The following is a 57,671-nucleotide window of genomic DNA, read 5'->3' on the forward strand; positions in this document are numbered from 1 at the left end:
GCTTGTGGTGTGTTACTATTTTCTGCTTTGGCTGGGTTATTAGGGTCAATCAATGCGGGTAATGTGTCTGCTCGGGCAATATTAAGCAGAAAAACCCCCGATAGCGCATAAACCAGGGTCGTTTTCATGGCGCATTCCTTGTGTGTTTTATTGTGCAAGGATAATTATTGTTATTCTGCTGAAAAACGTGCCCCCATTGCGGGGGCACGGAAGGCATTAATAAATATATAGCTTATCTTTTGGTTGTTAACCCGCCGAGTAGACCGCCTAAACCACCTAATGTACCGCCACTGGTTCCTGCGCTGGTTGTTCCTGTACTGCTGGTGCTGGTATTGGTAGTTGTGCTTACGTTCAGGCTTCCCGTGACGTTAGCCAGCAGGCCGCCGCTGGCTCCGGTAGTGCCGCCGGAAGAGCCTCCGGTACTGGTAGCGGTTGGTTTCACCAGGCCTCCGGCATCAGTGACGATGTTGCCAACGCTGGAGACTACCTGGCCTACACCGCTCAGCGCCGGAGAGGTGGTGCCAACCTGGCTACCCACACCGCTCACTGTAGTCCCGACCTGAGTCAGCAGACCGTTAACCGGAGTGCCTAATCCTGTCGTGGTCCCCACGCCTTGAGTGACGCCCTGTACGCCGGACAGGGTATTATTAACCACGGAAGTGACGCCGGTTGTTGCCGCCGTTACGCCAGGGCTTTGCAGGGTGCTGGTCAATCCAGTACCTGTCCCGCTGACGATTTGGCCTGTGCTGTTAACGACGCTTCCGACCACGCCGGTTACCCCCGCGACGGGTGTACTGGAAGTGCCGCTCGATAACCCGGTCCCTACGCTCGATACCGTGTTACCCAGCACGGTGACCGTGTTGGTCGTACCCTGCAAAGTGGTTCCCACACCGTTGGTGTTTGACGAGTTGCCAATCCCGTTGGTGACGCCGGTCCCGAGTGTATCGACAGCGTTACCCACACCGCTTACCGTGGTGGAGATGGTCGAGGTGACTGGGTTGTTGCCAGTGGTGGTGGTTAACTGGCTTCCCAGCCCACCCAGCGTATCACCGACCCCCGAAACTGCTTTACCGGTTTCGCCGATGATACTGCTCACTGAATTATTGGCCGTTGTTCCAGTGCCGCCGCCAGATCCATTACCACCAGAACCGCTGCCTCCGGAACCACTACCGCCAGAGCCGCTGCCACCGGAGCCACTGCCACCGGAACCACTACCGTCGGAACCACTGCCACCAGAACCACTACCATCGCTGCCGCCAGAGCCGCTGCCCTGAGTGCTGCCGTTTTTAGCCGTTGAATGAGAGCCCCCGCCGCTACCGCTACAGGCGGAGAGTGAGAATGCAATAAGAACCGCCATAGCAATAATGCTTAAATGGCTAACGTTTTTAGAGTTCATAACCATACTCCACCAGTTAAAACGCCGAGTGCGTATTAATCAGTGTAAGTAGAAAATTAAGCCTTGCATGCTGCGTTTCTTTTCATACGAAAGGCTGAATAAATCTGATTTTATTTAAGGATAAACAAAGTCTGCTATGTAAATTAATATGCGCATAGGAAACATGCTGTTACTTCATTTTTAACATATTAAGCCGGAATGAATAATGGTTTTAAATGTGTAGCGCTAATGAAATGGCGCTATAAATTGGGAGTAATCCGAGCGGAAAGGTGCGTGAGACTTTTTTGTGTGAGTTTTTAAAATAACAGCGGAGATCACGAAAAATATCGGCCTCTGATATTTGAGGCCGATATATTGTATATTATTGATGTTCGCGCCAGGCTAACTCAATTTCTTCCGCAAGAATTTTCACACCAGCTTCAATTTTATCTGGGGCCGGCACGTAGTTCATTCGCATGCACTGGTGAGTGTGTTCCCAGGGTTTATCCAGACCCGGGAAGAAGAAATCGCCAGGCACCATCAATACGCCGCGTGTTTTCAGACGCTGGTAGAGTGTCTCGGTGGTAATCGGCAGGTCTTTAAACCATAGCCACAGGAAAATCGCGCCTTCGGGTTTGTGGATCAGGCAACGCTCTTCCGGCAAATAGCGGCGGATAGTGGCAATGGTTTCCTGCACGCGCTGATAGTAAAACGGCTTGATGACCGTATCCGACAGACGCAGTAAATCGTGGCGTTTGATCATTTCGCACATGATGGCTGGGCCAATCCCGCCGGGTGCGAGGCTGATAATGCCGTTCATATTGCTGATGGCGGTGATAATTTTTTCATCTGCGATGATGATACCGCAGCGGCTACCTGGCAGGCCAAGTTTAGACAGGCTCATACACAGCACAATATTTGGGTTCCACAGCGGCGTCGCTTCGCTGAAAATAATGCCCGGGAAAGGTACCCCGTAAGCATTATCGATAACCAGCGGCACGCCGTGCTGATGTGCGAGCGCATCCAGCTGTTTCAGTTCATCATCGGTGATGACGTTACCCGTCGGGTTGGTCGGGCGTGAAACGCAGATCATCCCGGTATCTTTGCCAATGGGCAGATTTTCGAAATCGACGTGATACTTAAACTGACCTTCTGGCAGCAGCTCAATGTGTGGGCGAGTCGAGACGAAAAGATCATCTTCTAAACCCGAGTCGGCATAGCCAATATACTCCGGCGTGAGTGGGAACAGGACCTTACGAGTGGTACCGTCGGCACGACGACCAGCAAACAGGTTGAACAAGTAGAAAAACGCGCTTTGGCTGCCATTTGTTAGTGCAATATTCTGTGGTCCAATATCCCAACCTAATTCATTACGCAGCATATCGGCTAACGCGACCAGCAGTTCGTTTTTCCCCTGCGGACCGTCGTAATTGCACAGCGCTTCTGAAACTTTGCCGCTTTCCAGCATCTCCGCCAGTAGATGATTAAAATAATCATTCATTTCTGGGATCTGGGCCGGATTACCGCCGCCAAGCATGATGGCGCCAGGGGTGCGTAAACCGTCGTTGAGGTCTTCCATCAGGCGGGTAATGCCTGAATGACGGGTGAATTTGTCGCCGAAAAGTGAAAATGTCATAGCCGGATTTCTATTGCTTGTTCTGTGAAGTGGGTAACGATAACGCCACTCACGATGTGGTGCAAATGGCGCTAATGCAGGGGCTTTAGTAGATAAAGTGAAAAATGGCGAAATTAGCAGTTGTTTATTCTGCCAGGGCCCGCAATTAAACCGCGGGCCTGGAGGAGTATAAATTAGTGCTGACCGGCCCAGACCACCATGACTTTGTCCTCGCCGTGTTCCCGTACAAACCCGTAGCCCTGAGAGAGCGACAGCGTGGCTTGTTTTCCTTCACCAATCGCCGGATGACGTGCGCGGAACTGCCCCAGTTTTTGCCAGTGCGCCAGCGTGGCGGCGGATTTTCCGGCGACATCCTGCCAGTTCATTGATGAACGCGTGCCTTGCAGCGGGTCAGAACCCGTTGGGCCAAACGGGCGATTAGACTCGTCGCCGTAAAAGATTTGCACTGCGCCCGGTGCGAGCAGCAGGAGTTCGGCGGCGTTGTCGCCTTGCTCACGGAACAGTCGCGTATCATGCGATGAAAGGTAGCTCAGGACGTTAAAGCTTTGCAGCTTATCGGCCATTTGCTGCCAGATCGGGTCGATGTTGGCCAGGCAGTCGCTGGCCTTTGCGGCCTGATCCTGATAATCAAAGTTGATCATCGCGTCAAAGCCGTGTCGGTAGTAATCACTTTGCATCACACCGTGGCCCCAGGCTTCACCCGTCATCCAGAATGGCGCATCGTCCATCGCTTTTTGCGGATTAGCCTTTTTCCAGGCTGCCAGTGCATCTACCGACTGCGATTTGAGCTGCTGCCAGGCCGCCAGCTCAACGTGCTTGGCGGTATCGACGCGGAAGCCGTCAATGCCGTAGTCGCGTACCCATTGGCTGAGCCAGTGGGTGAGGTAGTCACGCGGTGTAAAACCGTCGACGGCACGGGCGTGGGTATCCGTTTTGTGTTGATAGAAATTTGGCAGCCCGCTCGGGGTCGTCGATTCTGTTTTCAGATCGGGCAGAAACGCCAGCGACATGGTCAAGTCATCGAAACCAGGGTTGTCGTAGTCGCCAATATCGGTGCGGATCCACGCCTTGCCCCACCATTTCTCCCATGCGGCTTTGTCGCTGAAGTTGATGTAGTCGTTAAAGCTGTGCCAGCTTTGCCCCGCGCCGGGCTTCCAGTCTGTCCAGCGCTGGCCCAGCGTTTTCGTTATCTCATCGCCTTTCAGGTATAGCGCCCCGAACTGATACTCCTGCATATCCGCCAGCGTGGCATAGCCAGTATGGTTCATGACCACGTCAAAGAGGATACGGATGCCGCGCTGGTGCGCGCCATCCACCAGGGCGCGCAAGTCATCTTCGGTCCCCATATTGGCGTCGAGCCGTGTCCAGTCCTGAGTGTAGTAGCCGTGGTAGGCGTAGTGCGGGAAATCCCCTTTGGTGCCGCCGCCCACCCAGCCGTGAATTTGTTCCAGCGGTGAGCTAATCCACAGCGCGTTGACGCCCAGCTTTTGCAGATAGTCGAGCTTGCTGGTCAGACCCTTAAGATCGCCACCGTGGAAGGTGCCGATCTCCTGCATGCCGTCTTTATGGCGCCCATAGCTGTTGTCATTGCTGGGGTCGCCGTTGACAAAGCGGTCGGTAAGCACGAAGTAAACGGTCGCGTTATGCCAGCTGAACGGTGACGTGGCGATGACGTCGGCGCTTTCCAGCAGCAGCAGGCCATTGCTGTTTTCTGCGGGCTGTAGCGTAATTTTGCCCTGCGTGACGACGGCGGTCTTCCCGCTATAAAAGTCGCGCACCTGGCTGCCTTCGGCGAAGGTCTGACCGACATCCAGCGTCAACGGCTTACCGTCCCAGCGTGGGCACTGGCGAACGTTAACTTGCGCACTGTGGCTTTCGGCCGCGCTTTGCACGGAGATAGTCAGCGTGGGCGTGCCGGAGCGGGTATCAATCTCCAGCGTATAGTTACCGTCGCGAAACAGGCGCCACTGTGGCGCATCGCCCTGGCATGGTTCGAGCGACAGCATCTGGTTAAGACGAATGGTGCCAGAGGGCTGCCAGCACTGTTGCTCAAGATTGACCCTCAGTGGACGGGTACCCTTTGTGAGCGTTTTTTGACTGGTGAACTTCCCCGTCCCATCGGCGGAAAAGGCGGGAAAATCTTGCGCGGTCCAGCTGGCGGCACTGGCAAAAGCGGGAATCAGTAACGGTACAAGGGCGGCAAGCTTCATGGTTTTATCCTGTGCCAGAACGTGTTTTCCCCAGTGTGCCAGCAGGTGACCCCGCTGTACTCATCCTTCGCGAAGGAGGAGAAAAAGGGCTGAGTGATGGCGGTCAAAAAATGAGCTAAAATGAGATATCCCCGGCATTTTGTCTGCGCAATTTGTCTTATGCTGAATCGCGTCCGTTTGCTCGTTTAGGAATCGGACTATTTCTTAAGCGTGCGTTGACGGGCTATTTTTGCTATAATTTGAGATTAAGCTCTCAATTTTATGAAATAAGAAGGCGTTGGAATGATTGCATCCGACCAGGAGACCTAATGATATCGACTCCCATTCGACGATATGGGGCCGCGATACTAATGTTACTCATCTGCACATTTTCAGGTGGGGTGTTCGCAAAAACACACACGGTAACAAAGCATCAAAAAGCCTCGGTAACAAAGACAAGTTTTAATAAGGCCAGCAGTAAACAAGAGTATTCTCGCAATAGTGTAAAGAGTAGTTCACTTCCTGATTTGCGAAAATACCCTTCCGGAACCCCAAGGAAAAGAGCGTTTCTCCGGACGGTAATGCCTTATATCACAAGTCAAAATGCTGCCATTACGGCGGATCGTAACTGGTTGATTTCCAAACAGTACGAAGGCCGTTGGTCGCCGTCTGAACGTGCGCGCCTGAAAGATATCGCCGCACGCTACAAAGTCAGCTGGAACGGTAATACCCGTAAGGTGCCGTGGAATTCGCTGCTTGAGCGTGTCGATATTATCCCGGGCAGCATGGTGGCTACGATGGCCGCAGCCGAAAGCGGCTGGGGTACGTCTAAGCTGGCCCGCGCCAATAACAACCTGTTTGGCATGAAGTGCGGCAGGGGCTGTAAAAATGGCGCAGGTTCCGTTAATGGCTACACCAAGTTCGGCTCCGTAAAAGAGTCGGTACAGGCGTATGCCACCAACCTGAATACGCATCCAGCCTATGCCTCGTTCCGTAAGTCACGCGCTCAACTGCGTAAAACGGATCAGGAAGTCACTGCAACCGCGATGATCCATAAGCTGAAAGGGTATTCGACGAAAGGTTCGAGCTATAACGATTACCTGTTCGCGATGTATCAGGATAACCAGCGTCTGATTGCGGCACATATGTAAGCCGTGATTGTCGTCGAAAAAGCACCTCGAGTTCTCTCGTTGGTGCTTTTTTTATGGCTTAAGAACAACCCAGGGCTCGTGCCAGCGTCCCTTTGTGCATTTTTACGCGTTGGGCGACATCCACGGGTAAGGCAGACCAGAAGGAAAGCCGCGGATGGGTTCGGCGTTCAATGTTGGCGACCGTGACCTGGTAATCGCAAAAACGGGCGTTTTTGGGTGTCGTCTGGTCCATTAAAAACGCGGCATACTCGCCTTTATCGGGTCTGGAGCCAATAAATATTATCTTCCAGTAACCGCTAGGAATTTCCACGTCAGGCGCCGCAGGCAGCGTGGCAATATGGCGCTCGAAAAGCGGCCCGGTGACGGAATAGACCGCCGCCACGCCCTTGCGCTCGACCAACGCGCGCTCCCCATCCTCCAGCCTGGCCCATGCTCCCTGGTTCAGTCCGGATTCCTGGGGGGTGATGTTCGAAAGGTAGTTTAGTGTTCGCCAGTCTGCCAGGCCCCCCAGTCCGGCAAGCGGTGCCAGATGTCCGCGATCCACCTGCAACGCTTGGCTTGCGCCTTTGTATGCTGCAGGAGCCAGCGTCTCCGTTGCCGCTAAAGCCGGATCGCGCTGCCAGTGACGGGGGCGGTTGCTGGCCTGGCTGGCCTTTGTCATTTTATACGCCACCCAGTTTGCGAATTTACGCTGGCAATTATTATTCAGCGTGTAGGCCTCGCGTTCCAGCGTTTGCGCGCTGCCACCGACGGGGCAACCGGCACCGCAATGATCAGCCGCCGCCGCGCAGGCGGCCACAGTCAGTAGTAAAAAACAGGTGAATCCAGCGATCTTCATTTCATTTATACCGTGATAAATCAAAGGTGTCCGACAGAGGGGTCGAATAGATGAAATGAGAGCGTAAGAAGAGACTGGCAGTGGCAGTACTGGTGCGTATCAACCTGTGATTAACGCTGATATCAGATGGGCTTTTGTGACGGTAAAAATGAGGGAGGTGACGTACGAGTTACCCATTCAGGTACCCCATCAGAGCGAACCGGTGAGCTCTTCTGATGGGGAAGGATTCAAGCTTGAATCAGCGCCTCGCTGTGCTGCTCACGATACTCTTTAGGCGTAGTGTCGTACTCTTTTTTGAACACCGAATAGAAATACTGCAGCGACGGATAGCCGCACATCTGCGAAATTTCGTTAATCGACAACGATGTAGAAACCAGCAGGCTGCGCGCCTTTTCCAGCTTTTCGCTGTGGATCACGGCGTGAATGGTCTCACCGACTTCCTCTTTAAAGCGCTTCTCCAGATTCGATCGCGAGATGCCGACGGCATCCAGCACCTGTTCAACTTTAATCCCCTTGCAGGCGTTATTACGGATGTAGTGCATGGCCTGAATGACGGCAGGATCGTTCAGTGAACGGTAGTCGGTTGAACGTCGTTCCATCACTCGCATTGGCGGCACCAGCACCCGCTGTAGCGGCAGGACTTCATTGTCGAGCAGGCGCTGCATCAGCTTGGCAGCCTGGTATCCCATCTGCCTTGCCCCTTGGGCGACTGACGAGAGCGCCACGCGGGAGAGGTAGCGGGTTAATTCTTCGTTATCAATACCGATGACGCACAGTTTTTCTGGCACCGGAATATGTAAATGCTCGCAAGCCTGTAGAACATGACGGGCGCGGGCATCGGTAACGGCAATAATGCCGGTTTGCGGCGGCAGGGTTTGCAGCCAATCGGCCAAACGATTTTGTGCGTGCTGCCAGTTCTCCGGCGCGGTTTCCTGGCCCTGATAGATAACGCCGCGGTATTTTTCTTTGGCGACAATCTGGCTGAACGCGTATTCGCGCTCCTCGGCCCAGCGCTTGCCGCTGGCGGTGGGCAGGCCGTAGAAAGCGAAACGGTGGACGCCTTTTTCTTTAAGATGCAAAAAAGCGCTTTCAACCAGCGCGTAGTTGTCGGTCGCGATGTAGTGAACGGGTGGATACTGTTCCTGGCGGTGATAGGAGCCGCCAACGCCAACGATGGGGACGTCCACATCGGTAAGCAGCGCTTCAATGGTGGGGTCGTCATAGTCGGCGATGACGCCGTCTCCCAGCCACTCTTTGATGTTTTCGATTCGTGCGCGGAAATCTTCCTCAATGAAGATATCCCACTCGGACTGCGACGCCTGCAAATATTCGCCGACGCCTTCAACCACCTGACGGTCGAAGGCTTTGTTGGCGTTGAATAACAGCGTCACGCGGTGACGTTTTCCAAACATGGTTCAGGGTTCCTCGCGAATCATGAGAGGTGTTGCCGGCTACTGATTCGGCAACACCACGGACAGGCAATTACGCACGCCGTTTGGTCGCTGAGTCCATCCATACGGCAAGCAATAAAATCGCACCTTTCACGATATATTGCCAGAAAGTGGGCACGTCCATCATGCTCATTCCGTTGTCGAGCGACGCCATAATAAATGCCCCCATCACCGCACCGGCAACGCTGCCCACGCCGCCCGCCAGGCTGGTTCCGCCGATCACGCAGGCTGCGATGGCATCCAGCTCGGCGATGTTCCCCGCCGACGGTGAGCCAGCGCCAAGACGTGAGCTCAGAATCAGACCTGCAATGGCCACCATCAGACCATTAATGGCGAATACTGCCAGTTTGTTACGCTCAACGTTAATACCGGAGAGGCGTGCGGCTTCAATGTTGCCGCCGATGGCGTAGATACGGCGACCAAAGGCGGTGCGGGTAGCCATAAACATGCCGCCGAGCAGCAGCAGCGTCAGCAGCAGCACCGGTGTCGGGACGCCGCGATAATCATTCAACAGCCAGATAGCCCCCAGTACGATCACTGCCGTCAGCGCCTGACGACCCACCACGCCGGTGGAGGCAGGCGTTGACAGCCCCATCGACTGGCGGCGCACTCTGCCACGCCATTGCCAGGCGATGAACGCCATCAGCCCGATGGCACCAAAGGTAAAACCGATGCCGTCTGGCAGATAGCTCTGACCAATTTGCGACATCGCTGCGCTGGTGGGCGACACGGTGGTGCCGTTGGTGATGCCAATCAAGATGCCGCGAAACGCCAGCATCCCGGCGAGGGTGACGATAAAGGAGGGCACCTTACGATAGGCCACCCACCATCCGTTCCATGCGCCAAGTACCAGCCCCATCGCCAGCGTCACGATAATGGTGAGCGGTAGCGGCCAGCCGAGCCAGACGTCGAAAATCGCCGCCGCTCCCCCCAACAGACCCATCATCGAGCCGACGGAAAGGTCTATTTCAGCCGAGATAATCACAAATACCATACCCACAGCCAGGATGCCGGTAATGGCGGTCTGGCGCAGCAGGTTGGAGACGTTACGCGCGCTCAGGTAAGCGCCGTCGGTGGTCCAGGTGAAAAACAGCATGATCACAATAATGGCCGCGATCATGACGAAAACCTGTAAGTTCAGGGATTTTAGCCGCAGCGCCGGGGATGTCGCTGGGGCGGCCAGTTTCATTTCAGACGGATTGTTTTTCGACATGGCGTTCGCTCCTTAAGGCGGCTTCCATCACATTTTCCTGAGTCAGGTTATGGTTCACCAGGTTAGCTTTGAGTTTCCCTTCGTGCATGACCAGCACCCGGTCGCTGAGCCCCAGCACTTCCGGTAGCTCCGACGAGATAACGATGACGGCAATGCCTTGCTGCACCAGTTGATTGATAAGCTTGTAGATTTCATATTTCGCGCCGATGTCGATGCCGCGCGTGGGTTCATCAAGAATCAGGATGCGTGGGTTTAATAACAGACAGCGGGCCAGTATCGCCTTCTGCTGGTTGCCGCCGCTCAGGCGCCCAATGGCCAGCTCTGGCGAAGAGGTTTTCACCTTCAGCCGTTGTATTGATTGCAGGATACACTGCTGTTCTTTGGCATCGTCGAGGCTGCTCAATGCTCCGCTGAAGTTGTTGAGCGCGGCCAGCGTGATATTCTTGCCTACCGCCATGACCGGCACGATGCCGTCTTTTTTGCGGTCTTCCGGCACCATCGCAATGCCGTGGCCGATCGCCTGCTGGCAGTTACGGATATCAACCTGCTTACCGTCGATAAAAACACGCCCCTCCCAGCGGCCCCGCCAGACGCCAAACAGACACTGTACCGCCTCGGTGCGACCTGCGCCGACTAACCCGGCAATGCCGAGGATCTCGCCGCGTTTGAGGCTGAAGGAAATATCGTTTACCCGTTTAATATGACGGTTAACCGGATGCCATGCGGTCAGGTGTTCGACGCGCAGGATCTCCTCGCCCGCGGTATGCGGTTCGCTGGGGTAGAGCGCCGTCAGCTCGCGGCCAACCATCATGGTGATGATGTCGTCTTCCGTCATGTTGCTGGCGTCGCGGGTGCCGATATGCTGACCGTCGCGGATCACGCAGATTGTGTCGGATATGGCTTTGACTTCATTCAGCTTGTGCGAAATATAGATACAGGCGATGCCATGGTTTTGTAGATCGCGGATGATATCCAGCAGGACGGCAGTCTCCTGCTCGGTCAGCGATGCGGTGGGTTCATCGAGGATCAGCAGTCGCACCTGTTTGTTGAGTGCTTTGGCTATTTCGACCAACTGCTGCTGTCCAAGGCCCAAATCACCGACGCGGGTATCGGGCGAAATCGCGAGATTGACCTGCGCCAGCAGCTTTTCGCAGCGCAGGGTCATGGTGTCGTAATCGAGCACGCCATGGCGGCTGATTTCCGCGCCAAGAAAAATATTTTCCAGCACGGTCAAATGCTTAACCAGCGCCAGTTCCTGGTGAATAATGGCAATACCTTTACGTTCGGTGTCGCGAATGTGCGTCGGCTGTAGCGTCTCGCCGGCGAAAATAATCTCCCCGTCATAGCTACCATGCGGATAAATACCGCAAAGTACCTTCATTAAGGTCGATTTGCCGGAGCCGTTTTCGCCACACAGCGAAACAACTTCGCCTGGGTTTAATCTCAGGCTGACATTATCGATAGCCTTAACCACCCCGAAGGTTTTGGTAATGCTCTTCATTTCAAGTAAATACGACATAAGTACTTGTGCTCCACGTAAGCCTGGCTACCGGATATATCCGGTGGCTACGCTGCCCCGGCCTGATGGCCGGGGCATACTATTCAGAGTTCACTCTTCTTATGGAAACCGTCTTTCACAACGGTATCGTCAATGTTGGTTTTATTGACTTCGATAGGGGTTAACAGGCGCGACGGAACATCTTTCAGCCCGTTATTGAGCGTGGCATCCGATTTGGGCTGCTGACCATTACCTAACTCGACGGCAATCTCAGCGGCACTGTTCGCCAGCAGGGTAATGGGTTTATACACGGTCATGGTCTGGGTGCCATTGAGGATACGTTTCACCCCCGCCAGGTCTGCATCCTGGCCGGAAATGGCCACCTTACCCGCCAGGCCTTGCGCGCTTAACGCCTGAATTGCGCCGCCTGCCGTCGCGTCGTTAGACGCGACAACCGCGTCAATTTTGTTGTTATTGGCGGTGAGGGCATTTTCCATAATCTTGAGGGCGTTTTCCGGCAGCCAACCGTCAACCCATTGATCGCCGACGACTTTAATTTTGCCATCATCAATATATGGTTTTAATACTTTCATCTGACCGGCGCGGAACAGCTTGGCATTATTATCAACCGGCGAGCCGCCCATCAGGAAATAATTCCCCTGGGGCACCTGGTTGACCAGGCTCTGTGCCTGCATTTCGCCGACTTTTTCGTTATCGAAGGAAATATAAAAATCGATATCAGCATTATTTATCATACGATCATAAGCTAATACTTTAATGCCTTCCTGTTTCGCTTCTTTAATGACGTTGCTAAGTACCTGGCCGTTATAAGGAATAATAACAAGGACGTCTACGCCACGGTTGATCATATTTTCGATCTGCGACATTTGCGTTTCTTCATTGCCGTTGGCTGACTGCACAAAAACCTGTGCGCCAAGCTGCTCGGCTTTGTTAACAAAAATATCGCGGTCTTTTTGCCAGCGTTCGAGGCGCAGGTCATCAATGGCCATACCGATCTTAACTTCTTTGGCGCTGCTCGCCATGCTGGTGAGGAGCAATGAGGCGCAGAGAGTGAGGCAAAGGTTCTTTATCTTCATAATCGTAATGCCTTTTGTAGGGATAAGGTGATGAGATTGGCGATAAAAGAAACAGAGATGACTTAACTCGCAGCAATTTTTTAACATGGAGGCGGCGGCTGGCAATTACAGATTTTTATCTTCCTATTACGATATTTCGTTTAATTGCTGATTTATGACCGCGATCTGATTTTCAAAATAGAGACTGAAAAAATTGCGTACATAAAAAGAGGTTGATTCCATTATATTTTGCGAGCTAGCGCACATTTGTGGATTCTCTTAATAGCAGTGTGAAATAACGTAATTGAGCGACCGCCATTCAGAATTCACTATGACCAGACGAATTATTCCTCGCCGCCTGTCAGATTATGGAGTTCATTATGCAAGCATATTTCGACCAACTGGATCGCGTTCGTTTCGAAGGCCCAAAAACCGAAAACCCGCTGGCGTTCCGCCACTACAACCCGGACGAACTGGTGCTGGGCAAACGTATGGAAGATCACCTGCGCTTCGCCGCCTGCTACTGGCATACCTTCTGCTGGAACGGCGCGGACATGTTTGGTGTCGGCTCCTTTAATCGTCCATGGCAGCAACCTGGCGAAGCCATCGAGCTTGCAAAACGCAAGGCAGATGTCGCTTTTGAATTCTTCCACAAGCTGAACGTGCCTTACTACTGCTTCCATGACGTGGACGTCTCCCCGGAAGGCGCGAGCCTGAAAGAATATCTGAACAACTTTGCGCAGATGGTCGATGTGCTGGCGGAGAAACAGCAGCAGAGCGGCGTGAAGCTGCTGTGGGGCACCGCGAACTGCTTTACCAACCCGCGCTACGGCGCAGGCGCGGCGACGAACCCGGATCCGGAAGTGTTTAGCTGGGCGGCGACGCAGGTGTTCACCGCGATGAACGCAACGCATAAACTGGGCGGCGAAAACTACGTGCTGTGGGGCGGCCGTGAAGGCTATGAAACTCTGCTGAATACCGACCTGCGTCAGGAGCGCGAGCAGATTGGTCGCTTTATGCAGATGGTTGTTGAGCACAAACACAAAATCGGCTTCCAGGGTACGCTGTTGATTGAGCCAAAACCGCAGGAACCGACCAAGCACCAGTACGATTACGATGCGTCAACCGTGTATGGCTTCCTGAAACAGTTCGGTCTGGAGAAAGAGATCAAGCTGAACATCGAAGCGAACCACGCCACGCTGGCGGGCCACTCGTTCCATCACGAAATCGCCACCGCTATCGCGCTGGGCCTGTTTGGCTCTGTCGATGCCAACCGCGGCGACCCGCAGCTGGGCTGGGATACCGACCAGTTCCCGAACAGCGTGGAAGAAAACGCGCTGGTGATGTATGAAATTCTGAAAGCGGGTGGATTCACCACCGGCGGTCTGAACTTCGACGCCAAAGTCCGTCGTCAGAGCACCGACAAATATGACCTGTTCTATGGCCATATTGGCGCGATGGATACCATGGCGCTGTCGCTGAAAGTCGCGGCACGGATGATTGAAGGCGGCGAGCTGGATAAACGCGTCGCGAAACGCTATGCCGGCTGGAACGGCGAGCTGGGTCAGCAGATTCTCAAAGGGCAAATGTCGCTGCAGGATCTGGCGAAATATGCTGAGCAGAATCAGCTGGCGCCGCAGCACCAGAGTGGGCATCAGGAGCTGCTGGAAGGGCTGGTCAATCACTACCTGTTCGACAAGTAATTCCGGTTAATGCCGTACACCATGCCCGGGGCGCAAGCTTCCGGGCATCGTACCACCTAAAGGAGCAGTTGCGATGTATATCGGCATAGATCTAGGCACGTCTGGCGTTAAGGCAATTCTGCTTGATGAGCAGGGTGCCGTGTTGGCCTCGCAAACGGAAAAACTGACGGTTTCCCGTCCTCATCCACTGTGGTCTGAGCAGGATCCAGAGCACTGGTGGCAGGCGACGGATCGCGCAATGAAAGGGCTTGGTCAGCAGCATAGCCTGCAAGGGGTGAAAGCCCTCGGGATTGCCGGGCAGATGCACGGCGCGACGCTGCTGGATAAGCAACAGCGCGTATTGCGCCCGGCGATTTTGTGGAACGATGGCCGCTGCGCGCAGGAGTGCCAACTGCTGGAAGAGCAGGTAAAAGCCTCACGTAAAATTACCGGCAACCTGATGATGCCTGGCTTCACGGCGCCGAAGCTGCTGTGGGTTCAGCGTCACGAAGCGGAGATTTTCCGCCAGGTAGATAAAGTGCTGCTGCCGAAAGATTATCTGCGTCTGCGTATGACCGGCGATTTCGCCAGCGATATGTCGGATGCGGCGGGTACGATGTGGATGGACGTGGCGAAGCGAGACTGGAGCGATGAGATGCTCGCTGCTTGCCAATTAACCCGCGATAACATGCCCGCACTGTTTGAAGGCTGCGACGTGACCGGGCACTTGCTGGCGTCAGTCGCCAGCGCGTGGAATATGCCTGCTGTGCCGGTAGTGGCTGGCGGTGGCGATAATGCGGCTGGGGCCGTGGGCGTCGGCATGGCGGACGCGGGCCAGGCGATGCTTTCATTAGGGACTTCAGGCGTTTACTTCGCGGTTAGTGAAGGTTTCCTCAGTAAACCGGAAAGCGCGGTGCACAGTTTCTGCCATGCGCTGCCAGGTCGCTGGCACCTGATGTCGGTGATGCTTAGTGCCGCATCTTGTCTGGACTGGGCGGCGAAGTTAACCGGTCTGGGGACAGTTCCCGCGCTGATTGCGGCGGCGGAAAAGGCTGATGTTAACGCAGGGCCGGTGTGGTTCCTGCCCTATCTCTCCGGCGAGCGTACGCCGCACAATAATCCGCAGGCAAAGGGCGTGTTCTTCGGGCTAACCCATCAACATGGTCCGGCCGAGCTGGCTCGTGCGGTGCTGGAGGGCGTAGGCTTTGCGCTGGCTGACGGCATGGATGTGGTACACGCCTGCGGCGTGGAGCCGAAAAGGATTACGCTCATCGGCGGTGGCGCGCGTAGCGCCTGGTGGCGGCAAATGCTGGCGGATATTTGCGGCAAGCAACTGGATTATCGCACCGGTGGCGACGTCGGTCCGGCGCTGGGTGCAGCGCGTCTGGCACAGTTGGCCATCCATAAAGATCGTCCTTATGCTGACCTTCTGCCGCAGCTGGCGCTGGAGCAGGAACATCACCCGGACACTGAACGCGTTGCGCATTATGCGCCGCAGCGCGAGACGTTCCGCCAGATTTATCAGCATCTGCTGCCATTAATGTCCTGATCGTGCTCCCCTCCCGCGTCATTTCGGCGCGGGTGTTTCCCTTCGATTTCCACTGGCCGCGCCTCTTTATATATTCCGAAACTAGCGCTTTTGCTGTGTTGCTCTGATGTTAAAAATAAATCAGCGGTGATAATGGTGGTGCTATGGATAAAGGAGCTACGTTATGGAAAACATCATCACATTGCCGCGTCTGGCCCTAAGCATGGGGATACTGCTATATCTGGTATGCATCTGGCTGGGCTGTCCACAGTTAGAAGATAAAGCCTATTTTCTGGCGATGCTGGTTATGGGCGTTTTTGCTATTGCGGCCCATCGCCAGGCGGCGGATGCCCAGTTTGCCGGCCTGTGTCGTTTGGTGCTGCTGCTGGCATCTGGTCTACTGCTGGTTGGCGTCTGGAATATGCCGCTGGCGTTGACCTATGAATGCCTCGTCGTGGCGGCATGGTTTGCCTGTATGTACGGCGCGGCGCTGTGGCCGTCTCGGGCATGCGCTAGCTGACCAGCTTACGCTTATCCACGCGCTGGAGCGCGATGGAGAGCAAGAGGCTGCCCGTCAGGGTTATCGCAAACACCCATAGAATATCCAGCGCGGGCCAGTTTTTGAGATCGATATTCCAGCTGCGCAGAAGGTAAATAATAAAGGCGTGAAACCCATAGATGCCCAGAGAATGGCGAGAAATGAAGCCTAATCCCGGCAGAACACGTTGGTTGAGCGTGTTTTTAATCACAATGAATAGCGATGTCGCACAGAGAAACACCATGGGACCGCAGTAGACGTACCAGGTGTCGCCAAAGTTACCGCGCCATTGCAACTCATGCAGCGTGCCGCGTGAAATAATGCCGACTCCGGCGGCAAACAGCAGGCCGCAGATCCACGTTAGCCCCTTGCGGCTGGTCTCCATCATGCCAAGCGCTCGGCCTAGCAGGCCATAAAGCACGTAGTAAAAGGTATCGCCGTTGATGTACAGGTTCACCGGCAGCCAGGTTGCGCCGTCGGTTTTGAGTGGCGGCGTGTTTGGGTTCGCGACAATACCGATGACTACCATCAGCGCTAACAGCATTTTGCCGCTGATGGCTTTGACCTCAATCAGCGGTGAAACCAGATAAATCACCATGATGGCGAAGAAAAACCACAGATGGTAGAAAACCGGCTTTTGCAGCAGGTTCTTCAGCGATGTCTCAAGGTTGATATGGGTAAAGGCGGCAATGAAGAGTAGCGCGAGCGCGCTGTAGAACACCAGGCAGAGCGCAATGCGCAGGAAATGGCGCGGCTGTGCGCTGCGCGGGCCAAAAAACAGGTAGCCGGAGATCATAAAAAACAGCGGTACGCTAACGCGCGAGGCAGAGTTCAGAACGTTAGCCAGATTCCAGCTGAGCGGGCTGATGTCGTGTGGGTGAGTCACAAACCAGGTCGTGGTATGGATCATTACCACCATCAGGCAGGCAATACCGCGTAAGTTATCAATCCAGCTAATTTTTTCTTGCATCAGATGCCCTAATCTCCGCTATAAATATATTCAGACCACGCTGCCGCAGCCGCTATTTCACTGGATAATTCTGAGTTTTGCACTCTGTGCTTGTGGAGTTTTGGTGAGATTCGCACAATGCGGAAGTGTGAAAGGGTACAGCCTAAAATAACAGCCCGGTAAGATAAATAATGATGATGAAGTCTCTCTCTGCTGTGTTGGTGCTAATTCTGCTGGCGGGATGTTCGTCGGCTGAACCGCCGGTGGCGCAAAAAACGCAAAGCGCGAAAATCAATCCCGCGCGTTCGTTGGACATGGAACAGCTCTGCAAAGACAACGCGGCGGCACGTTATAATACGGCGGCGCAGAAGATAGACGTGACTGGATTTGAACGTTTCCAGGGCAGCTATGAGCTGCGTGGCTATACGGCACGTAATGAGAGTTTTGTCTGTTCATTCGACGCGGACGGCGGCTTTTTACACCTCTCAATGCGTTAAAACAGGCCCGGTAGCAGCAAAATCCGGCCTGTTTTTCCCAATTTTCCCTAAACAACCCCGTTTCATACTGTATATCTCGCAGCCAGCGGGTATACTGACTCCTTCCTTTAAATCCACACGTATCCAGCACGAAATCATATGCAAAAGTTTGATACCAGGACCTTCCAGGGCCTGATCCTGACCTTACAGGATTACTGGGCTCGTCAGGGCTGCACCATTGTTCAACCACTGGACATGGAAGTTGGCGCGGGCACCTCTCACCCCATGACCTGCCTGCGTGCGTTGGGGCCAGAACCGATGGCAACTGCCTACGTGCAGCCGTCCCGTCGTCCAACCGATGGCCGCTATGGCGAAAACCCGAACCGCTTACAGCACTACTACCAGTTCCAGGTGGTGATTAAGCCGTCTCCGGAAAATATTCAGGAGCTGTACCTCGGATCGCTGAAAGAGCTGGGTATGGATCCGACCATCCACGACATTCGCTTCGTGGAAGACAACTGGGAAAACCCGACGCTGGGTGCCTGGGGTCTGGGTTGGGAAGTGTGGCTGAACGGCATGGAAGTGACGCAGTTCACCTACTTCCAGCAGGTCGGCGGCCTGGAGTGTAAGCCGGTGACCGGTGAAATCACCTACGGTCTGGAACGCCTGGCCATGTACATTCAGGGCGTAGACAGCGTTTACGATCTGGTCTGGAGCGATGGCCCGCTGGGTAAAACTACCTATGGCGACGTGTTCCATCAGAACGAAGTGGAGCAATCCACCTATAACTTCGAATACGCCGACGTCGACTTCCTGTTCTCCTGCTTTGAGCAGTATGAGAAAGAAGCCCAGCAGCTGCTGGCGCTGGAAAACCCGCTGCCGCTCCCTGCCTACGAGCGTATTCTGAAGGCTGCCCATAGCTTTAACCTGCTGGATGCGCGTAAAGCCATCTCCGTCACCGAGCGTCAGCGCTATATCCTGCGCATTCGCACCCTGACCAAAGCAGTGGCAGAAGCTTACTACGCTTCCCGTGAAGCCCTTGGCTTCCCGATGTGCAACAAGAATAAATAAGAGGCGGCCATGTCTGAGAATACTTTTCTGGTGGAAATTGGCACTGAAGAGCTGCCACCGAAAGCACTGCGCAACCTGGCGGAATCTTTTGCGGCAAACGTGACCGCAGAGCTGGATAACGCCGGCCTCGCGCACGGTAAAGTTGAATGGTTTGCTGCGCCGCGCCGTCTGGCGCTGAAAGTGGCAAATCTGGCGGCTGCGCAAGCGGATCGCGAAGTCGAAAAACGCGGCCCGGCAATTGCCCAGGCGTTCGACGCCGAAGGTAAACCGAGCAAAGCGGCTGAAGGTTGGGCGCGCGGCTGTGGTATCACCGTCGATCAGGCCGAGCGTCTGACTACCGACAAAGGTGAATGGCTGCTGTATCGCGCACACGTTAAAGGTGAAAGCACCGAAGCGCTGCTGCCGAACATGATTGCCAACTCACTGGCTAAGCTGCCCATTCCTAAGCTGATGCGCTGGGGCGCAAATGACGTACACTTCGTGCGTCCGGTGCACACCGTGACCCTGCTGCTGGGCGATAAAGTGATTCCGGCGACTATCCTGGGCATTCAGTCCGATCGCGTTATTCGCGGCCACCGCTTTATGGGCGAGCCTGAGTTCACTATCGACAATGCTGACCAGTATCCGCAAATTCTGCTGGAACGCGGCATGGTGGTGGCTGATTACGAAGCGCGTAAAGCCAAAATCAAAGCGGACGCCGAAGAAGCGGCTCGTAAGATTGGCGGTGTTGCTGACCTGAGTGAAAGCCTGCTGGAAGAAGTCACCTCGCTGGTGGAATGGCCAGTGGTGCTGACGGCGAAGTTTGAAGAGAAATTCCTCGCGGTACCGGCGGAAGCGCTGGTGTACACCATGAAGGGCGACCAGAAGTACTTCCCGGTTTACGACAACGCGGGCAAGCTACTGCCAAACTTCATCTTCGTCGCGAACATCGAATCGAAAGATCCGACCCAGATTATCTCCGGTAACGAGAAGGTCGTTCGTCCGCGTCTGGCGGATGCCGAGTTCTTCTTCAATACCGACCGTAAAAAGCGTCTGGAAGATAACCTGCCGCGTCTGCAAACCGTGCTGTTTCAGCAACAGCTGGGCACTCTGCGCGACAAGACTGACCGCATTCAGGCGCTGGCAGGCTGGATTGCCGGCCAGATTGGCGCTGACGTGAACCACGCCACTCGTGCGGGCCTGCTGTCTAAGTGTGACCTGATGACCAACATGGTCTTCGAGTTCACCGACACTCAGGGCGTGATGGGGATGCACTACGCGCGTCACGATGGTGAAGCGGAAGATGTAGCTGTGGCGCTTAACGAGCAGTATCAGCCGCGCTTTGCCGGTGATGACCTGCCGTCTAACCCGGTAGCCTGCGCGCTGGCGATCGCCGATAAGATGGACACCCTCGCGGGTATCTTCGGTATCGGCCAGCATCCGAAAGGCGACAAAGACCCGTTTGCGCTGCGTCGTGCCGCGCTGGGTGTGCTGCGTATCATCGTTGAGAAGAACCTCAATCTGGATCTGCAGACCCTCACCGAAGAAGCGGTGCGTCTGTATGGCGACAAGCTGACCAACGGCAAAGTTGTTGATGATGTTATCGACTTCATGCTCGGCCGCTTCCGCGCCTGGTATCAGGATCAGGGCTACACCGTCGACACCATTCAGGCCGTGCTGGCGCGTCGTCCGACTCGTCCGGCAGACTTTGATGCGCGTATGAAGGCGGTGTCTCACTTCCGTACTTTAGAGGCTGCATCTGCGCTGGCAGCAGCCAACAAACGTGTATCCAACATCCTGGCGAAGTCCGACGAGACGCTGAACGAGCGCGTGAACGCTGCGACGTTGAAAGAGCCGGAAGAGATTGCGCTGGCGATGCAGGTTGTGGTGCTGCGCGATAAGCTGGAGCCGGTCTTCGCCGCAGGGCGTTACCAGGAAGCGCTGGTAGAGCTGGCAGAGCTGCGTGAGCCGGTCGATGCCTTCTTTGAGAAAGTGATGGTAAACGTCGAAGACAAAGATCTGCGTATTAACCGTCTCTCTATGCTCGAAAAACTGCGCGAACTGTTCCTGCGTGTAGCGGATATTTCGCTGCTCCAGTAACACGAAAGCGTTAAATAAAAACCTGCCAGATGGCAGGTTTTTTTATATCTGCTGTTTTATTACGTGAACCATTAATAATTGTCTGGGCTATATTAAATATTGTTGCATTGATAAGTGAGAAAAATTTTAGGAATACATCAAAATAAGTCTGTGCTTATTTTAAGGTAGAATGCCGGTGGGTGCTTGAGACTGTTTGTCTCAGGTATTCATCGAAAGGCAAACAGAGAAAAGCCCCACCTGACTCTAAATCAGAATGAGGCCGCCTCTATGCCTGAACACCATAAGGGTAGCCTCTTACTTGTTGAAAATCAATACAGGGGGCGAGGGATGCCGCAAAAATCTATGTTGTATAGTTTAATAGTGATATGTCTCACTATTCTATTATTTACCTGGATGGTTCGTGATTCATTATGTGAATTGCATATTAAGCAAGGCCATACTGAATTGGCGGCATCTTTAGCCTGTGATATTAAACAGTAAGGGCTTATGGCGGGGATTATCCCCGCCATTCTGACGGTGTGATGCATTCTCAATGCACCCGGTTAGATTGAGCTAAATAATATAAAAGCCTCCTGCATGCGGGAGGCTTTTTCTTTACGTATCGCATGCTGAATAAAAAATAGTCTTGAAATCCACCGGGCAATACGTTTATCCTTTGCCGCGACGAATCCCTCGTCTCACTGAGGCACACTGAAAATGGACAAACACACCTGCTGAATTCGAATCCTTGCCGGGCACACGCCACGGGCAGGGGAGTTATTGATTTCACTCAGGAGTGCTTATGGCCCATTGTGCGCAATCCCCTTCTTTTATTTTGCATCAAGTCACCTGTCAATTTGCGACGGGCGATACTCTTTTTGGCCCGCTGAATCTGTCGCTGGAGCGGTCGCTGTGCGGTTTGGTCGGGCGTAACGGCGTGGGTAAAACCCGTTTGCTGCGCCTGCTGGCGGGTAAAGAACTCCCTTCTGAGGGGCATATTGAGTCGCTCTCTTCATGGGCATATGTAGCGCAGCAATATGTCATAACCGCTGAGACGACGCTGTCTATGCTGCTCGGCTATGACACGCGCTTTGCCGCGTTGCAACGTATGGCGAGCGGCAACGGGCAGGCCGAAGATGTTGAGCTACTCGATGGCTATTGGGATCTGCCCGAACGCCTGAACACTGCGTTTCAGGCGGCGGGGCTGGGCTGCTTTGACCCGATGCGTCCTGCAATTTCGCTAAGCGGCGGCGAACGGGTGAAAGCGCTGCTCTGCGCGGCGTTTACCTCGGGTGCGGACTATTTACTCCTCGATGAACCGACCAACCACCTCGATCGCTCCGGGCGCGAGTGGTTTTACCGCCAGCTTGATGAGTGGCGAGGTGGGGCGCTGATCGCCAGCCACGATCGCGAACTGCTGGCACGAATGCCGCGTATCCTTGAGTTGACGGCTTCAGCCCTACGCAGCTACGGCGGCAACTATGCGGATTATCAGCAACAGCGTGATACTGAACAGGCGGCGGCGAGTGCGGCGCTGGATCATGCCCGGACCGAACGGCGTCGAGTTCGGGCGCGTTTGCAAAAAGAGCATGATGATTGCCAGCGGCGTTCGGCGAAAACCCTGCGTACCGTAGATAGCCTGAATATCGCTTCTTTTGAACGCGTGAAGTACAAAGGCGCGGCACGCGAGAGGCCTGGCACGTTGCTCAATCAGCATCGGCAGCAACATGTGGCGCTTAATGATGCGGTGACACAGGCGCGAGAGCGTGTGGAAGACGACGCTCCGGTCATGTTTACCCTACCCGGAAGCCAGGTGGCGGCGGGCAAGCAGGTGTTGGTGCTGGAGTCGTTGCAATTGGCTCATTCGTCGACGCCGCCTCTCAACTGGCGGCTGGACGGCCCGATGCGTGTGGCGCTTCGCGGCCCCAACGGTTGTGGAAAAACGACGTTGCTGAAAACGCTAATGGGACTGGCGCCACCGCTGAGCGGGTGTTGTCAGCTATCGGTGAATACGGCCTGGCTGGATCAACATCTTACCCAACTGGATCTTTCACTCTCCGTCATGGCGCATCTGCGGGCGGGAGAAACGCCATTGGAGGAGGGCGCGTTGCGGACCCGGCTGGCACAGCTTCAACTGGGCGCAGATAAGGTTAATCTGCCGCTGGCGGCGCTGAGCGGCGGCGAACGCTTAAAGGCGGCGCTGGCTTGTGTGTTGTGGCGTCGGGCATCGACGCAGCTTTTGCTGTTGGATGAGCCCACCAACCATCTCGATCTGGCATCGGTGCAGGCGATTGAGGCGGCGTTAGCGGGGTTTCCCGGCGCGATGATTGTGGCGTCGCACGATGAGGCGTTTTTACAGGGGTTGCGGCTGACACACAGCCTGACGTGGCAAGAGAGCGGCTGGATTTTTACGGCGTTATAAATAAAAAAATCCCCGCCATAAGGCAGGGATTTATAATTCTTAGCGGCGTGAACTTACAGAGAAGTTACGTTGCCAGCTGCCGGGCCTTTAGCGCCGTTTTCGATGGTGAAGGAAACTTTCTGACCTTCGTCCAGGGATTTGTAGCCATCGTTCTGGATAGCAGAGAAGTGTACGAACACGTCTTTAGAACCATCGTCAGGAGTGATGAAGCCGAAACCTTTGTCAGCGTTGAACCATTTTACGATACCAGTCATTTTACCGGACATAGAAATTACCTTTAAAAATTAAGTGAGCCTTACGGCGATATGGCATGCTTTACAGAATTTAAAGCGTAAAGGAAATGTCGCTACGAGGGGTACCAATGGATAACCTTGAAGGGAACTGCTTTACTCAACTGCTTTGTGGTCTGTATGTCAAACCGTGGAGGCATTAACGCATACTTCAGGTCTTAAAAGCAAACGTTATCTGCCCATATTTTTCAACGGACCGGGAACATTCGGCGATCAAAATCACGCTAATATACTGATAAATAGGTAGACTTAGGCTTAGATGGGCGTTTGTAAAAAAGCGTCATGAAACCCCGGCAGACTGGCTGCCGGGGTAAAAATTAGACTTTTTGCGCCGACTCCGGCAGCGATGCCGGGCCACTGGCACCTTGATTCTGCTGACGTTTACTGGCCACGTGTTTGATCATCAGCGCAATCGCGGACAGCACAGCCGGGATAGCCAGCAGAGCGAAAATGGTTTTAAAGGACAGTTCGGCCTGCATCAGGAATGCGCCGCTGAAAGCGCCAAGAATCCCCCCGAAGCGACCCAGCCCCAGCATCCAGGCGACGCCGGTGGCGCGCCCCTGCGTTGGGTAGAATCCAGCGGCCAGCGCGGGCATTGAAGACTGCGCGCCGTTCATGATGGTGCCGGCGATAAACACCATCACGCCCATCAGCACCAGGCTGCTGGTTGAGAAACCTACCAGGCAGACAAAGACGCCGGTCAGCAGATATCCTACTGCCACCACCTTATTCGGGTTAATTTTGTCCATCAGCGCGCCCAGTACCAGCACGCCAATACCGCCACCCAGTGGGAACAGAGCGGTAATCACCGAAGCCTGGCTCAGGGTCGCGCCGGTTTCGCGGATGAGAAGCGGCAGCCAACTGGTCAGCAGATAGAAAATCAGCAGCCCCATGAAGTAGGTCAGGCACAGCATGATGGTGCCCACAAGGTAGCGTGGGGAGAAAATCACGCCCAGCGCGGATTGTTCCTTCACCTGGCCGGCCTCCTGCAACACAAAGTGGGTGTTGTCAGGTAACGGCGCGATACGGCGCAAAATACGGGCTATCTGTTGTTGAGGCTGATTTTTTACCGCCAGATAACGCGCGGACTCCGGCAGCAGGAAGATGAGCGCTACAGCCAGCGCCAGCGGCATCACGCCGCCGAGAATCAGCACGCTCTGCCAGCCATAGTGTGGGATCAGCCATGCGGAGATAAAACCGCCCATTGAGGAACCAATCGGGAAGCCGACGAACATCAGGTTCACCAGCAGCGCGCGGCGGCGCTCCGGTGCGTATTCGCTCATCAGCGTCGCGGCGTTAGGCATTGCAGCCCCCAGCCCCAGGCCGGTTAAGAAACGCAGGACGGTCAGTTGCGTCAGCGAGGTGGCGAACGCGGTAATCAAACTGAAGCCGCCAAAGACCAGAATGGACAGGACCAGCACTTTTTTACGGCCGATACGGTCAGCCATTGGGCCTGCGGTTAATGCGCCCACGGCGAGACCAACCAGCGCGGCGCTCATTACAGGGCCGAGATCGGACTTCTGCACGCCCCATTCTTGTACCAGGTCAGAGGCAATAAAGCCGATAATGGCGGTATCAAATCCATCCATAGCGACGGTCACAAAGCACAGCACCAGTATCATCCACTGGTACTTCGAGAAAGGATGGCGGTTGATAAAAGCCTGAATATCCGTTGTTGTCTGTGTTGTCATGCGGTAATTCCTGCTAAGCGTTGTCAGAGAGCGGGTTTATCCTCTTGTCTCTCTCACGGGTAATGAGGTGTTTGGGCGATTATCGAACGTATTGTCGTTAATCGTTCATTTAATCAAATCACTTACCCGGCCTTCCCACAACGTGCCGCCCGGCGGAAGTGTGCGATTATCGTTCCCTGTGCCCACGAGGAAACGCTGATTTAACTAAAAGTTATTGAATATCATTATATTAGAGTGCTTTTTCTTATCTGATTTCATTGCCATAAATGTGATGAATGCAACAGCTTATTAACATTTCTACCGAACGGCAGGGGAACGCATGAAAAAGGTATCTTGCGGCGCGGCTCTGGACTATCCTTGTCACCGTCAGGCACGCGTGTGCCGGTTTGCGCTTTTTTTGGCTGAAGGAGTAAGAAAATGGCGACAGGAAAGTCCTGCTCTCGCTGGTTTGCGCCTGTTGCGGCGTTGTTGATGGTTGTTAGCCTGAGTGGGTGTTTTGATAAGGAAGGCGATCAGCGTAAAGCATTCGTCGATTTCCTGCAGAATACAGTAATGCGTGGCGGTGAACGCCTGCCAACGCTGACCGCTGACCAGAAAAAACAATTCGGTCCGTTTGTGTCCGACTACGCCGTCATTTATGGCTATTCACAGCAGGTGAGTCAGGCGATGGACGCGGGTCTGCGTCCGGTTGTTGATAGCGTGAATGCCATTCGCGTACCGCAGGATTACATGACCCAGCGCGAGCCGCTGCGTCAGGCAAATGGTTCGCTGGGCGTACTGAGCCAGCAGCTGCAAAACGCCAAAATGCAGGCTGATGCCGCGCACGCTGCGCTGAAGCAGGCGGACGATCTGAAGCCGGTCTTCGATCAGGTTTATAGCAAAGTGGTTACCGCCCCGTCGCAGGCGCTGGAGCCGCTGATCCCTGCCGCGCAGGTCTTCACTCAGCAGTTGGTGCAGGTTGGCGACTTTGTTGCTCAGCAGGGCACGCAGGTGAGCTTCGTGGCAAACGGTATCCAGTTCCCGACGTCACAGCAGGCAAGCCAGTATAACGCGCTGATTGGCCCGCTTGCGGCACAGCACCAGGCCTTTAGCCAGGCGTGGACGGCGGCAGTGAACGCCACTAAATAACGTTTGAACGACTTCAGGCCCTTCATATCTGACGGTATGAGGGGCTTTTTATTGTCTCCAATATGAAACGGGTTTGCATTGGCCGACAGTTTGTACCTATTTTCCCTCCTCTATTCCATTTTCAATTTTGCATTGCTATAACCCATTCAATGTGTGCGTTATTGGATATTCTCTTTCATTAGTATTTGTCTTGCCAATTATTTCCTTAATTGATTTCTGATGTGAATAATGTCCTGAGAATAACGTTCAATCAAAAATGAGAATGAAATAGCATTGGAGCTTGTATGAAATTAACCGTTATTGGTGGCGGCGGCGTCAGGTCGATATTCCTCGCAAAATCTCTGGCATGGAATGCGCATCGTATTAACCTGACTGAGGTCGTGTTCCTTGATAATTCAACGGAAAATCTGGCGACCTTTGGCGAAATCGCTCAACACGTTTTTCGCGTGATCCGTCCGGATATTCATTTTTCACTTACTCAGGATCCGCAAAGTGCTATCAGAAATGCGAATTATATTATTACGACGCTTCGCGTCGGCGGTGATGAAAGCCGGGTGCGTGATGAACGGATTGCCCTATCGCATAATACCTTAGGCCAGGAAACCACGGGAGCCGCCGGTTTTGCGATGGCGTTACGCTCCATCCCTGCAATTCTGGACTACTGTCGGATGATTGAAGAACTGGCAGCCGAAGACGCCATCTTGTTTAACTTCACGAATCCATCCGGTATGGTAACCGAAGCCATTATTAAGTCCGGATTCAAACGTCGTGTATATGGTATTTGTGATGCGCCATCTGAACTTATTCGCGAACTGCCTGAAATTCTGGGATGTGATGAATCCGCAGTGCAGGTCGAGTGCTATGGGTTAAACCATTTCTCCTGGTTTAGCAATATCACGGTGGATGGTGTGTCCGTTTCGGCTACGCTCGCGAAAACCCCCGCGCTGTATGAAAAAACCACGATGCAGTATTTTTCTCCTGACCTGGTCGCGCAATGCGATAATCAACTGCTAAATGAGTACCTCTATTATTACTATTATCGACAGGAAGCCTTGGACGCTATTCAAAATGCCGCCGAGACTCGTGGCGAACAAATTGCTCGTATTAATCAGCAAATGCGGGAAGCGTTACAGACCATTGATGTAAAGCAACATCCGGAACAGGCATTTGATATCTGGATGCAGCATTATCTCTGTCGTGAAAATAGCTATATGCAGAGTGAATCTCAGAAGGAAAAACCGCACCCACGTACGCCATTAACATTAACCCAGTTTATTGAAGAGCCGGATACCGGCGGTTATGCCGGTGTGGCGCTGGATATTCTGGAGGCCGTAAACAGTTCGCAGTCCAAACGCATTGTGGTGTCGTTAACCAATAACGGGACACTTGATTTCTTACGTCCAGACGATGTGATTGAAATCAGCTGTGATTTGAGCAGCCAGGGGTTAACGCCCGTTAAGCCGCGTGAAGTGCCGCAGGCGCAGAAGAACATGATTTCCTGCGTGAAGGAGTATGAGCGGCTGGCCGTTGAAGCCATTATGACGCAAAACCGCGATGTGGCGGTGAGAGCGTTAATGGCGCATCCCTTAATTGGTTCATGGTGCCTGGCGACGAAGCTGGTGCATGCCTATTTGGACGATCCTCAATATCTGCACTGGCATTAATGTGCCATATCAGGCAGCCCGCACAATTTTGGGTAACACGCGAAGAGAATTCTGAGTTGACGACTGAGTAACAGGGATAGAAATGAAAGAAAAACTACAAACCTACGGCAAGGCGATGTTGGTTCCCATTTCTCTGGTAGCGATTGGCGGGCTGCTATTAGGCGTCGGCGGTGCGCTGACCTCGGAAGTTACAATTAACTCACTGGGAGGGCATTGGGATAGCTGGTCGCATTCATTTTTCTTTAAATTTTTCAGCGTAATAAAAGGGCTCGGCGACGTTATTTTTAAGAACCTTGGTATTCTCTACGCTGTGGGTGTCGCGTTCTCTTTATCAAGAAAAGAAAATGGCTGGGCTGCATTTTCCGCCATGGTTGCTTATATCTCGATGCTGACGACGATATCTATCCTGTTAAAAAACCATGGGTTGAGCGTCGATAACACAACGATTAGCAGTTTTGTTTCACAAGGGCAGTCGACCATTCAGGCGACGAAATCCGCCGCATTGTTTACCACTGAGTTGGGCTATTTTACCTATCGAACCGGGGTGTTTGGCGGCCTTGCTGTGGGGTTCAGTATCGCGGCGGTACACGCGCGTTTCTATAATACGAAGCTGCCGGTCATCCTCTCTTTCTTCTCCGGTACCCGTACTGTTCCAATCCTGTCGCTGCTTGCCGGTGGCGCATTGGGGATCTTTTTCTTTTTCTGCTGGCCGTTTGTTGGTCATGTGCTCGGGAATTTTGCCGGCTTTGTGCATGATTCTGGCTTAATTGGTACGTTTGTTTACCGCTTCGTTAATGAAATTCTGATCCCATTTGGTATGCATCCTTTGCTGTCGTTACCTATCCGCTGGACTGAGCTTGGGGGCTCCACGGTGGTCGACGGAGTAATTGTTTCCGGTACTTCCGCGATTCAGATGGCCCAATTGGCCTCTTCGGAGCCAGGAAAGTTGCTGGTACGGGCATTTATGGGCGGCAACGCGATCATTAACTTCGCTATTTATCCCGGCATTGCGCTGGCGATGTATCACACCACTCGCCCGGAAAATAAGAAAAAAGTGGCGGCGCTGCTTATCTCGGTGGTGGTTTCTACGATTGTATTCGGTATTACCGAACCAATTCTGTTCACCTTTTTGTTTATTGCACCATGGCTCTATTTTCTGGTGTACGCACCGTTAGCGGCCATTGGTGAGGTACTCGCCGAATTTTGTCAGGTGTCGGTGTATCAGGGGAATATTAAGGACTGGATCCCCTTCATCTTCCGCCCTGAAAAACTCAATATGTGGCCATTCCTTTACCTGTTCCCGATTTTCTTTATCGTGTCGTATCTTATTTTCAGGCTGTGTATTCAGTACTTTAATATAAGAACGCCGGGGCGCGACGAAGCCGAAGATGACGGTGATATCAAACTCTACAGTAAAAAGGATTACAACGAAAAGAACGCGCAGGGAGTCGCTCCTCAGCTTGATAAAGGCCGCGCATCCCCGGCCAATGGGCTTGCCGGAGAGATTATTGCCGCGCTAGGTGGGCAGGAAAATATTGTTGAGGTGGATAACTGTATCTCTCGCCTGCGGGTGATCCTGCACAACGTTGAGCTGATCGCCGACGATCGGCACTGGAAAAACGAATTGAACGCGATGGGCGTGGTCCGCGTCGGCAAGAATGGGGTGCAGATTGTTTATGGCCCTGATGTCTGTCGAATCGCCGTTGAGGTCAGAGAGCTGTTGGAGGCATGAAAATGCGTTTGACCTATCGCTTTACGCAGCAAACCTGTGAAGTTCACACCTCGGTAGTGGAGGTTCCGGCGGGCTGCGACATTCACATCACGTTACTTAACGGGCCGTTTGAACATTTCTTCCTGCTCGTTAAGGATCCGACAAAGCGCCTTCGGGCGCTGTTCACCTGGAAATCGCGAATCCAGCACTACTGCTTGCGCCAGGTTATCAGCAATGAGGCGAATTTAACCGTACCGGGGCCGATAGCTGGCGGAGAGTGGCAGTTTACTGTGGTGAAACCGGGGACGCTGCTGGGCGAAGCCGCCATTGATATCAACTGCGTTCCCGCCACCATCACGGGGAGTGGCAAGCCGCAGATTGATGTGTTAAACCAGCCGTTTGATAGCGTTGTTAATCCACAGCGCCGCTGGTATCACGGCGATCTCCACGCTCATACTCTCTATTCAGACGGTCGCGTTGCGCTGGACGACGTTCTGCATGTTGCACAACAGCGGCAGATGGATTTTCTGGCCATCACCGACCACTCCATTGTTACAACTTTTGTGCCTGACTGTCGGCCTCTTATTATCCCCGCTACCGAACTGACGTTTGATAATGAGCTGCACTACAACGTTTTCGGAGTTAAGCAACTCATTGATTATAGTCAGTATTGTGAAGTCGGTATCAACGTCACTGATTTCATCTCACGGCTACACACCGATCTCGCACGGGCGGGAAACGTGATTTCTATCAACCATCCTTTTGCTGAAGGTATCAGCCTGGGGCATGAGTTTGATTTGCGCTCGGTTCATCTGCTTGAGGTGATTAACGCCCCGCATCTTGCTGACCAGCCGATTGATAATGAAAAGGCCATTCGCTTTTTTGATTTTTTATGGTCAAAAGGGCTGAAAATCTTTGCTTCCGGCGGGAGCGATGCTCATAAACCTGGAGCGCAGGGCAGCTATCCGCTGGGGCTGCCACGAGTGTCGATTTACTGTGAAGGTTTGTGCCTGGATGCACTTCTTCAGGGGCTGCGGTCCGGTCGAACCCTGATTAGCCATAACGTGACCTGTGCGCTGAACATGCTTCACAACGGGGTGTCTGTATTTCCGGGCAGTCGGGTCAGCGGGCCGGTCACTTTTCAGGCAGAATGTACCGAGCGCCCGCTGACGTGGAGGATGATACGCAACGGTGAGTGTATCCATGAGTTGTATTGTCAATCTTATGACTATACGGTGGTGCCCGGCGTTGCTGATGTAGTCCGTCTGGAAGCTCGGGAAGGGGGGCGTACGGTCTTCTTTGCTAATCCGGTTTACTCTGCGCTCCCGACGGCCAGTGAATATCGATTTTCCGTTTTATTGCGCGACTTTTTGGCTCAGGATAGCGCCAGAGCGCGTTGATTCTTGTCATTAAACCACTGCTTCAGGCACTGTTCAAAGGCCAGAATGCAGTAGCCGAAAAACGGGTTTGACCAGTAGATATCGTCATCAAATTTTTGCGGATCATGAATGATAAACGCAATATCCGCAGCCTGCGCAAGCGGGCTGTTATGATCGCCGGTAAAACAGACCAGTTTGATGTTTTTATTTTTTAAGGCGTTCAGCCAGTTTAAGGTCGATGTGCTCCTTCCCGATTTTGAGATTATCCAGATGCACTCCCACGGCGTTGCCGTTTTTTGCTCCAGAATTTCGTAATCAGGCCACAACGAGAGGCTGGCATTAACGCCGGTAACCAGAAATTTATTGTAAACATACTGAGCGACCAACTGCGAAAACCCGCTGCCGTGGATGAGTAACTTTGCATTTTCTATCAGCGCGAAAAGATCATGGATTTTATTGGCTGGCTCAATATGCATAAAGTTGCGATCGTTGGTGAGTTCCAGCCGAGGCTGCGCAATATTGAATTTTATAAAGTAAACCATTTCCAGCCAGCCGCTGTAACCCAGTTTCTTGGCCAACCGAACGAGCGTGGAGGGGTTGCTGTGACAGGCCGTCGCCGCCGAACGTATGCCTTCACGCAGACAGCGCTCGGTATTATTTTGAATATAGTCGAGTATTGATACTTCCGTTTTATGTAAGGGGACATCACGCAAAATGTTGAAAATATTCATCCTTCCCTCCAGGTGAAGGACTACTGTAGCGTGTGAAAAGAATAAATCTGCGACCTGAGTTTTAAATCATGATGCCATCGTTGCGCGATGGCATCATTTCGGAACTTATCGCACCTGCGGGTTCACGCAGTTCTTCTCTACCTTCCCTTGCAGCGCATCAATCAGGTTATCTACCGCGCAGGCCGCCATGTTGTAGCGGGTTTCGTGCGTCGCGGAGCCAATGTGCGGCAGGGCGACGACGTTGGGCATCTTCAGCAGCGGGGAGCTGGCTGGCAGCGGTTCCTGCTCGAACACGTCCAGACCGGCGGCGTGGATATCGCCGTTACGCAGCGCGGAGATCAGCGCTTTCTCATCAACCACTGGGCCACGGCCCGCGTTGATAAAGATGGCGGAGGACTTCATGCGGGCAAACTGCTCGGCGCCGAACAGATGGTATGTTTCATCGGTCAGCGGCAGGATCAGGCAGACAAAATCGGCTTCATCCAGCAGCGTGTTGAGGTCGCAATAGCGAGCGTTGAAACGCTCCTCTGCCTGCTCATGGCGACGGCGTGCGTTGTAGAGAATCGGCATATTGAAGCCGAAATGGGCACGCTGTGCCAGCGCCATCCCGATGCGGCCCATGCCGACAATCCCGAGTGTTTTATGGTGTACATCGATACCAAACCAGTCCGGCCCGATGCTCTTCCTCCACTCACCGCCCTTCACCCGCTCGGCCACTTCGACCACTCGACGGGCGGAGCTGAGTACCAGCGCCATCACCGTGTCGGCGACCGTTTCGGTCAGTACCGTCGGCGTGTGCATCAGCAGTACGCGACGGGCGTTGAGCGCCTCGACGTCAAAATTATCGTAGCCCACGGAGATGGTGGACGTCGCGCGAAGCTTCGGCATCTTCTCCAGCAGGGCGGTATTGACGGTTTCGCTTGAGCCCAGCAGACCTTCCGCGTTGGCGAATGCCTGAGCGTGTTGCGCCACCGTCTCCGGGCGTAGGTTAGGTACCTGGGTAACGGAAAAATGTTCTTCCAGGCGACGTAGCAAATCGTCAGGTAACGCTTTGTAGAGAATAATGGACGGCTTCATGCGAATCTCCGTGAGTTAAATTTAAGCGTGGCGTGCGCCAACGGGTAGCGATTGATTATGAGCAGGCTTAACAATCAAAGTTAGCCATACTGAGGCAAAAAGCGCTATCCCCATAAAAATGTACGATGCCGACGGGCTGCCGGTAGCGCCGTTGAGATAGCCGACGAACCACGAGCCGAAGAATGAACCCAGTGCGCCCATGCTGTTAATCAGCGCCATTGCACCGCCTGCGACGTTGCGCGGCAGCATCTCAGGAATGATGGCGAAGAACGGGCCGTACGGGGCGTACATTGCGGCACCGGCAATCACCAGCAGAATATAAGAAAGCCAGAAGTGATCGGCGCCGACGGCCCAGGAGCCGATAAAGGCAAAACCGGCAAGCAGCAGCAGCGGCCAGACGAACAGGCGGCGGTTCTGCAATTTATCAGAAGCCCAGGACACCACGATCATCGCCAACGTAGCGGCCAGATACGGCACGGAAGAGAGCCAGCCCACTTCGACCATCCCTAAGTTCGCGCCGCCGCTGCGGATGATGGATGGCAGCCACAGTACGAAACCGTAGACCCCGATGCTCCAGGCAAAATACTGCATGCACAGCAGAATCACATTCCGTGAACGGAAAGCTTCGCCGTAGTTGCGAACGGCCTTAATTCCCTGCTGTTCGCGTTCCAGCTGCGCCTGAAGCGCGGCTTTTTCCGATTCGTTCAACCAGCCGACCTGTGATGGCTTATCTTTTACCAGCACCCACCAACAGAAGGCCCAGATGACCGCCGGGAAGCCTTCGATAATAAACATCTCGCGCCAGCCGAGCGCCTGAATCAGATAGCCAGAAACCACCGACATCCACAGTACCGTGACCGGGTTGCCGAGGATGAGAAACGTGTTGGCACGTGAGCGTTCCGATTTAGTAAACCAGTTGCTGATGTAAATCAGCATGGCAGGCATGACGGCGGCCTCGACGACGCCGAGAATAAAGCGAATTGCCGCCAGCGCCGGAATATTGGTGACCATCCCGGTCAGTGAGGCACAGACGCCCCACAGCACCAGGCAGGTAAAGATCAGCTTACGTACGCTGCGGCGTTCGGCGTAGATGGCGCCGGGAATCTGGAAGAAGAAATAGCCGAGGAAGAACAGGGCGCCCAGCAGGGAGGAGATCCCTTTGGTAATGCCCAGATCTTCGGTGATCCCGGCGGCGGAGGCGAAACTAAAGTTCGCGCGGTCAAGGTACGCCAGGCTGTACGTGATAAACACGATCGGCATGATGTACCACCAACGTTTTGCTGCGTTTGTTGAGCTGTTCATAGGCCTGCCTCTATTGTCGCTTCGCCGCCGCTGTATGTAGGGTACAGGGTGGCACTATCGTAACGTGACGTTATTCGCCTAACGCTTCACGCGTGGGTAAACCTTCACTGTCGCCCTGAACCTGAATGGCCAGCGCGCCAATTTTATTGCCTCGGGTGACGGCCTGATGCAGCGAGCGGCCTTCCAGCAGCGCGCTGATGACGCCGACGGCAAAACCGTCCCCGGCACCGACGGTGTCGACCACGTTATCCACTTTTACCGGGGCAACGTTGCCTTGTTCACCGGAGGCTGTTTTGTACCAGGCGCCGTCAGCGCCCGTTTTCAGCACCACCGCTTTCACCCCCTGATTGAGATAGAAATCGGCGATGCCTTCCGGCGTCTGCTGTCCGGTTAAAATCATGCCTTCTTTCAAACCGGGTAAAACCCAGTCAGCCTGGAACGCAAGCTGGTTGAGTTTCTCCACCATTTCCGCTTCGCTTTTCCACAGCACCGGACGCAGGTTCGGGTCGAAGGAGAGGGTTTTGCCCTGCGCTTTCATCGTGCGGGCCGTGTGGTCCAGCAGCGCATAAGAGCTGGCGGAGAGCGCCGCCGCCACGCCGCTTAAGTGCAGGTGGCGGGCGCTGGCGAAGTATTCATCGTGATAATCGGCAACGGAGAGATGGCTGGCAGCGGAGCCTTTGCGGAAGTACTCCACAATGGGATCGGTTCCATTTTCGACTTTAGATTTTAACTGAAAGCCGGTTGCATGCTGCGGGTCGATGGTGACGCCGCAAGCATCAATACCTTCTTTTTTCAGCGAGTTAAGGACAAAGCGTCCAAAGCTATCGTTGCCCACGCGACTGACCCAACCCACCTTCAGCCCCAGGCGCGCCAGACCGGTGGCCACGTTCAGCTCCGCTCCCGCCACGCGCTTGATAAAATGCTCCACGTCGGCCACGTCGCCGGTTTGCGTCGCCACAAACATCGCCATCGCTTCGCCGATGGTGATGACATCCAGGGAATGTTTCATCGCTTACTCCTTACGTAATAGTTCGACATAGCGGCGGGTAACCGCAGCCAGGTCGGCCCCTTCCAGCGGAAACTCAATGCCACGCGGCACATCGATCGGGAGCTGGTTTAGCAGCGCCAGCCAGCAGGCGTCGGCCTCATCGGGCGGAACCGCGCGGTAGCTGTCGTGATGCGGCACGGCGGCTTTGACGTGGATATAACCGACTGACGGCGCCAGCTGCTCCGCCGCCGCTTCTGGCGTATCGCTGACCCACAGCCAGTTGCCCATATCGAACGTGAGCTGTACGGGAAGTTTCTGCATATGGCAGGCGGCGTTGAAACGTTGCATTGGCGGCAGGCGTCCACAGGACGTTTGATCGTTCTCGACCACCAGTTTCATGCCGCTGCTTGCCAGCCAGTCGCGTAGCGTGTTGAACGACTCGGTATGGCGAAAGTGGCCCAGCGACACTTTCAGCCACAGCGCACGCAGCGTGGTGGCTTCCTGAAGCAAAGCGGGGAGCAGAGGATTCAGGGAACCATCGGCCATAAACAGCGCTTCGGGCGCGGAGTAACAGGCCTGCAGGCCGGATGATTGAATCGCCGATGCCAGCGCGGGCAGTGTCTGAAGCTCTGCGGAGGTAAACATCTCGCGGCGGATTTCTACGCCGTCAGCTCCGGCAGCGGCGATGATGGGCAGCATGGCCGCTTGCCCGCCTGCGCTGCGTACCGCGTCGTGGCCATAAGCGGCGGTGACCACCATAATTTTTCTTTGCATAGGGACTCCGAATCTAACGCTATGTCTAATACGCTAGATGGAATCGGTTCCAAAGAAAATCTCACTGTGTTGAATTTATGATCGCCATCACGAAGGAAGATTAACGGGCTGTGGAACCGCGCACGATCAGCTCGCCGGAAAAGACCTGCTCATGAATGGCATCCGCCGCCCCTTCAATGCGCCGCACCACCTGCTCTACGGCGGCGTAGCCAATCTGCCAGGTCGGCTGCTTGAGGGTGGTAATGCCCACGCCCGCCAGTTCGGCCCATTCCAGTTCGTCAAACCCCAGCAGGCCGATGTCGCTGCCCCAGTTCAGGCCGATGCGCTTGAGCGAACGTGCAACCTGAAGGGTCAGCGCGCCGTTGGCGGAGATCACCGCTTTACGCATTCCGCGGTGTTGCTGGTGGAACTGACGCAGCGTGTTATCAAGCTGAGCGTTCTCTGCCAGCGGCACTTCGGCATTTTCGGCGACGACGCCGGGATAGCGGGCCAGCGTGGCGCGGAAGGCGCTCAGGCGTTCGCGCCGGGTGTTAACGGTGCCTAGCGGTTCGCTGAGGAACAGCAGCGCCTCAAATCCTTGCTCAATCAGGTGTTCAGTGGCGGTGGTAGCGGCCTGAGTGTTATCCAGCCCGACCACGTCGCAGGCGAAGTCCGGAATTTTACGGTCGATTAGCACCATCGGTAGCGCGGACTGCTGCAAACGTTGCAGCCCCTCTTCACGCATGCCGACGGCGTTGACGACAATCCCTTCGACCTGATAGCTGCGCAGCAGATCAAGATAGTGCAGCTCCTGGTCCACCTCGTTATTGGTGTTACACACCAGCGGGGTGAAGCCTTTTTCGCGGCAGGCGGCTTCAATGCCGCTGAGCACATTGACGGAGTAAGGGTTGGTGATATCGGCAATGATCAGGCCTATCAGACGGGTGCGCCCGCGCTTCAGGCTGCGGGCCATCAGGCTTGGGCGATAGTCGAGCTCGGCAATGGCGGCTTCAATGCGGGCCAGCAGCGCGTCGGAGAGCAGATGCTTCTCGCCGTTAAGGTAACGGGAAATGCTGGTTTTGCCGGTTTTCGCCGCTTTTGCCACATCGCTGATGGTGGGGCGCGCTGATTTTGCCATGGGAAGGTCTCTCGCCTGAAAGTGACAACACCTTAGCGCGAAAATCTGTCTAATCAAGTATTTTGCCGGGTGGAGAGGCCACCCGGCGATGAGATTACTGCATCGGGCTTAAGGTAATTTCTACGCGACGGTTCTGCGCTTTGCCTTCTTCGGTGCTGTTGCTGGCGATAGGATTCGCTGGCCCCATACCGGTGGTACGCACGCGTGCAGCGGCGACGCCCTGGGTGATCAGCGAGCTGGCCACCGAGTCGGCGCGCTGCTGAGACAGTTTCATGTTGAGCTGCTGGCTACCGGTGCTGTCGGTATAGCCGACAACATTCACCGCAGTTTTCTCATACTCTTTCAGTACCATAGCGACGCCGGTTAAGGTGTTGGCGCCGGCTGGTTTCAGAGTGGCGGAGGAGCTGTCGAAGGTGACGTTATTCGGCATATTCAGCACGATATTGTCACCGTTACGAGTGACGCTGACGCCGGTCCCCTGCATTTTTTGGCGCAGTTTCGCTTCCTGCACGTCCATGTAATAACCCACGCCGCCGCCGAGCGCTGCCCCCGCGGCTGCGCCGATCAGCGCGCCTTTACCGCGATCTTTCTTTGAAGACGAGAGCGCGCCAACGCCCGCGCCCACCAACGAGCCAATGCCCGCGCCGATACCGGATTTACCCACTTCGCGCTCGCCGGTGTATGGGTTTGTGGTGCAGCCTGATATTGCCAGCGCGCCGCTCACGATGGCAGCAATCGCAAATACACGTTTTTTCATCTTAATTCCTTAATGACATTCTTATTTTTCGCCACAGCGACGGTGGCGCGTCATTATGACTGGCGAAATTGCTGAAAATTCTTGGGAACTCTCTGAAATTTGTAAGTAACATTGAATGGCGCAAAACATAACCGACACCACCTGCAGGAGCGCCCATTTGTCTACGCCATCTTCTCCCTATACCGTTTTAACCGCAGCCCACTGGGGCCCTATGCTTGTCGAGACCGACGGCGAGCAGGTGTTCTCCTCACGCGGGGCGCTACAAACGTCGTTTACCAATTCGCTGCAAAGCGTGGTGCGCGATCAGGTGCACAGCAAAACCCGTGTGCGTTACCCCATGGTGCGAAAAGGCTTCCTGGCCTCGCCGGATAGCCCTCAAGGACTACGCGGGCAGGACGAGTTTGTGCGGGTAAGCTGGGATGACGCGCTCGCGCTGATCGATAGCCAGCATCGCCGTATTCGTGAAACCTATGGCCCGGCGTCGATTTTTGCCGGCTCGTACGGTTGGCGTTCTAACGGCGTATTGCACAAGGCGGCGACGCTGCTACAGCGCTATATGAGCCTGGCGGGCGGCTACACCGGCCATCTGGGGGATTACTCGACCGGGGCCGCGCAGGCAATCATGCCGCACGTGGTGGGCGGTAATGAGGTGTATCAGCAGCAAACCAGCTGGCCCATGGTGCTGGAACATACTGACGTGGTGGTGTTATGGAGTGCTAACCCGCTGAATACGCTGAAAATCGCCTGGAATGCTTCCGACGAGCAGGGGTTGCCTTATTTTGAACAACTGCGCCAGAGCGGTAAGCGACTGATCTGTATCGATCCGATGCGTTCGGAAACCGTCGACTTCTTTGGCGAGTCGATGGAGTGGATTGCTCCGCACATGGGCACCGACGTGGCGTTGATGCTCGGTATTGCCCACACGCTACTGATCAATAACTGGCACGATAGCGACTTTTTAACGCGTTATACCGCAGGTTTCCCGATATTTGCTCAATATCTGTTGGGTGAAGGCGATGGCGAAGCCAAAACCGCCGAGTGGGCAGCCGCCATTTGTGGTGTTCATGCCGATAAAATTCGCGAACTGGCAGAAATTTTCCATAAAAATACCACCATGCTGATGTCCGGCTGGGGAATGCAGCGCCAGCAGTACGGCGAGCAAAAGCACTGGATGCTGGTTACGCTGGCGGCAATGCTGGGGCAGATTGGTACGCCGGGCGGCGGCTTTGGGTTGTCGTATCATTTCGCCAACGGCGGCAACCCGACGCGGCGCGCGGCGGTGCTGGGCTCAATGCAGGGCACGGTGCCGGGCGGCGTTGATGCGGTCGATAAAATCCCGGTCGCACGCATTGTCGAAGCGCTGGAAAACCCCGGCGCGCCGTATCAGCACAACGGTATGGACCGCCACTTCCCGGATATTCGCTTTGTCTGGTGGGCGGGCGGCGCCAACTTTACCCATCATCAGGATACCAACCGGCTGATTCGCGCCTGGCAGAAGCCTGAACTGGTGGTGATTTCTGAATGCAACTGGACGGCGGCGGCACGGCATGCGGATATCGTCCTGCCCGCCACCACCTCCTTTGAGCGCAACGACCTGACCATGACCGGCGACTACAGCAACCAGCACCTGGTGCCGATGAAGCAGGTTGTGCCGCCCCGCGATGAAGCCCGTGACGACTTTACGGTGTTTGCCGACCTGTCTGAGCGGTGGGAGCAGGGCGGTCGGGCGCGCTTTACCGAAGGGAAAAGCGAGCTGGAATGGCTGGAGACTTTCTACCGAATCGCCGCTCAACGCGGCGCGAGCCAGCAGGTGACGCTGCCACCGTTTGCGCGTTTCTGGCAGGACAACGCGCTGATTGAGATGCCGGAAAGCGAGCAGAACGCGGATTTTGTTCGCTTTGCTGCCTTCCGCGCCGATCCGCAGGCCAATCCGTTGAAAACGCCGAGCGGTAAAATCGAAATTTACTCCGAGCGTATTGCCAGCTTCCAGTATGCCGATTGTCCGCCGCATCCGATGTGGCTGGAGCCGGACGAATGGCATGGCAACGCGCATCCCGGGCAGCTTCAGTTGCTGTCGGCGCATCCGGCGCACCGTCTTCATAGCCAGCTTAACCATACATCTCTGCGTGAACGTTATGCGGTGGCGGGGCGTGAGCCGATTACCCTCCATCCGCAGGATGCGAAGATACGGCAGATTGCCGATGGCGATCTGGTCCGCGTCTGGAACCACCGGGGACAGGTGCTGGCTGGCGCGGTTGTCAGTGACGGTATTAAGCCCGGCGTGATGTGCCTGCATGAAGGGGCGTGGCCTGATTTCGCGCATGAGGAAGGCGGAATTTGCAAAAACGGTGCGGTCAACGTTCTGACCAAAGATATCCCCAGCTCGCGGCTGGGGAATGGCTGCGCCGGCAACACGGCGCTGGCATGGGTCGAGAAATATGATGGACCGGCGCTTACGCTAACGGCGTTTGATCCGCCTGCCAACGCATAATCCACGTGGGATGCCGGGTCTCCTCCTGCCACGCGCTATCTTCAATACGAAAACCCTGCGCGTGGTAGAAATTTACCGCCCGGCTGTTTTTTTGATAGACCTCCAGGCTGAGATCGGCAAAGTGCTGTTTAACGACGTTGAGCAGCGCATGGCCGATGCCTTGACGGATGGCTTCCGGGGCAACAAACAGTGCGCCGACAAAGCGCGATTCAATAACGCTGATGAATCCCTGTAAACGCTGTTGCTCATCTTCCCACACCCAGGTTTCCGCGGCGGGAAGGTAGGTATCGCGCACAATGCTTAAGCTCTCCTGCCAGTACTGGGCGTTAATAAACGGGTGCGCAAAGGTAGTGCTTTCTAACCACAGCTCAAGTAAAGGGTCGAGCTGCTTAGTGTTCCATTTTCTGATCATGCTGAACTCCAGGATGGCAGAAGCAGGTGGTCACATGGTCGTTGACCAGCCCGCAGGCTTGCATGAAGGAATAACAGATGGTGGTGCCCACGAATTTAAAACCACGTTTTTTCAGCGCTTTTGACAGCGCGTCGGAGGCGGGCGTCGACGTCGCGATTTCGCCCAGCGTTGCGGCCTGAGTGACGATCGGGGTGTTATCGACAAACGACCAGACGAAGTCATTGAATGATTCACCGCTGGCCTCCATCGCCAGGAAGGCGCGGGCGTTGCCGATAATCGCCTGAATTTTACCCCGGTGGCGAATGATGCCGGCGTCCAGCACCAGCCGCTCGACGTCTTCTTCAGTCATGGCGGCGACCTTTGCCGGGTCAAAATGGTGGAAGGCGCGACGATAGTTTTCACGCTTTTTCAGCACGGTTATCCAGGAAAGTCCGGCCTGCTGGCCTTCCAGGCAGATCATCTCGAACAGTTTCTGGTTATCTCTTTGGGGTACGCCCCATTCGGTATCGTGATACTCGATGTAAAGCGGATCCTGGCTTACCCAACCACAGCGCTGCATTTTCTTCTCCCTGCTTTTGTCGAAATAATAAAACCCTGCACTTCGCTTGACGCCTGTCATAAAGAGACAATAGTTAATACAGGGGGACTTTATCCCTGAAAACATAACAATAACTGCCAAAATTGGCTCTTTCTGGAGTCACTTAATGAATAATAAGAAATGCAATGGCCTTTGGCGATGTGCTGCGCCAGCGTCGGTTTTTGTGTGGATGTTAGTATCGCCACACGCGAATGCCTGGCAACAGGAATATATCGTGACTGACTCACAAAGTAATACTGCCGAGCGCTATACATGGGATAGCGATCACCAACCGCGGTACAACGACATTCTGGCGGAACGTATTGATGCCATGCAAACTGGCTCGGGGCTGAATATGAATGTGCCGGACTCGACGCCGCTTGATGCAACCAAAACGATGAGCGTTGGCTGGAATTTCCCGCTGACGGAGGGCATAACCACTGGGCCAGTCGCGACGTGGCATTATGATGGCTCTCCGGGCTTTATGTGGAATGAATTTGGCGATACCGCCAGCGCCGGTGCGCAGACCGACCCGCTCTGGCACGCAAGCGTAAGCACCCTCGGTTGGCGCCTGGATTCGCACCCGTGGCTGGGCATTCGCCCGTGGGCGCAGGTGAGCTATAACCAGCAGTTTGGCGAGAATCAGTGGAAGGCGCAGTCTGGCCTGAACCGAATGCCGACCACGACGCAGGACGGCAACTGGGTGGATGTGACCGTGGGGGCAGATATGTTACTGAATTCACATCTGGCAGCCTATGCCGCGCTCTCGCAGGCGGATAATATGGCGGCGGGTGCAAACTATCTGTATACCATGGGCGTCAGCGCGCGCTTTTAATCACGCAATATATTCAGCGGCGGAATCATTTTTTTCAATGTCATTCATTCCGCCGCTGATGCATTTCATTCCGTCCTGAATGCATTTCATGCCTTTTTGAACCAGCGAAAATGTTAACTTCGTTATCGTTGGCAGCAGTTAATTCAAGAAGGCATCTTCATCATGAACGCTGCAACTAAAAATCACACTCGCTGGCTGACATTGTTCGGCACCATTATTACCCAGTTCGCCTTAGGTTCTGTCTATACCTGGAGCCTGTTCAACAGCGCGCTGTCCAGCAAACTGGACGCGTCGGTCAGCCAGGTAGCGTTCTCCTTTGGTTTACTCAGCCTGGGTCTGGCGCTCTCCTCTTCCGTGGCCGGTAAACTGCAGGAACGCTTTGGCGTGAAACGCGTCACCATCGCTTCCGGCGTGCTGTTGGGGCTCGGCTTCCTGCTGACGGCACATGCGAACAGCCTGATGATGCTGTGGCTGAGCGCCGGTATCATCGTCGGCCTGGCAGACGGCGCGGGCTATCTGCTGACGCTCTCCAACTGTGTGAAATGGTTCCCGGAACGTAAGGGGCTGATTTCCGCCTTTGCCATCGGTTCTTACGGCTTAGGTAGCCTCGGCTTCAAATTTATCGACAGCCAGCTGCTGGCGACCGTCGGGCTGGAAAAAACCTTTATGATTTGGGGCGCGATCGTGCTGGTGATGATCGTCTTCGGCGCGATGCTGATGAAAGACGCGCCGAATCAGGAAGTCCAGAAACATAACGGCGTGATGGAAAACGACTTCACGCTGGCGGAATCGATGCGTAAACCGCAGTACTGGATGCTGGCGGTGATGTTCCTGACCGCCTGTATGAGCGGCCTGTATGTGATTGGTGTTGCTAAAGATATCGCGCAGGGGATGGTGCATCTGGATCTGGCCACCGCAGCCAACGCCGTTACCGTTATCTCGATTGCCAACCTGAGTGGTCGTCTGGTGCTGGGTATCCTGTCTGACAAAATCGCTCGTATCCGTGTGATTACCATTGGTCAGATTATCTCGCTGGTGGGTATGGCCGCGCTGCTGTTTGCACCGCTGAACGAAATGACCTTCTTCGCGGCGATTGCCTGTGTAGCCTTTAACTTCGGCGGTACCATCACCGTGTTCCCATCGCTGGTAAGTGAATTCTTCGGCCTGAACAATCTGGCGAAAAACTACGGCGTGATTTACTTAGGATTTGGTATCGGCAGCATCTGCGGTTCGTTGATCGCCTCTCTGTTTGGCGGCTTCTACGTCACCTTCTGCGTTATCTTTGCCCTGCTGATTATCTCGCTTGCGCTGTCGACCACCATTCGCCAGCCGAAAACGGAAATTCTGCACGAAGCGCACGCTTAACATTATTACTCCTTTCAATAAGATGATTCAGGCCAAATATTTTTGTAAATATTTGGCCTGATCACATCCGCAGCGAATACTTTTCCCCTTTCTTGTTGTCTACTTACCGCGCTTGCAAATGCGGCCCTTTGGGCAAATCGCATAAATTAACTAGTCTACTAATTATTTGATTTGTGACTTGTTTTTTATTTTCCCTTTTTCCAGGGTTTTTCGAATGAGATACATCAAAGCGATGTCCCAGCAAAAGCTCAGTCTTTTGCTGGCGGTATACATCGGCTGGTTTATGAATTATTCCGTGTTGGTTCGTCGGTTCGGGGGGTATTTATCGGACTTCAGCGTCGAGAAAGGGATGTTTATCGGCATTGAGCTGGTGAGTTCGCTGCTAGTGACGTTCTTCCTGTTCCGTCTGCTGTCGCTGGGGGGACGTAGGTTGTGGAAAGTACTGGCAACGGCCGTGGTGCTGATTTCCGCCGGCGCAAGCTACTACATGACCAACCTGAATGTGGTCATTGGCTACGGGATTATTGCCTCGGTGATGACGACCGATGTCGATCTCTCCAAAGAGGTGGTGGGCTGGCACTTTATCTCCTGGCTGGTGCTCACCAGCATCATCCCGCTGGTCTTTATCTGGTTTAACCAGGCGCGGGATACGCTACTTAATCAACTGCTTACGTCAGGGCAGCGCCTACGGGGTATTGGCATTGTGCTGCTCTGTGCGCTGTTGGTGTGGGGGCCTATTCGCTTGATGGAAGCCCACCTGAAGGACAGCGAGCGCCTTTCACAGGTCGATCTGCCAAGCTATGGCGGCGTACTGGCCAACTCTTACCTGCCGAGCAACTGGGTCTCTGCGCTAAGTCTGTACGGTTGGACCCAGGTTGATGAATCGCTGGATACCAGCGATCTTATCGATCCGGCAAAGAAGTTTACCTACGTTGCGCCTAAAGACATTGATGATACCTATCTGGTGTTTATCATCGGCGAAACGACCCGCTGGGATCATATGGGCCTGTTCGGCTACGCGCGCAACACCACCCCGGAGCTGGAGAAGGAGAAAAATCTGGTGGCCTTCCGCGGCTATTCCTGCGATACCGCGACCAAGCTTTCGTTGCGCTGCATGTTTGTCCGTCAGGGCGGGGCGAGTGATAACCCGCAGCGCACGCTGAAAGAACAAAACGTGTTTGCGGTGCTGCATCAGCTCGGCTTTACCGGTGACCTGCTGGCGATGCAGAGCGAACTGTGGTTCTACAGCAACACCATGGCCAACAACATTGCCTACCGCGAGCAGATTGGCGCCGAGCCGCGTAACCGCGGCAAGAGCGTGGACGATATGCTGCTGGCGGATGAAATGAAAAACGTGTTGGCGCGTAACGGCGTCGACGGTAAGCATCTGATTATCATTCACACTAAAGGTTCGCACTTTAACTATACCCAGCGCTACCCGCGCAGCTTTGCAAAGTGGACCCCGGAGTGCGTGAACGTGGATGATAAATGCAGCAAAGCGGAGCTGATTAACTCGTACGATAACTCGATCACCTACGTTGACCATTTCCTGGTGAACATCTTTGATCAGTTACGCGATAAGAAGGCTATCGTCTTCTATGCCGCGGACCACGGTGAGTCGATCAACGATCACGAACGTCTGCACGGTACGCCGCGCAAGATGGCGCCGCCGGAGCAGTTCCGCGTGCCGATGATGGTCTGGATGTCGGATAAGTATCTGGAAAATCCGGACCACGCCAGGTCGTTCGCATACCTGCAACAGCAGGCGGCGATGAAGCAGCCGAAACGCCACGTGGAGCTTTATGACACCATTATGGGCTGTTTGGGTTACACTTCTCCGGACGGTGGAATCAACGAGTACAACAACTGGTGCCACATCCCCGAGGCGAAAAAATCGGCGCAGTGATGGCTTTCTGGCCGAACAAGGGGCTTTTGTTAAATAAGGGATTGACGAGGGCGGGGCACAGCAGTAAGATGCGCCGCATTCGGTGATTGGCGCAGCCTGGTAGCGCACTTCGTTCGGGACGAAGGGGTCGGAGGTTCGAATCCTCTATCACCGACCAAATTAAAAAAAGCCGCTCTCTGAGCGGCTTTTTTGCGTCTGTAGCCCGCAAAGAGGATGAGAACCTCCGGGGGTAAGAGGTTCGACCCGAGCGTAGCGAGAGAACGTTGCGTCAGCAACGGCCCGCAGGGCGAGCCACGTAGTGGCGAGTTATCCTCTATCACCGACCAAATTAAAAAAAGCCGCTCTTTGAGCGGCTTTTTTGCGTTTGTAGCTCAGCTCTCTTATCGCGAAGTGGATGCCCGCACGACCAGATCCGGTGTTTTACCCTTGCTGTAGCTGACCTTCTCACCCGCCATAGCGGCAAACAATAGCGTGATGGCCTGGCGCGCCACTTCATCAAGATGCATATTCACTGCCGTCAGTGGCGGTGTGGATTCGCGCGCGCGGATGCCGTCATAGCGAGTAACTACCCGCATTTGTTCAGGTATGGCGATATCTTGTTCCTGGAAAGCCCGTACCGCGCCGCTGGCAAAGGTATCGATCAGCACCAGCACGCCATCAACGTCGGGATGTTCCTGTAATAGCTGATGTGCCGCGCGGTAGCCGGCATTTTCACCGTCGCTCTCATTGAGCGAGTAGATGACGGGGGACTGCCGCCCTTCACACCAGCGCCGGTAAGCCGCTTCGCTCTCCAGCATTGATGTGCGCCGCATGTTGCCGACAAATAACGCACATTTACGTGTGCCGGAGGACTCCAGATGCGCGAGCAGAATTTGCGCCGTTGCCGCTGAATGCAGTTCAACCCACGGCACAGGCGTGTCGGTCCCCGGCGTGCGGCCAATGGTGACACAAGGAATGCCGGCCTGCGCCAGCGCCTGTAGCTGGGGATCGTTTTCCGCTGGCTCAATCAGAATCGCCGCATCGAAGCCGACCGCATCCAGCGGATTTGCGCCCGGTGGCACCAGAATCAAGGCATGCTGTTTTTCCAGCGCCATCATGGCGGAAGTGAGCGCAACCTCCATCATAAATCCCAGCCGGGAGGCGCCGGAGGCAATGGTCAACGGCACCGATGAGAGCAGTGCGATGGTATTGGTTTTGCCGGTACGCAGCTGTCGGGCACGGATGTTGGGCGTGTAATTCAGCGCGACAATCGCCTCTTCAATACGCCGACGGGTCTCCGGTTCAACAAAGCGGGTGTTATGCAACGCGTTGGATACTGTCCCTGGCGACACGCCAGCATGGCGGGCGACATCAATCAACTTTGCGCGTTTTTTTTCTTGAGCAGGCATTTGCTTGCAGCCTCCAAAATCTTTTGCACAGATTAACACACTTTTTTGTGCTGACCTTTTACGTTGCTATGCCAGCTGATGAATAAGCATTTTCAGAAAAAATTCTTCATTAAAACGTTTTAATGGGGTATTTTTACGCAAATTTATCCATCTGGAGGCTACGTGGCACACTTAACTCAGGATCCGACTTTTACGCTTGGACGCCGTCTATCCGGGCTCACCTTTATCGACAAAGAGAAGAGTTTTGGCGGGTATACCCTCTTTGCCCCGCAAACCGCAGAAGGGCGGGTTTATCTGGTTGATGAACAGGGTGAGGTCGCGCATCAGTGGCAGCTGCCGGTACGTGCAGGGCGCGATGCGGTGCTGCTGCCTAACGGTAACCTGGGATATAACGGTAGCCACCGTACCTCCGCAAATCTCTATCCCGCGTGGGATCTCTGGCATGGCGGTGATTTCTACGAAGTGACGCCGGATAACGAAATTGTCTGGCACTATGAAGACATCTTCCATCACCATGATGCGCAGTGGTTGCCGAACGGTAATCTGCTGTATACCGCCGCGTCGCCGCTGCCTGCCGATATCGCTGCCCGTGTGACCGGCGGCGACCCGCGACGTGATGCGCCGGACGGCGTGATTCAGAGCGACGTCGTCAAAGAGGTCAATCGCGACGGTGAAGTTGTCTGGGAATGGCGCGCCTGGGAGCATTTGAATCCGGAAGATTTCCCGATTCATGAGATCTTTGACCGTCGCCACTGGCCGATGATTAACGGCCTGTCGGTGACTCGCGATGGCCTGGTGCTGATGAGCCTGCGCACGACGTCTGGCGTGATTGCCGTATCTAAAGAGAACGGCAAAGTTGTCTGGCACGCGGGGCCGGAAGTGGTGGCGCAGCAGCATACGCCGGTTGAAATGGAGAACGGGTCGATTCTTGTTTTTGACAATGGCAACCTGCGTCCGGGCGTGACCTCGCCGCATTCCACGGTGCTGGAGTTCAATCCGCAAACCCACGCCATTACCTGGCAGTATCGCGATATCTTCCCGCCGGCCTTCTTCTCCCCCTATATGGGCAGCGCGCAGCGTCTGGCGAACGGCAACACCTTTATCTGTGAATCCGCATTTGGTCGTCTGTTTGAAGTGACGCCGGAAGGGGAAACGGTTTGGGAATATATCATTCCGTTCTTCAATGAGTATCCGGAGCACCTGAGCAAAGGCATTATTCCCGGAAAACAGAACAGTGCATTCCGCGCGCATCGTTATGCCGCCGACGCGATTGCCTGGTTGAAATAATCTCTGCCGCCAGTGCGTGCTGGCGGTCATTTTTTTGATGTTTAACGGGAGGCAATCATGCCGCAACCTGGCCTTACCACGCCGGACAACGATGCATTACCCTGGCAAACGACCTTTCTTCTGGCGCTTCAGCATGTGCTGGTCGTCGCCGCGACCCCCATCACTTCCGTTTTTCTGATCGCCAAAGCGCTGCACTTTACCGACGCGGTGACCGCTTCGGTGCTGAGCGCCACGTTTCTGATGTGCGGGCTGGGCGCGATTCTGCAAAGCCTGGGCGTGAAGGGAGTAGGCGCACGGCTGCCTTTTATCATGGTGCCCGGCGGCGCGCCGATCGCGATTTTTGTCGCTATCGCTCTGCAAACCAATATCCAGACGGCCGTTGGCGCGGTTATCTTAACGTCGTTGTTCTACTTTCTGGCGCTGCCCATTTTCCGCCGCTGTCTGCACCATTTCCCGCCCTTCATTATCGGCATCATGCTGCTGATGGTATCGATAAACCTGATTCGTCTTTACGGCGGATTGATTATTGGCCAGCCGGGAAGCACGGATTTCGCTCACCCGACCAGTATTATTTTATCGCTGGGAACGATCCTGATTACGCTGGTTTTCGCGCTGGTCTTTACCGGTATTCTGCGCCAGCTTGCTGTGATGTTTGGCCTGCTTGCCGGTACGCTGTTGGGCATGATGCTGGGCAGTGCCGACTTTAGCGGCGTGAGCCACGGCCCGCTGTTCAGCGTTCCGCAATTGTTCCCCTTCGGTTGGCCCATTTTCAACCTTTCCGCTTCGTTGCCGTTGCTGATTTACGCGGTAATTTCTATGGCTGAAGCAACTGGGCAAACGATTGCGACGGCGGAGATTGTTAATTCTACGCAGAATGTCCGTGAAGCGATTCCGCGTACGATTCGCGGCGATGCCATTATGTCGCTGCTGGGGGGGATTTTCGGGACATCGCTAATTATTACCTCCGGCGAAAATATCGGTGTGGTGCGCACCACCAATGTCAAATCACGCTATGTCACCGCCGCAGCAGGGCTGCTGTTGATTCTGATTGCGCTGTTCTCACCGTTGGTACGTCTTGCGACTTGCCTGCCAGGGCCGGTGGTGTGTGGTACGGCGGTGATTGTGTTCAGTATTATCGGGGTGATTGGTATCGATATGATCGCTCGTGAACCGTTGCACACACCGGGCAAAACTTACGCGCTGGCAATGGGGCTGGCGATGGGCATGCTGCCTATTCTGGTGCCGGGTCTTTATCAAAATTTCCCGTCAGGCGTGCAAATGGTGTTTGGTAACGGCATGGCGGCGGGGACGTTGACGGCGATTCTGGTCAACTCGCTGTTTAACTGGAGTGAAAAGCGAAGTCAGGCGCGTGTAAAACCATAAGTTTATGAGAGCGGGCCGTTGGCCTGCTCTTATCCATCTAAAGAACTATTCTCTCACTGTTTGTTCACAATTATGTGACATATTCCATTGTATTTTTATATGCATAGACGAATCTTTTTTCACGCTACTTATGGGTAACCTCAGCATTTTCACCTGTGCGTTTTAACGTTCGCGGCATTAATCGCTCAGATAATCAGCATATCGAAAGAAATTTTTCACATAATGACTAATTGTTAATCACTGAATGTTGCAAAGTATTAAGTGAATAACTCTGCCTTCATGCCCATAGCATAAATTTCTCTGCTGAAAATAGTGCTTCGGGGTTTTTTTAATCTTTGCCCATCCATTCTCACCTTCAGTACAAATCCCGGTTAACTGTATTGACGTTTTCACATTCTATTGACAGATTGTACGGCATGAGGGGCATTTCATGGAGAATCCGCACTGCAACTCAGATGTTCCAGTGAAAGGAATCCCTCGCCTCTATATGCATCGACCCAGCCGGTTAAATAAAAAATAAGGTCAGGCGGTGTAACCCAATGCAAAGGGTAAAAACAACACATATCACATTGGAGCAGAATAATGAGTATTTCCTTGAAGAAGTCAGGGATGCTGAAGCTGGGCCTCAGCCTGGTCGCGATGACCGTTGCTGCCAGCGTACAGGCCAAAACCCTGGTTTATTGTTCAGAAGGCTCGCCGGAAGGCTTTAACCCACAGCTCTTTACGTCTGGTACCACCTATGATGCCAGCTCCGTACCTATCTATAACCGTCTGGTTGAATTCAAAACCGGCACCACGGAAGTGATTCCGGGTCTGGCCGAGAAATGGGACATCAGCCCGGACGGCAAAACCTATACCTTCCACCTGCGTCAGGGTGTGAAGTGGCAGGATAACAAAGAGTTCAAACCAACTCGCGACGTGAACGCCGACGATATCGTCTTCTCCTTCGACCGTCAGAAGAACCCACAGAACCCGTACCACAAAGTCTCCGGCGGCAGCTATGAATACTTTGAGGGCATGGGCCTGCAAGACCTGATTAGCGAAGTGAAAAAAGTCGACGATCATACCGTACAGTTCGTGCTGACTCGCCCGGAAGCGCCGTTCCTGGCCGACCTGGCAATGGACTTCGCCTCTATTCTGTCTAAAGAATATGCTGACAACATGCTGAAAGCCGGTACGCCGGAGAAAGTGGACCTGAACCCAATCGGTACCGGTCCATTCCAGCTGGTACAGTACCAGAAAGACTCCCGTATTCTGTACAAAGCCTTCCCGGGCTACTGGGGCACCAAGCCGCAGATCGACCGTCTGGTCTTCTCCATCACGCCTGACGCTTCCGTGCGTTATGCCAAGCTGCAGAAAAACGAGTGCCAGGTGATGCCGTACCCGAACCCGGCAGACATCGCTCGCATGAAAGAAGACAAGAGCATCAACCTGATGGAACAGGCTGGCCTGAACGTGGGCTACCTCTCCTTCAACACCGAGAAAAAACCGTTTGATGACGTGAAAGTGCGCCAGGCGCTGACCTATGCGGTCAACAAAGAAGCGATCATCAAAGCCGTTTATCAGGGCGCTGGCGTAGCCGCGAAGAACCTGATCCCGCCAACCATGTGGGGCTATAACGACGACGTCAAAGACTACAGCTACGATCCGGAAAAAGCCAAGGCGCTGCTGAAAGAAGCGGGCCAGGATAAAGGCTTCACCGTTGAGCTGTGGGCGATGCCGGTTCAGCGTCCGTACAACCCGAACGCTCGCCGTATGGCTGAGATGATTCAGGCTGACTGGGCGAAGATTGGCGTACAGGCCAAGATCGTGACCTACGAATGGGGCGAGTACCTCAAGCGAGCAAAAGCGGGCGAACACCAGGCCGTGATGATGGGCTGGACCGGCGACAACGGGGATCCGGATAACTTCTTCGCGACCCTGTTCAGCTGCGCAGCGGCGAAAGACGGCTCCAACTACTCTCGCTGGTGCTACAAGCCGTTTGAAGACCTGATTCAGCCGGCGCGTGCGACCGACGACCACAACAAGCGTATTGAACTGTACAAACAGGCTCAGGTAGTGATGCATGACCAGGCTCCGGCGCTGATCATCGCTCACTCCACCGTATACGAGCCAGTGCGTAAAGAAGTCAAAGGCTACGTGGTTGACCCATTAGGCAAGCACCACTTCGACAACGTATCGATCGAATAATAAAGACGACGCCTTAACAGGCCGCGCATGCTTCCTGCCCCCTTTGGGGCGGGAAGCCGCGCCGTATCTGCGCCTCTCGTGTTGAGAACTGGCGGCAGATTTGTGAGCAATACAGACGGCCTGTGACCAGGCGGGACGTCATTAGAGAGAATCAGGGTTATGTTGCAGTTCATCCTCAAACGGTTGGGTCTGGTGATCCCGACGTTTATCGGTATCACCCTCCTCACGTTTGCCTTCGTGCATATGATTCCCGGCGATCCGGTGATGATTATGGCGGGCGAGCGTGGTATTTCCCCTGAGCGCCATGCCCAGCTGCTGGCTGAACTCGGCCTGGATAAGCCAATGTGGCAGCAGTATCTCCACTATATCTGGGGCGTGCTGCACGGTGACTTAGGGATTTCATTAAAGAGTCGTCTCCCGGTGTGGGACGAGTTTGTGCCGCGTTTTAAAGCGACACTGGAACTCGGTATCTGCGCCATGATTTTTGCCGTCGCCGTGGGGATTCCGGTGGGCGTGCTGGCCGCGGTGAAGCGCGGTTCTATCTTCGATCACACCGCCGTTGGCCTGGCGCTGACCGGCTACTCCATGCCGATTTTCTGGTGGGGCATGATGCTGATCATGCTGGTGTCGGTGCACTGGAACCTGACCCCCGTTTCCGGGCGCGTCAGCGACATGGTGTTCCTTGACGACTCCAACCCACTTACCGGCTTTATGCTGATTGATACCGCTATCTGGGGCGAAGAAGGCAACTTTATCGATGCGCTGGCGCATATGATTCTGCCGGCTATCGTGCTGGGGACCATTCCGCTGGCGGTAATTGTGCGTATGACCCGCTCATCCATGCTGGAAGTGCTGGGTGAAGACTATATCCGTACCGCGCGCGCCAAGGGGTTAACCCGCATGCGCGTCATCATCGTGCACGCGCTGCGTAACGCGATGCTGCCGGTGGTGACGGTTATCGGCCTGCAGGTTGGTACGCTGCTGGCTGGTGCGATTCTGACGGAAACCATCTTCTCCTGGCCGGGGCTGGGGCGCTGGTTGATTGACGCGCTGCAACGCCGTGACTATCCGGTGGTGCAGGGTGGGGTGCTGCTGGTGGCGACGATGATTATCCTCGTCAACCTGCTGGTAGACCTGCTGTACGGCGTGGTGAACCCGCGCATTCGTCATAAGAAGTAAGGGGCCGTCATGTCACAAGTTACTGAGAATAAAGCACCGGTGCCGATGACCCCATTACAGGAATTCTGGCACTATTTTAAGCGCAATAAAGGCGCGGTGGTTGGCCTGGTGTACGTGGTTATCGTGCTGTTTATTGCCATCTTCGCCAACTGGATTGCACCGTATAACCCGGCGGATCAGTTCCGCGATTCGCTGCTGGCTCCGCCTGCGTGGCAGGACGGCGGTAGTCTGGCGCATCTGCTGGGCACCGATGACGTTGGTCGTGACGTGCTGTCGCGCCTGATGTACGGTGCGCGTCTGTCGCTGCTGGTTGGCTGTCTGGTGGTGGTGCTGTCGCTGGTGCTGGGGATCATCCTTGGCCTGGTGGCGGGCTACTTTGGCGGCCTCGTCGACAACATCATCATGCGTGTCGTCGATATTATGCTGGCACTGCCTAGCCTGCTGTTGGCGCTGGTGCTGGTGGCTATCTTCGGCCCGTCGATCGGCAACGCCGCGCTGGCGTTAACCTTTGTCGCCTTGCCGCACTACGTCCGCCTAACCCGTGCCGCCGTGCTGGTGGAGGTCAACCGCGACTACGTAACCGCTTCCCGCGTCGCGGGCGCCGGGGCGATGCGCCAGATGTTCGTCAATATTTTCCCAAACTGCCTTGCGCCGCTGATTGTTCAGGCATCGCTCGGTTTCTCTAACGCCATTCTCGATATGGCTGCCCTCGGCTTCCTGGGGATGGGCGCACAGCCGCCTACGCCGGAATGGGGCACCATGCTCTCTGACGTTCTGCAGTTTGCCCAAAGTGCCTGGTGGGTGGTGACCTTCCCGGGGCTGGCGATTCTGCTGACGGTGCTGGCATTTAACCTGATGGGTGACGGTCTGCGTGACGCGCTCGATCCCAAACTGAAGCAGTAAGAGGTTCGAGATGGCGTTATTAAATGTAGATAAATTATCGGTGCACTTCGGCGACGAAGGCACACCGTTTAAAGCCGTAGACCGCGTGAGCTATAGCGTCAGTCAGGGCGAAGTCGTTGGTATTGTCGGCGAGTCCGGCTCGGGTAAATCTGTTAGCTCATTGGCGATCATGGGGCTGATTGATTATCCCGGCCGCGTTATGGCTGAAAGCCTGATGTTTAACGGTCAGGATCTGAAGCGTATCTCCGAGAAAGAGCGTCGCAATCTGGTGGGCGCCGAAGTGGCGATGATCTTCCAGGATCCGATGACCAGCCTGAACCCGTGCTACACCGTCGGCTTCCAGATTATGGAAGCGATTAAAGTGCACCAGGGCGGCAACAAACAGACGCGCCGTCAGCGGGCAATCGACCTGTTGAATCAGGTCGGGATTCCGGATCCGGCATCACGTCTGGATGTTTACCCGCACCAGCTGTCCGGCGGGATGAGCCAGCGCGTGATGATCGCCATGGCGATCGCCTGCCGTCCGAAGCTGCTGATTGCCGATGAGCCGACCACCGCGCTCGACGTGACCATTCAGGCGCAGATTATCGAGCTGCTGCTGGAATTACAGCAGAAAGAGAACATGGCGCTGATCCTGATTACTCACGATTTGGCGCTGGTGGCTGAAGCTGCGCACAAAATCATCGTGATGTACGCCGGTCAGGTGGTAGAGACGGGGGCGGCCAGCGACATTTTCCGCGCGCCGCGCCATCCCTATACTCAGGCGCTGCTGCGCGCGTTACCCGAATTTGCTCAGGATAAAGCGCGTCTGGCTTCGCTGCCGGGAGTTGTGCCGGGTAAATACGACCGCCCGAACGGCTGTCTGCTGAACCCGCGTTGCCCCTATGCGACGGATAAATGCCGCAGCGTAGAGCCTGAGCTGAATACCGTTGACGGTGCTCGCCAGTCGAAATGCCACTATCCACTCGATGATGCCGGGAGGCCCACACTATGAGTACGCACGAGGCCACCTCGCAGCAGCCGCTGCTGCAGGCAATTGACCTGAAAAAACACTATCCGGTGAAGAAGGGGATGTTTGCTCCTGAGCGCCTGGTGAAAGCATTGGACGGCGTGTCATTTACGCTGGAGCGTGGCAAAACGCTTGCCGTAGTAGGCGAGTCCGGCTGCGGCAAATCGACCCTGGGTCGCCTGTTGACGATGATTGAAGTGCCAACCGGCGGCGAGCTGTACTACCAGGGGCAGGATCTGCTCAAGCACGATCCACACGCGCAAAAATTGCGTCGGCAGAAAATCCAGATTGTGTTCCAGAACCCGTATGGTTCTCTGAACCCGCGTAAGAAGGTGGGGCAGATTCTGGAAGAGCCGCTGCTGATTAACACCTCGCTCAGCAAAGAGCAGCGCCGTGAAAAAGCGTTGGCGATGATGGCGAAAGTGGGTCTCAAAACGGAGCACTACGACCGTTATCCGCACATGTTCTCTGGCGGTCAGCGCCAGCGTATCGCTATCGCTCGTGGTCTGATGCTCGATCCGGACGTGGTGATTGCCGACGAACCGGTCTCCGCGCTCGACGTTTCCGTTCGCGCGCAGGTGCTGAACCTGATGATGGATTTGCAGCAGGAGTTGGGGCTTTCTTACGTCTTTATCTCCCACGACCTGTCGGTGGTGGAGCACATCGCCGACGAAGTTATGGTGATGTACCTAGGCCGTTGCGTGGAGAAGGGCACGAAAGACCAGATCTTCAACAACCCGCGTCATCCGTACACCCAGGCGTTGCTCTCCGCGACGCCGCGTCTGAATCCGGACGATCGCCGCGAGCGCATCAAACTGACCGGTGAGCTGCCAAGCCCGCTGAATCCGCCGCCGGGTTGCGCTTTCAACGCGCGTTGCCGTCGACGCTTTGGGCCGTGCACGCAGCTTCAACCGCAGCTTAAAGATTATGGCGGTCAGCTGGTGGCATGCTTTGCCGTTGACCAGGATGAGAATCCAGAAAAGAGCGTGTAACATACTGACTATCTTAAAGGCCGCAGAGGTTAAACTTTGCGGCCTTTTTGTTTTCGGGCGCAATTCTGAAAAGGAGTCTCTTCCGGCGAGTTGGAAGGTCGATTGCCGTATTATTGACGGCAAGCCGGGTTTCCCGGTGAGGCGCAATGTTGCGGGGGCTTGATCCCCGGTGGCATGAGTTGCTGAAAAGAGAAAGCCCCCGCACGTTGTTTGGTTTTAACCTGGCAACTTACGAGGGCATCCACATCTCTTCACAAAGACAGGATAGCCGCGAACCGTTGCCATTGCAATGCAGGCGGTTGTATGACGCTCAACGAGGCACTAGTGCTTGCGGTTGTAACCTCCATCGTCGGCCCATTGGTGGTCGCGCTGGTACGTCACTTCTTCAGGTTCTAAGCTGACGGGGCGTCGTGGCTGCCGCAGTGGCAACATGCGCCCGAACCGGGCCGTAGGGGAAACTCTGCGGCCTTTTTCGTTGATGCTTCGGGCTGAATTCCGAAAAAAGCATCCGCCCCGCACAGAGTGGCGAGTTGAGGAATTGTTTGCAGTAGTATCAGAAGTAAGCCGGCGTTTCCGGTGAGGCGCAATGTTGCGGGGGCTTGATCCCCGGCGGCATGAGTTGCTGGAAAGAGAAAGCCCCCGCACGTTGTTTGGTATAAACCGGCAACATAACGAGGGCCATTCACTTGCTCCACAACAAGAGGATAGCCGCGAACCGTTGCCATTGCAATACAGGCGGTTGTATGACGCTCAACGAGGCATTAGTGCTTGCGGTTGTGACCTCCATCGTCGGCCCATTGGTGGTCGCGCTGGTACGTCACTTCTTCAGGTTCTAAGCTGACGGGGCGTCGTGGCTGCTGCAATGGCACATGCGCCCGAACCGGGCCGCAGAGGAAGCTCTGCGGCCTTTTTCGTTAACCCCAATGAACGGTTATTGCGGATACGGCACCCAGGCACCGCCGTTCAGGCGCACGTATGGTTTGCCCTGATATTGCACTACCACAGCGTTGGAGTTTTCCGACACGGCGGCAGTCTGCGGCAGGTTGCTGGTCAGCGCGGACCAATCAACGCTGTCTTCGGTGAACAGCTTGCCGTCCACCGCGCGGGCAACCAGCTCGGAAATGGCGAGATAGCTGCTTGGCTGGGTGATGTCGATTGCCGGACCCTGATGCGGCGCCTTCATACCAAAGAATTTGATGGCGGCCGGAACGTGGGTAATCGACGGGCTTGGGATATCGCGCAGGCCGGAAACCTGCATCTTATCGCCTTGCAATGCCGCGCCATGCTCAGGAACGACCACTACCATCACCTTACGACCTGATTTTTCCAGCTCGGTAAAGAAGGCATCCAGTTCATCGAATAGCTTCTGTCCACGGGCTTTATAGTCTGCGGTCTTACTCTGACCCGGATAATGGTTACCGTCGTGCAGCGGCAGAATATTGTAGAAGGTCGCCGAACGGCCACCCGCAGGAATATCCGGAGACTGCATCCAGCGATTCAGCGTGGCGAGGTCGTCATACACCGGCGAACCGTCGAATGACAGCAGGTTGACCGGCAGTTTACTCTGATCCATCAGCGGGCTCTGCATGCCGCCGTTTTCACGTACTTCTTTAAGGAAGTCGCCGAAAACACCGTTGTGGTCGAGCATCAGGTTCTGCTTAAAGCCCAGTTTTGAAAGATTATCGAACAGATAGCATTGGTTGCCCGCGGGCTGATACAGGCTGGTGTGTGATGGCTGACCGCAACTGGCGCGCAACAGGCGAATCGCCGCCGGGCCACTGTAAGAGGTGGCTGAGTTGAAGTTGCTAAAGCGAATATCAAAGTGCGACCACAGCGGATGTTGCATCAGCGCGGCAGCTTCGAGATCGGAATTTGCCAGCGAGCAGATGTTGATAACCAGCAGGTCAAATGGCTGAGCGTCAGCTGGCAACTCCGTTGGGAAAGTCGTGACGCGCTTACTCTCCGCAGTGTAGAAGCTGTTCAACCAGGCGTTC

47 protein-coding genes, 1 tRNA gene and 1 other RNA gene (2 of these 49 cut by a window edge) are annotated in these 57,671 nt (G+C 54.8%); 26 read left to right on the forward strand and 23 right to left on the reverse strand.

The window, feature by feature from the left end; genetic code table 11:
• From GY169_RS01355 to GY169_RS01370, 4 genes are all read right to left on the reverse strand, one after another.
• On the reverse strand, positions 1-128 hold the 5' portion of the coding sequence (locus GY169_RS01355; RefSeq protein ID WP_167574831.1) for a ShlB/FhaC/HecB family hemolysin secretion/activation protein. The gene continues 1,588 nt to the left of window position 1, outside the view; only the first 128 of its 1,716 coding nucleotides appear in the window; it begins with the start codon at positions 126-128; its stop codon lies beyond the left edge, outside the window.
• A 104-nt stretch (positions 129-232) separates the two neighbouring features.
• On the reverse strand, positions 233-1,396 hold the full coding sequence (locus tag GY169_RS01360; RefSeq protein WP_223882137.1) for a collagen-like triple helix repeat-containing protein: 1,164 nt from the start codon (positions 1,394-1,396) through the stop codon (positions 233-235).
• A 361-nt stretch (positions 1,397-1,757) separates the two neighbouring features.
• Positions 1,758-3,011 (reverse strand): valine--pyruvate transaminase, encoded by a 1,254-nt coding sequence (gene avtA / locus GY169_RS01365; protein ID WP_167574832.1) that lies wholly within the window; start codon positions 3,009-3,011, stop codon positions 1,758-1,760.
• A 173-nt stretch (positions 3,012-3,184) separates the two neighbouring features.
• Positions 3,185-5,221: an alpha-amylase gene (locus tag GY169_RS01370; RefSeq protein ID WP_167574833.1), complete on the reverse strand. Its 2,037-nt coding sequence runs from the start codon at positions 5,219-5,221 to the stop codon at positions 3,185-3,187.
• 308 nt (positions 5,222-5,529) lie between these two features.
• Between GY169_RS01370 and GY169_RS01375 the strand changes: the two genes are divergently transcribed.
• On the forward strand, positions 5,530-6,351 hold the full coding sequence (locus GY169_RS01375; RefSeq protein WP_064541098.1) for a protein bax: 822 nt from the start codon (positions 5,530-5,532) through the stop codon (positions 6,349-6,351).
• Between the two features lie 58 nt (positions 6,352-6,409).
• Here GY169_RS01375 and GY169_RS01380 read toward each other — a convergent pair whose 3' ends face one another.
• From GY169_RS01380 to xylF, 5 genes are all read right to left on the reverse strand, one after another.
• Positions 6,410-7,189: a DNA/RNA non-specific endonuclease gene (locus tag GY169_RS01380; RefSeq protein ID WP_167574834.1), complete on the reverse strand. Its 780-nt coding sequence runs from the start codon at positions 7,187-7,189 to the stop codon at positions 6,410-6,412.
• Positions 7,190-7,416: 227 nt separating this feature from the next.
• Positions 7,417-8,601: a D-xylose utilization transcriptional activator XylR gene (xylR, locus tag GY169_RS01385; RefSeq protein WP_064541101.1), complete on the reverse strand. Its 1,185-nt coding sequence runs from the start codon at positions 8,599-8,601 to the stop codon at positions 7,417-7,419.
• 70 nt (positions 8,602-8,671) lie between these two features.
• Complete coding sequence (gene xylH / locus GY169_RS01390) at positions 8,672-9,853, reverse strand: xylose ABC transporter permease XylH (protein WP_167574835.1); 1,182 nt, start codon at positions 9,851-9,853, stop codon at positions 8,672-8,674.
• Positions 9,831-11,372, reverse strand: a complete 1,542-nt coding sequence (locus tag GY169_RS01395) for a xylose ABC transporter ATP-binding protein (protein ID WP_167574836.1) — start codon at positions 11,370-11,372, stop codon at positions 9,831-9,833. The genes xylH and GY169_RS01395 overlap by 23 nt, the downstream gene beginning before the upstream one ends.
• An 83-nt stretch (positions 11,373-11,455) precedes the next feature.
• Entirely contained in the window at positions 11,456-12,448 is a 993-nt protein-coding gene (gene xylF, locus GY169_RS01400; RefSeq protein ID WP_065357200.1) for a D-xylose ABC transporter substrate-binding protein, read from the reverse strand.
• 359 nt (positions 12,449-12,807) lie between these two features.
• On the opposite strand from xylF, the gene xylA reads away from it, so the two are divergent.
• The 3 genes from xylA to GY169_RS01415 all read left to right on the forward strand — a co-directional run bounded on the left by xylA (position 12,808) and on the right by GY169_RS01415 (position 16,157).
• Complete coding sequence (gene xylA, locus GY169_RS01405; RefSeq protein WP_163446896.1) at positions 12,808-14,130, forward strand: xylose isomerase; 1,323 nt, start codon at positions 12,808-12,810, stop codon at positions 14,128-14,130.
• A 73-nt stretch (positions 14,131-14,203) separates the two neighbouring features.
• Positions 14,204-15,658 carry a xylulokinase gene (xylB, locus tag GY169_RS01410; protein ID WP_163446894.1) on the forward strand — a complete coding sequence of 485 codons (1,455 nt, stop codon included), beginning with the start codon at positions 14,204-14,206 and terminating at the stop codon, positions 15,656-15,658.
• 163 nt (positions 15,659-15,821) lie between these two features.
• On the forward strand, positions 15,822-16,157 hold the full coding sequence (locus GY169_RS01415; protein ID WP_167574837.1) for a hypothetical protein: 336 nt from the start codon (positions 15,822-15,824) through the stop codon (positions 16,155-16,157).
• Here GY169_RS01415 and GY169_RS01420 read toward each other — a convergent pair.
• Positions 16,150-17,145: an acyltransferase gene (locus GY169_RS01420; RefSeq protein WP_167574838.1), complete on the reverse strand. Its 996-nt coding sequence runs from the start codon at positions 17,143-17,145 to the stop codon at positions 16,150-16,152. The genes GY169_RS01415 and GY169_RS01420 overlap by 8 nt on opposite strands.
• Positions 17,146-17,315: 170 nt before the next feature.
• On the opposite strand from GY169_RS01420, the gene GY169_RS01425 reads away from it, so the two are divergent.
• The 5 genes from GY169_RS01425 to GY169_RS01445 all read left to right on the forward strand — a co-directional run bounded on the left by GY169_RS01425 (position 17,316) and on the right by GY169_RS01445 (position 23,151).
• The gene (locus GY169_RS01425) at positions 17,316-17,621 is read left to right on the forward strand and encodes a YsaB family lipoprotein (protein WP_167574839.1); all 306 of its coding nucleotides are present in this window, start codon (positions 17,316-17,318) and stop codon (positions 17,619-17,621) included.
• Positions 17,622-17,759: 138 nt separating this feature from the next.
• Entirely contained in the window at positions 17,760-18,671 is a 912-nt protein-coding gene (glyQ, locus tag GY169_RS01430; RefSeq protein ID WP_004106786.1) for a glycine--tRNA ligase subunit alpha, read from the forward strand.
• A 9-nt stretch (positions 18,672-18,680) separates the two neighbouring features.
• Positions 18,681-20,750: a glycine--tRNA ligase subunit beta gene (gene glyS / locus GY169_RS01435; RefSeq protein ID WP_167574840.1), complete on the forward strand. Its 2,070-nt coding sequence runs from the start codon at positions 18,681-18,683 to the stop codon at positions 20,748-20,750.
• Between the two features lie 327 nt (positions 20,751-21,077).
• On the forward strand, positions 21,078-21,230 hold the full coding sequence (hokA, locus tag GY169_RS01440; RefSeq protein ID WP_122983161.1) for a type I toxin-antitoxin system toxin HokA: 153 nt from the start codon (positions 21,078-21,080) through the stop codon (positions 21,228-21,230).
• A 301-nt stretch (positions 21,231-21,531) separates the two neighbouring features.
• Positions 21,532-23,151 carry an ABC-F family ATP-binding cassette domain-containing protein gene (locus GY169_RS01445; RefSeq protein ID WP_167574841.1) on the forward strand — a complete coding sequence of 540 codons (1,620 nt, stop codon included), beginning with the start codon at positions 21,532-21,534 and terminating at the stop codon, positions 23,149-23,151.
• A 53-nt stretch (positions 23,152-23,204) separates the two neighbouring features.
• Here the strand turns inward: GY169_RS01445 and cspA are convergent, their stop codons facing one another.
• The gene (gene cspA / locus GY169_RS01450) at positions 23,205-23,417 is read right to left on the reverse strand and encodes an RNA chaperone/antiterminator CspA (RefSeq protein ID WP_035893107.1); all 213 of its coding nucleotides are present in this window, start codon (positions 23,415-23,417) and stop codon (positions 23,205-23,207) included.
• Positions 23,418-23,758: 341 nt separating this feature from the next.
• Entirely contained in the window at positions 23,759-25,132 is a 1,374-nt protein-coding gene (locus tag GY169_RS01455; protein WP_163446884.1) for an MFS transporter, read from the reverse strand.
• A 417-nt stretch (positions 25,133-25,549) separates the two neighbouring features.
• On the opposite strand from GY169_RS01455, the gene GY169_RS01460 reads away from it, so the two are divergent.
• From GY169_RS01460 to GY169_RS01475, 4 genes are all read left to right on the forward strand, one after another.
• A complete protein-coding gene (locus tag GY169_RS01460) occupies positions 25,550-26,260 on the forward strand; it encodes a DUF3053 domain-containing protein (protein ID WP_064541137.1) in 711 nt (236 codons plus the stop codon).
• A 284-nt stretch (positions 26,261-26,544) separates the two neighbouring features.
• A complete protein-coding gene (locus GY169_RS01465; RefSeq protein ID WP_167574842.1) occupies positions 26,545-27,924 on the forward strand; it encodes a glycoside hydrolase in 1,380 nt (459 codons plus the stop codon).
• Between the two features lie 82 nt (positions 27,925-28,006).
• The gene (locus tag GY169_RS01470) at positions 28,007-29,656 is read left to right on the forward strand and encodes a PTS transporter subunit EIIC (RefSeq protein WP_167574843.1); all 1,650 of its coding nucleotides are present in this window, start codon (positions 28,007-28,009) and stop codon (positions 29,654-29,656) included.
• 2 nt (positions 29,657-29,658) lie between these two features.
• Complete coding sequence (locus GY169_RS01475) at positions 29,659-31,035, forward strand: CehA/McbA family metallohydrolase (protein WP_167574844.1); 1,377 nt, start codon at positions 29,659-29,661, stop codon at positions 31,033-31,035.
• On the opposite strand, the gene GY169_RS01480 is transcribed toward GY169_RS01475, so the two are convergent.
• From GY169_RS01480 to GY169_RS01510, 7 genes are all read right to left on the reverse strand, one after another.
• Positions 31,011-31,745, reverse strand: a complete 735-nt coding sequence (locus GY169_RS01480; RefSeq protein ID WP_167574845.1) for a MurR/RpiR family transcriptional regulator — start codon at positions 31,743-31,745, stop codon at positions 31,011-31,013. The genes GY169_RS01475 and GY169_RS01480 overlap by 25 nt on opposite strands.
• Positions 31,746-31,850: 105 nt before the next feature.
• A complete protein-coding gene (gene ghrB, locus GY169_RS01485; protein WP_167574846.1) occupies positions 31,851-32,822 on the reverse strand; it encodes a glyoxylate/hydroxypyruvate reductase GhrB in 972 nt (323 codons plus the stop codon).
• Between the two features lie 21 nt (positions 32,823-32,843).
• Positions 32,844-34,124 (reverse strand): MFS transporter, encoded by a 1,281-nt coding sequence (locus tag GY169_RS01490; protein WP_167574847.1) that lies wholly within the window; start codon positions 34,122-34,124, stop codon positions 32,844-32,846.
• Between the two features lie 70 nt (positions 34,125-34,194).
• Positions 34,195-35,133, reverse strand: coding sequence for a sugar kinase (locus tag GY169_RS01495; protein WP_167574848.1), 939 nt, complete (start codon positions 35,131-35,133; stop codon positions 34,195-34,197).
• A gap of 3 nt (positions 35,134-35,136) precedes the next feature.
• The gene (locus tag GY169_RS01500; RefSeq protein ID WP_167574849.1) at positions 35,137-35,886 is read right to left on the reverse strand and encodes a sugar phosphate isomerase/epimerase family protein; all 750 of its coding nucleotides are present in this window, start codon (positions 35,884-35,886) and stop codon (positions 35,137-35,139) included.
• A 100-nt stretch (positions 35,887-35,986) separates the two neighbouring features.
• The gene (locus GY169_RS01505) at positions 35,987-37,003 is read right to left on the reverse strand and encodes a LacI family DNA-binding transcriptional regulator (protein ID WP_065358349.1); all 1,017 of its coding nucleotides are present in this window, start codon (positions 37,001-37,003) and stop codon (positions 35,987-35,989) included.
• Between the two features lie 94 nt (positions 37,004-37,097).
• Positions 37,098-37,760, reverse strand: coding sequence for an OmpA family lipoprotein (locus GY169_RS01510; protein WP_064541153.1), 663 nt, complete (start codon positions 37,758-37,760; stop codon positions 37,098-37,100).
• 211 nt (positions 37,761-37,971) lie between these two features.
• On the opposite strand from GY169_RS01510, the gene GY169_RS01515 reads away from it, so the two are divergent.
• Positions 37,972-40,251: a molybdopterin guanine dinucleotide-containing S/N-oxide reductase gene (locus GY169_RS01515; RefSeq protein WP_411908107.1), complete on the forward strand. Its 2,280-nt coding sequence runs from the start codon at positions 37,972-37,974 to the stop codon at positions 40,249-40,251.
• On the opposite strand, the gene GY169_RS01520 is transcribed toward GY169_RS01515, so the two are convergent.
• Both GY169_RS01520 and tag read right to left on the reverse strand, forming a co-directional pair.
• The gene (locus GY169_RS01520; RefSeq protein ID WP_163446876.1) at positions 40,214-40,663 is read right to left on the reverse strand and encodes an N-acetyltransferase; all 450 of its coding nucleotides are present in this window, start codon (positions 40,661-40,663) and stop codon (positions 40,214-40,216) included. The two genes, GY169_RS01515 and GY169_RS01520, sit on opposite strands and share 38 nt — an antisense overlap.
• Complete coding sequence (tag, locus tag GY169_RS01525; protein ID WP_167574851.1) at positions 40,641-41,222, reverse strand: DNA-3-methyladenine glycosylase I; 582 nt, start codon at positions 41,220-41,222, stop codon at positions 40,641-40,643. The genes GY169_RS01520 and tag overlap by 23 nt, the downstream gene beginning before the upstream one ends.
• 145 nt (positions 41,223-41,367) lie before the next feature.
• Between tag and GY169_RS01530 the strand changes: the two genes are divergently transcribed.
• The 5 genes from GY169_RS01530 (at position 41,368) to GY169_RS01550 (ending at position 45,672) form a co-directional block, all read left to right on the forward strand.
• Positions 41,368-42,075 (forward strand): autotransporter domain-containing protein, encoded by a 708-nt coding sequence (locus GY169_RS01530; protein WP_167574852.1) that lies wholly within the window; start codon positions 41,368-41,370, stop codon positions 42,073-42,075.
• Positions 42,076-42,237: 162 nt separating this feature from the next.
• Positions 42,238-43,440 (forward strand): MFS transporter, encoded by a 1,203-nt coding sequence (locus GY169_RS01535; RefSeq protein WP_167574853.1) that lies wholly within the window; start codon positions 42,238-42,240, stop codon positions 43,438-43,440.
• 214 nt (positions 43,441-43,654) lie between these two features.
• Positions 43,655-45,346: a kdo(2)-lipid A phosphoethanolamine 7''-transferase gene (eptB, locus tag GY169_RS01540; RefSeq protein WP_167574854.1), complete on the forward strand. Its 1,692-nt coding sequence runs from the start codon at positions 43,655-43,657 to the stop codon at positions 45,344-45,346.
• Positions 45,347-45,426: 80 nt separating this feature from the next.
• Positions 45,427-45,503, forward strand: a tRNA-Pro gene (locus GY169_RS01545).
• A gap of 35 nt (positions 45,504-45,538) precedes the next feature.
• Positions 45,539-45,672: non-coding RNA, RtT sRNA (locus GY169_RS01550), on the forward strand.
• Positions 45,673-45,726: 54 nt separating this feature from the next.
• Here the strand turns inward: GY169_RS01550 and GY169_RS01555 are convergent.
• Positions 45,727-46,734, reverse strand: coding sequence for a substrate-binding domain-containing protein (locus GY169_RS01555; RefSeq protein ID WP_163446867.1), 1,008 nt, complete (start codon positions 46,732-46,734; stop codon positions 45,727-45,729).
• 162 nt (positions 46,735-46,896) lie between these two features.
• On the opposite strand from GY169_RS01555, the gene GY169_RS01560 reads away from it, so the two are divergent.
• The 7 genes from GY169_RS01560 to dppF all read left to right on the forward strand — a co-directional run bounded on the left by GY169_RS01560 (position 46,897) and on the right by dppF (position 55,677).
• Positions 46,897-48,021: an aryl-sulfate sulfotransferase gene (locus GY169_RS01560; protein ID WP_167574855.1), complete on the forward strand. Its 1,125-nt coding sequence runs from the start codon at positions 46,897-46,899 to the stop codon at positions 48,019-48,021.
• A 57-nt stretch (positions 48,022-48,078) separates the two neighbouring features.
• Positions 48,079-49,404: a uracil-xanthine permease family protein gene (locus tag GY169_RS01565; RefSeq protein WP_163446863.1), complete on the forward strand. Its 1,326-nt coding sequence runs from the start codon at positions 48,079-48,081 to the stop codon at positions 49,402-49,404.
• Between the two features lie 582 nt (positions 49,405-49,986).
• Positions 49,987-51,594, forward strand: coding sequence for a dipeptide ABC transporter periplasmic-binding protein DppA (gene dppA, locus GY169_RS01570; protein ID WP_163446861.1), 1,608 nt, complete (start codon positions 49,987-49,989; stop codon positions 51,592-51,594).
• A 159-nt stretch (positions 51,595-51,753) separates the two neighbouring features.
• Complete coding sequence (gene dppB, locus GY169_RS01575; protein WP_064541180.1) at positions 51,754-52,773, forward strand: dipeptide ABC transporter permease DppB; 1,020 nt, start codon at positions 51,754-51,756, stop codon at positions 52,771-52,773.
• Between the two features lie 9 nt (positions 52,774-52,782).
• Positions 52,783-53,676, forward strand: a complete 894-nt coding sequence (gene dppC / locus GY169_RS01580) for a dipeptide ABC transporter permease DppC (protein WP_064541183.1) — start codon at positions 52,783-52,785, stop codon at positions 53,674-53,676.
• 10 nt (positions 53,677-53,686) lie between these two features.
• Complete coding sequence (gene dppD / locus GY169_RS01585; protein WP_167574856.1) at positions 53,687-54,670, forward strand: dipeptide ABC transporter ATP-binding protein; 984 nt, start codon at positions 53,687-53,689, stop codon at positions 54,668-54,670.
• Positions 54,667-55,677 carry a dipeptide ABC transporter ATP-binding subunit DppF gene (gene dppF / locus GY169_RS01590; RefSeq protein ID WP_163446857.1) on the forward strand — a complete coding sequence of 337 codons (1,011 nt, stop codon included), beginning with the start codon at positions 54,667-54,669 and terminating at the stop codon, positions 55,675-55,677. Before dppD ends, dppF begins: the two co-directional genes overlap by 4 nt.
• Before the next feature lie 931 nt (positions 55,678-56,608).
• On the opposite strand, the gene bcsG is transcribed toward dppF, so the two are convergent.
• Positions 56,609-57,671, reverse strand: partial view of a cellulose biosynthesis protein BcsG gene (gene bcsG / locus GY169_RS01600; RefSeq protein WP_163446855.1) — the 3' portion only. It continues 614 nt past the right edge of the window; only the last 1,063 of its 1,677 coding nucleotides appear in the window; its start codon lies off the right edge, out of view — the gene reads right to left on this strand; its stop codon occupies positions 56,609-56,611.

It is taken from the genome of Kluyvera genomosp. 3, assembly GCF_011765685.1.
GTDB lineage: Bacteria > Pseudomonadota > Gammaproteobacteria > Enterobacterales > Enterobacteriaceae > Kluyvera > Kluyvera georgiana_A.

Excerpts from the sequence above, each read along its gene's own strand:
- hokA (WP_122983161.1), top strand. The coding sequence starts at position 21,078 with ATGCCGCAAAAATCTATGTTGTATAGTTTAATAGTGATATGTCTCACT.
- GY169_RS01370 (WP_167574833.1), bottom strand. The coding sequence starts at position 5,221 with ATGAAGCTTGCCGCCCTTGTACCGTTACTGATTCCCGCTTTTGCCAGT.
- GY169_RS01420 (WP_167574838.1), bottom strand. The coding sequence starts at position 17,145 with ATGCAAGAAAAAATTAGCTGGATTGATAACTTACGCGGTATTGCCTGC.
- ghrB (WP_167574846.1), bottom strand. The coding sequence starts at position 32,822 with ATGAAGCCGTCCATTATTCTCTACAAAGCGTTACCTGACGATTTGCTA.
- GY169_RS01465 (WP_167574842.1), top strand. The coding sequence starts at position 26,545 with ATGAAATTAACCGTTATTGGTGGCGGCGGCGTCAGGTCGATATTCCTC.
- GY169_RS01380 (WP_167574834.1), bottom strand. The coding sequence starts at position 7,189 with ATGAAGATCGCTGGATTCACCTGTTTTTTACTACTGACTGTGGCCGCC.
- eptB (WP_167574854.1), top strand. The coding sequence starts at position 43,655 with ATGAGATACATCAAAGCGATGTCCCAGCAAAAGCTCAGTCTTTTGCTG.
- GY169_RS01445 (WP_167574841.1), top strand. The coding sequence starts at position 21,532 with ATGGCCCATTGTGCGCAATCCCCTTCTTTTATTTTGCATCAAGTCACC.
- GY169_RS01520 (WP_163446876.1), bottom strand. The coding sequence starts at position 40,663 with ATGATCAGAAAATGGAACACTAAGCAGCTCGACCCTTTACTTGAGCTG.
- GY169_RS01490 (WP_167574847.1), bottom strand. The coding sequence starts at position 34,124 with ATGAACAGCTCAACAAACGCAGCAAAACGTTGGTGGTACATCATGCCG.
- GY169_RS01360 (WP_223882137.1), bottom strand. The coding sequence starts at position 1,396 with ATGAACTCTAAAAACGTTAGCCATTTAAGCATTATTGCTATGGCGGTT.
- dppB (WP_064541180.1), top strand. The coding sequence starts at position 51,754 with ATGTTGCAGTTCATCCTCAAACGGTTGGGTCTGGTGATCCCGACGTTT.
- GY169_RS01505 (WP_065358349.1), bottom strand. The coding sequence starts at position 37,003 with ATGGCAAAATCAGCGCGCCCCACCATCAGCGATGTGGCAAAAGCGGCG.
- avtA (WP_167574832.1), bottom strand. The coding sequence starts at position 3,011 with ATGACATTTTCACTTTTCGGCGACAAATTCACCCGTCATTCAGGCATT.
- dppC (WP_064541183.1), top strand. The coding sequence starts at position 52,783 with ATGTCACAAGTTACTGAGAATAAAGCACCGGTGCCGATGACCCCATTA.
- GY169_RS01510 (WP_064541153.1), bottom strand. The coding sequence starts at position 37,760 with ATGAAAAAACGTGTATTTGCGATTGCTGCCATCGTGAGCGGCGCGCTG.
- GY169_RS01475 (WP_167574844.1), top strand. The coding sequence starts at position 29,659 with ATGCGTTTGACCTATCGCTTTACGCAGCAAACCTGTGAAGTTCACACC.
- GY169_RS01500 (WP_167574849.1), bottom strand. The coding sequence starts at position 35,886 with ATGCAAAGAAAAATTATGGTGGTCACCGCCGCTTATGGCCACGACGCG.
- dppF (WP_163446857.1), top strand. The coding sequence starts at position 54,667 with ATGAGTACGCACGAGGCCACCTCGCAGCAGCCGCTGCTGCAGGCAATT.
- GY169_RS01425 (WP_167574839.1), top strand. The coding sequence starts at position 17,316 with ATGATGATGAAGTCTCTCTCTGCTGTGTTGGTGCTAATTCTGCTGGCG.
- dppA (WP_163446861.1), top strand. The coding sequence starts at position 49,987 with ATGAGTATTTCCTTGAAGAAGTCAGGGATGCTGAAGCTGGGCCTCAGC.
- GY169_RS01535 (WP_167574853.1), top strand. The coding sequence starts at position 42,238 with ATGAACGCTGCAACTAAAAATCACACTCGCTGGCTGACATTGTTCGGC.
- xylH (WP_167574835.1), bottom strand. The coding sequence starts at position 9,853 with ATGTCGAAAAACAATCCGTCTGAAATGAAACTGGCCGCCCCAGCGACA.
- GY169_RS01495 (WP_167574848.1), bottom strand. The coding sequence starts at position 35,133 with ATGAAACATTCCCTGGATGTCATCACCATCGGCGAAGCGATGGCGATG.
- xylR (WP_064541101.1), bottom strand. The coding sequence starts at position 8,601 with ATGTTTGGAAAACGTCACCGCGTGACGCTGTTATTCAACGCCAACAAA.
- GY169_RS01415 (WP_167574837.1), top strand. The coding sequence starts at position 15,822 with ATGGAAAACATCATCACATTGCCGCGTCTGGCCCTAAGCATGGGGATA.
- cspA (WP_035893107.1), bottom strand. The coding sequence starts at position 23,417 with ATGTCCGGTAAAATGACTGGTATCGTAAAATGGTTCAACGCTGACAAA.
- dppD (WP_167574856.1), top strand. The coding sequence starts at position 53,687 with ATGGCGTTATTAAATGTAGATAAATTATCGGTGCACTTCGGCGACGAA.
- GY169_RS01530 (WP_167574852.1), top strand. The coding sequence starts at position 41,368 with ATGAATAATAAGAAATGCAATGGCCTTTGGCGATGTGCTGCGCCAGCG.
- glyQ (WP_004106786.1), top strand. The coding sequence starts at position 17,760 with ATGCAAAAGTTTGATACCAGGACCTTCCAGGGCCTGATCCTGACCTTA.
- GY169_RS01455 (WP_163446884.1), bottom strand. The coding sequence starts at position 25,132 with ATGACAACACAGACAACAACGGATATTCAGGCTTTTATCAACCGCCAT.
- GY169_RS01480 (WP_167574845.1), bottom strand. The coding sequence starts at position 31,745 with ATGAATATTTTCAACATTTTGCGTGATGTCCCCTTACATAAAACGGAA.
- GY169_RS01515 (WP_411908107.1), top strand. The coding sequence starts at position 37,972 with ATGCTTGTCGAGACCGACGGCGAGCAGGTGTTCTCCTCACGCGGGGCG.
- xylA (WP_163446896.1), top strand. The coding sequence starts at position 12,808 with ATGCAAGCATATTTCGACCAACTGGATCGCGTTCGTTTCGAAGGCCCA.
- GY169_RS01555 (WP_163446867.1), bottom strand. The coding sequence starts at position 46,734 with ATGCCTGCTCAAGAAAAAAAACGCGCAAAGTTGATTGATGTCGCCCGC.
- GY169_RS01565 (WP_163446863.1), top strand. The coding sequence starts at position 48,079 with ATGCCGCAACCTGGCCTTACCACGCCGGACAACGATGCATTACCCTGG.
- tag (WP_167574851.1), bottom strand. The coding sequence starts at position 41,222 with ATGCAGCGCTGTGGTTGGGTAAGCCAGGATCCGCTTTACATCGAGTAT.
- xylF (WP_065357200.1), bottom strand. The coding sequence starts at position 12,448 with ATGAAGATAAAGAACCTTTGCCTCACTCTCTGCGCCTCATTGCTCCTC.
- GY169_RS01460 (WP_064541137.1), top strand. The coding sequence starts at position 25,550 with ATGGCGACAGGAAAGTCCTGCTCTCGCTGGTTTGCGCCTGTTGCGGCG.
- GY169_RS01470 (WP_167574843.1), top strand. The coding sequence starts at position 28,007 with ATGAAAGAAAAACTACAAACCTACGGCAAGGCGATGTTGGTTCCCATT.
- GY169_RS01395 (WP_167574836.1), bottom strand. The coding sequence starts at position 11,372 with ATGTCGTATTTACTTGAAATGAAGAGCATTACCAAAACCTTCGGGGTG.
- glyS (WP_167574840.1), top strand. The coding sequence starts at position 18,681 with ATGTCTGAGAATACTTTTCTGGTGGAAATTGGCACTGAAGAGCTGCCA.
- GY169_RS01375 (WP_064541098.1), top strand. The coding sequence starts at position 5,530 with ATGATATCGACTCCCATTCGACGATATGGGGCCGCGATACTAATGTTA.
- xylB (WP_163446894.1), top strand. The coding sequence starts at position 14,204 with ATGTATATCGGCATAGATCTAGGCACGTCTGGCGTTAAGGCAATTCTG.